This window comes from Coriobacteriia bacterium, from assembly GCA_013334745.1.
In the GTDB taxonomy this organism is placed as follows: Bacteria; Actinomycetota; Coriobacteriia; order Anaerosomatales; family JAAXUF01; genus JAAXWY01.
In genome coordinates, this window is record JAAXWY010000014.1 from 1 (window position 1) to 51667 (window position 51667).

The following is a 51667-nucleotide window of genomic DNA, read 5'->3' on the forward strand; positions in this document are numbered from 1 at the left end:
TGGCTCGGGAGAGGTCGATCGCGGTCACGGCGTCGCGCAGGTCGTTCTTGATGAGCACGATGCCGCCGGTCTCCATGGCCACGTCGGTACCCGCACCCATGGCGATTCCCACGTCGGCCTGAGCGAGCGCCGGCGTGTCGTTGATGCCGTCTCCGACCATCGCGACCACGAGGCCGTCAGCCTGAAGCCGCGCGACCTCCTCGGCCTTGTGCTCGGGGAGCACCTCGGCAAGCACGTGGTCGGCGGGGATTCCCACCTGCGCGGCGATGACTTCGGCCGTGCGGCGGTTGTCGCCGGTGATCATGAAGACCTTCACGCCGCTTTCCTGCAGAGAGGCGACGGCTTCGGCGGAGTTGGGCTTGACGGTGTCAGCGACCGCGATCATGCCGGCCAGCTTCTCGCGGTTCACACCCACGAGCATGACGGTCTTGCCCTCGCCCTCTAGCTCGCTTATGCGGTCTGCATAAGCGCTCACGTCGATACCCTCGCGGACCATGAGCTTGCGGTTGCCGAACGCGACGTGCATGCCGTTGACGGTGCCTTCGACGCCGTGACCCGGAATCGCCGAGAAGCCCTCGACATCGGCGAACTCGATGCCGCGCAACTTGGCGTGCGCTACGACCGCCTCGGCCAACGGGTGCTCGGAGTTCTTCTCGAGCGCCGCGGCGAAGCCGAACATGCGGTTGGTGTCGTGGCCGTCGGCCAGCTCGACGTCGGTGACCTCGGGCTCGCCATGCGTGAGCGTACCGGTCTTGTCGAAGACGATCGCCGAGATCCGATAGGCGGTCTCGAGGGCGTCACCGGACTTGATGAGGATGCCGTTCTCAGCACCTCGGCCGGTGCCGACCATGATCGCTGTGGGCGTCGCGAGCCCCAACGCGCAGGGGCAGGCGATGACGACGACGGCGATACCCGCGAGCAGGGCAGCCGTCCACCACCCGTTTGCGGCGGCGGCCATGAGGATGGGCTGGAACAGGAAGAACGCCATCTCGGGCACGGGCTCGGCACCGAAGATCGCCGGGCCGGCGAACGCCCAGAACAGGAACGTAAGAAGCGACGCACCGATGACGATCGGTACGAAGACCGCGCTTATGCGGTCTGCGAAACGCTGGACCGGCGCCTTGCTGCCCTGCGCGTCCTCGACGAGCCGGACGATCTGCGCCAGCGCGGTGTCGGCACCGACCTTCGTTGCGCGGAACATGAACGTCCCGAGCTTGTTGATGGTGGCTCCAATGACCTGGTCTCCGGCGTTCTTCTCAACCGGGATCGGCTCACCCGTGAGCATCGACTCGTCGACAGCGCTCGACCCCGACGTCACGACGCCATCGACCGGAATCTTCTCGCCCGGACGAACAACGATCATGTCGCCGACGAAGACCTGCTCGACGGGGACGTCGACCTCTTCGCCTCCGCGCACGACTCGCGCGGTCTTGGCGGCAAGGCCCATGAGCTTCTTGATCGCATCGGAGGTGCGGCCCTTGGCGCGCGCCTCAAGCAGCTTGCCCATGAGTACGAAGGTGATGAGCAGCGCCGACGTCTCGTAAAACGCCGGCTCCATCTGAAGCGACGGCACGAACGTGGCGGCTGCCGAGTAACCGTAGGCCGCGGTGGTGCCGATGGCGACGAGCAGATCCATGTTGCCCGTCAGCCGCTTGAGCGCGTGGTAGGCGCCCTTGTAGAACCGCCAGCCGGCGATGAACTGAACCGGCGTGGCGAGCAGGAACATGACGTACTTCGATACGAGCATCGGTGACCAAGCGCCGCCCACGCTGTCCGCCAGCAGCTCGGCGAGCTTGAGCGGAACGAGCTCCATGAACGGCGGCACCATGGCGATCAGGAACAGTGGGACCGACATGGCCACTGCGAACCAGAACATCGCGAGCTCTCCGCGATACGCCTTCGCACGCAACTCCGCCTGCTGATCGGCGGCGTCGGAGCCAAGCACGGCCTCGACCTTCACGGTCGCGCCATAACCGGTGTCCTGAATCGCTGTGATGATCTCGTCGATGCCCGTGACGGTCGGATCGAAGTCGATGACTCCGGTGTTGGTCGCGAGATTGACGGCGATGCGCTCGACGCCCGGCATACGGCCGACGACCTTCTCGATGATCGCCGAGCACGACGCGCACGTCATGCCGGTGATGTCGAGGGTCACGCGTCCGGCCGCGGTCTGGGCCGGCGCTGCATCCGCATCCGTCTCGGCCTGCGGCTCAGTCGTCGACAGGAGCGTGGCGGTGTAGCCCAGCCCGTCGACGGTCGCCTTGATGCCAGCTGCATCGATGACCGCCGAGTCGTACGTTGCGTGGAGGCGCTCCATCGCTAGATTGACGGTCGCCTCCGAGACGCCCTCTGTCTTGCCGAGCACCTTCTCGATGATCGCCGAGCACGACGCGCACGTCATACCACCGACGCCGAAAGTGGCCTCGGCGGTGGCGACGACAGCAGCGGGCTGCTCGACTGCCAGCGGCGGCTCGGGTGCGGCCTCGGTCGCTACCGGCGTCGACGGCTCCACAGCAGGCTCCTCAGGAACCACGGGGCATGCGGTGGGCTCAGGCTCAGCGACGACGACGGCAGGTTCCGGCGTCGTCGCGGGCTCGGACGTGGGCTGCTGCTCCGGTGCAGATAAGGGTGCGGGTGCGGGTACTGGCGTCGGCTCAGGCGTGGGTGCGACCGGAGCGACCTGCGGCTCCGGTGCCACTGGCACGGCGACGCCCATCCGAGCGACACGGGCTGCCATCGCAGCGGATGCTGCAGCGGCTGCCGAGACGCGCGCGGCGCCTACCTCGGGTGCGGTCGGTGCGGTGGCGGCGGCGGGAGCGGCCACAACCGTCTCGGCGACCGGAATCGAAGCGGCCGCTGTCGGTGCGGGCGTTGCAGGAGCGGGCGCCGCGGCGACCGGAACGACCGCAGGTGCGGACTCGGGTGCAGGAACCGGCGCCTGTGCGGGCGTCGGCACGTTGACCACCGGGGCCGCCACGACGATCGGCGGCAGCGGAGGGACGGGCTCGGCGAAGCGCGCCGCGACGGGCGCCATCGCGATGGTGTCCTGCGGCGATGTCGGCTCTTCGCCCGGCAGCGCACTGACCAGCGCCATGCCTCGAACGAAGGGCTTGCCCGGCGTGAATCCCGCAGCTACGACCGCGGCTGCGAGCTCCTCGAGCGGCACCTCGCCGTGCAGGAACACGGTGACCGAGCGGTCGGCATACTCGCCGATCGCAGCGGCCACACCGGGGACGGCGAGCATGTGCATCGTGATGAGTCGGTCGCAGGACACGCAGTGCATGCCCTGGGCGCTCAGCTTCAGCCGCCGATACTTCGGCTGGTCCGCGGCCTCATCGGCGGCCGCCTGCGGCTCCTCGGTTTCGGCCGGCGCGACGACTGCAGGCGCCACGGCTGTGGGCGTCGCAGCAATCGGCTCAGGCGCGACTTCGGGCTGCGGCACGACAGCCGCTGGTTGTGCAGCAACAGGCTGCGGCACGACCAAGGCCTGCGGAGCGGGGGCCGGCGCGGGCTCGGCCATCGGCTCTGCGGCCGGCTCGTCCTTATCGGGGACGACGCCTGTCTGGAGGATGAGCGCGACATCGCCGATCTCGGTTCGGTCGGCTTCGATCGGCATCTCGACAGCGGCCGCCGCCTCGACGCCGGTGAGCACGGTCGGCTCGCCGGGCACGAAGCCGGCGCGTATGACGGCGGTCATGATCGCGTCGACCGGCACGTTGGGCTCGGCGTAGATGACGACCTGGCCGCTCTTGTGGTCGGCGAGTACGGCATCGATGCCGCCGATATCACTCAACCACGCGGTGAGAACCTGTTCGCACGAGTGGCAACGCATGCCCTGCACGCGCAGGCGCACGACGGAACGTTCTTTATCGGGCAGCATCCGGCTCACCCGCTTTCATCGAATCGTTGTGAGTCATCGTCGCACCTATTCCACGACGATCTTGCCGAAGACCATGCTCATGCCACACGAGAATGAGTATGTTCCCTTCTTCAGCGCAGCAAGCTTCACGACCTTGGGACCGGTACTGAGATCCTCGGAGATTCCGAGCTCGACCGATACTACCTGAGCGGTGCAGCCGCTGCTCTGGCCGAAGGTGATCTCGGCGGGAACGCCGGCCTTGAGCTTGATGACGTTGGGCGAGTACGTGCCGTCGACCTTCACGTCGATCGTCTGCACGCCGTCGGCGACCTTCGCGGTGCCCTCGACGGGCTCGCCGGTGACGCCACCTTCGGTGGGTGCGGTGGTACCGCAGCACGCGCACGCAGGCGTGCCCGAGCCGTCGGTTGCCGGAGCGCCGCCTGCGGGAGCAACGGCCCCCGGTGCCGCAACGGTGCTCACGGGCGCTGCCGCCTTACTCTTGTTGCGCGCGCCCGCGAACGCATATGCGCCGAAGAACGCCACTACGAGAAGGCCCGCGATCAGGACGATCTGCAGCGTCGTGTTAGTCGACTTCTTGGTTTCGGTCATGGAATCTATCTCCTTCATGAGTTGATGGTTACGAGAAGAACCCGCCGAGCGCAAGCCCCATCACCAAAGCGATGGCAACTCCGCCAACGAGAAGCACGAGTTGAAACGGCGTGAATCCGAGAAGCACGGCGGTTTCGTCGGCCGCCTTGGTGCGCGCTCCCGTGTCCGTGACGACGCCGCGGGAACGCACCGCGTACAGCGCGCCGGCGGTCGCGAGAACGACGAGCGTGAGCCACAACACCGGCGATCCCGGAATACCGGACGACGCCGCGCCGCCACCCGCTACCAGCGTGCCCGACATCATGCCCATACCGCAGGTCATGGTGTAGGAGCCGGCCTTGGTCGGCGGGAGATCGACCTTCGTCACCGCGTTGTCGGCGAGAGGCACGCTCACACCGAGCTGCGGAAGCACGAGTTGGTTCGAGCAGGCGACGTCCTCTTGCCGGTCGACGACGAGACGCACGGGCGTGTCGGCGGGAATGCTCACGGTCTTGGGCACGTACTGCGTGTTCGCGATGGTCAGCGGTACCTCGACCACGCCGTCGGGGCCGGGCGTGAACTCGGGAGCCGCAGCAGGCGCCGGAGCGGTGCCGACGAACGCGGTCCGTATGGTGTTGAAGGTCACCGGAGCGCCGACAAGCGTAGCGGCGCGGTTGATGAACACGAGCCCGAACACCATCACGACGATGGCGAGCACGAGCGTCAAGCGATGCTTCCACTCGCGCGGGATCATGCTCGAAGCCAGGCCGAAGCCGAGCATCAGCGGTGTGGTCCCGAGCCCGAACGCGAGCATCGCGACACCGCCGCCGAGCATCCCGCCAACGATTCCGCCGCCGATGGTCGCGCCGGCGCCGGCCGCCGCGAGCTGGGCCGCCTGGAGCGGCGCGCACGGCATCAAGCCGGTGAGCAGGCCAAACGAGATCGGAGTTGCGATTGAGTCGACGCCCTCCTCGGCATCAGCCTTGGCCTTGCGGCGCAACTTCGACAGCGAGCTGATGAGGAACTTGGGGGGACGAGGCGTGAGGCGCGCAGCCCAGGGAAAGCGGCCGGTCATGCCAAGTCCGAGAACGATCATGAAGCCGCCGGCGGCGAACATGATCCACGGGCTGATGGCCTTGAGCGTGGATGCGAGGGCGACGCCGACGCCTCCAAGCACGAGTCCGGTCAACACGTAACTCACGATCTTGGCGGCCTGATAGGCGAGATTGGGTACCACTTTGCGGGTCCAGTGCTCGCCCTCAGCGCCCTTGACGGCGTAGGTGACGACCATGGGACCACACATTGAGATGCAGTGGACGCTGGTTGCCAGGCCCAGTGCGATCATCGATACGAACAAAGCTGTCACGTCTGGTGACTCCTCGTGAGTTGGGACAACCGACCACACCGCGGTTGCGATGGGTCGACGACATCCGCGCGCAGGCGAAGACCCGCCGGCGTGCGGTCACGAGAAGGAATCAGACTCGGAAGCGCTCCCCGCGGGGAAGCTCCGGGGGCGGGGGCGGGTTGCTCACCATCGCAAGCAACGGCCGGCTCGCCAACTGCGGACCGAAGAGCACCAGTGCTGCAACCATCGCTGCGGCCAACGACAGCAGAAGGTTGAGCGCACTGCTCGGAAGTGTCCCGACGGGCGTGGAGCTGAACGCCCACTCGCCGCCACAGTCGGAAGTCAGATGCGCGCCGGAGAACGGAACGAACGGCATCGCGCCCATATCCATATCGCAGCCGACCATGCGACACGTCGGAACGGCGACCGCAACGAGCGCAATCACCACGACGAGCGACAGGGTCAAGCCCCGCATGCGGGCGGAAAGATGCATCCAAGCCTCTCTGATGGCTATCTGACACCCGTGACACCGCAATTCCCGTGCCGAGTACCGTCGCAGGCGTGCCCTCCGCGCTACTCCTGCGGATGCCCGAGCTGTCGTCCGGGATGGAAGACCAGCGACACGGAGTTTATGCAGTAGCGAAGCCCCGTGGGCTCGGGCCCGTCGCCGAATACGTGTCCCAGATGACCGCCGCATGCCGCGCATCGCACTTCGACGCGGTGCATGCCGAAGGTGTCGTCCTCATGCTCCGTGATGGCGTCCGGAGTCACCGGCTCCCAGAAGCTCGGCCAGCCACAGCCCGAGTGAAACTTCGTCTCAGACGAGAACAGCAGCGTGCCACAGCCGGCGCACTCATACAGTCCGGGCTCGGTCACGTCGGTCAGCGCGCCTGAGAACGCGGGCTCCGTGCCTGCGCGCCGCAGCACGCGGAACTCCTCGGCCGAGAGCATCTCGCGCCACTCGTCATCCGATCGCTCGATTCGCAGCACCATGTCGTCACCTCACGTCGTCGGTCCCGAACAGTCTGTACCCTATCCCGACGCCGAGAGCGCCTCAACGGGTATAGACGCTTCGGTGTGTGGGTGCTGTTCTTGATCGGGGGCAGATGTTCTCTCTGGACATGCGCACGATGTTGCTCAACTACATCGTGCTCGCGATGCTGTGCACCGGTGTCATCGGCGTGCTGTGGTCAAAGAATCGCGACCGGGTGCCGGGCATCGGTCTGTGGCTGGCGGACTATGCGGCTCAGGTGGTCGGCCTGCTGCTCATTTCGCTGCGCGGCGCCATCCCCGACTTCATCTCGATGGTGGTCGGCAACGTGCTGATCTCTGCGGGGACGATCTGGCTGCTCGCCGGCCTCGAGCGTTATCTCGGCAAGCCGTCTCGCCAGACCTTCAACTACGCGTTCCTCGCCCTCTTCACCGCCGTGCACTCGTACTACGCCGTCATCCGTCCCGATCTGACCGCGCGCAACATCAACGCGTCGGTCGCGCTGGCGTTTCTGACAGCACAGGTCGCGTGGCTGATGCTGCGACGCGCCCACGCCGGGATACACAGCGCAACTGCAGGTGTCGGATGGGTGATGGCCGCGTACACGGCGATCGCGACGATGCGCATCGCCCACGACCTCGCCGAGAGAACCGCGACCGACCTGTTCCAGTCGGCGACGTTCGACACCGCGGTGATCCTCTCCTATCAGGTGCTCTTCGTCGCGCTGACGGCGAGCCTGCTCATCATGGTCAACGACCATCTCTTCGCCGCCGCCGAGAAGGACGCGGCTGAACTGCGAAAGAGCGAGGCCGCGCTGCGCCTGAGCGAGCAGCGCTTCGCGGCTGCGTTCCACAACCTTCCAGACGGCATCGTGCTCACGCGCGCCTCCGATGGCCTTATCGCCGAGGCGAACGAGGGATTCCTCGCGCTGGCGAGCCGGGACCGCGAGGCCGCGGTGGGCCACACCACCATCGAGCTCGGCTTCTGGGCCGATTCAAGCAAGCGCTTGCAGTACCTGGCCGAACTCGAGCAATGCGGGGCTGTGCGCGAATTCGAAGCGGAGTTCAACGGTAGCGAGGGGCGGGAGTTTCCCGGCGTGGTGTCCGGCGAGATGATCGACATCAGTGGCGAGCCGTACATCCTGTCGGTGGTTCGGGACGTCACCGAGCACCGCCTCGCCCAGGAACGCCTCGTCGAGTTGTCGACCCGCGACTCCCTCACGGGTCTTCTGAATCGCCGGGCGTTTCGTGAAGCCGCCCGCAAACGCCTCGCTGATGCCGGTGACGCGCATGTCACCGCGGTCTACTTCGACATGGACGACCTGAAGGGTATCAACGACCGGTTCGGGCATGAGATTGGCGACAGGGCGATCGTCGTCGTCGCCGACGCCGTTCGCTCGGCGTTTCGCGAGTCCGATATCACCGCGCGGGTCGGAGGCGACGAGTTCGCGGTTCTGTCGTTCTCGCGCGGGGAACGAGCCGACGAAGCGGTGGCCGCTCGATTCGAGGCTGAATTGTCTCAGCGCAACCGGGCCGCGGGTCTGCCCTTCGAAGCGTCAGCTGCGCTGGGAACCGCGAGCCGCGAGCCGGGCGCAGCATTTGTCGACTTGGACACGCTGCTTCGTGAGGCCGATGCGCGCATGTACGACGCGAAGCGAAATCGCGGCGCCTAGCCCACGCCGCAGGCCGCGCTGGCGTCGCCTTCGGCCATACCCACTCGTGCGATCAGCCGCGTGCGTGCGGGCCCGGTAAGTCCCAAGAAGTCGATCTCGCGCGCCAGTTGCGACCGGGTGCCATCACCGGCGACGTAGCCGTTGACGCGCGCGGCGGCGGTGCTGTCGCGCAGCGCATCCTCATCACCCTCGAACATCGCCGAGAACTCGGCGGCGAGGCCGCGCTCGTTTCGCAGGTAGTACTTCTGGTGGTAGTCCTCGGCGAGCCAGAACTGCGACAGCGGCTCGATTCGCGTCGCCAGCAGCGCACCCATCTTGGCCGCGACGCGCATGCCGCGCTCCGTTGCAGTCGCGAGCTGCTCGTCGTCGTGCGCGAGCACGAGCGACGCGTACTGCATCTTGTGCGCCTTCCACGTCGGGTTATGCGACGCGAAGGCAAGGTCCACGAGCGCCCCGTACGAGATGACCTCGGGGTCGAAGTCGACTTGGAAGCACTCGGTGTGGTCGCCGATTCGGCGATACGTGGGATCGGGATACAGCCCTCCCGCGTAGCCGACTCGCGTCCTCCACACGCCTTGCACGATCCCGAACCGGGCGTCAGGCGTCCAGAATCAACCGACGCCGAACGTGGCGGTTGAGAGCGTGCTGGGAGTGAGCGCGTCAATCGGCGCCGGAAGCGCGTGATGGGGAGCCTCTTTGTGTCCGAACAGGTTTTGCACGAGGTTACAGCTCCTTTCGTTCCGGAGCTCCCGGGTGCAAGCGCCACGCCAGCGTGCGCAGGGCCCGATTCTCGCGCGCCGGGCGGCACCGGGGCGTGCCGAACGGTATGGGGCTTGCTCGGTCAGTTTGACCATGCAAGCGGTGCTCAGGTATACCGTATTGGCTTGAACACAGTGGCGTGCCGGCCTGCGTTCGGGCAGTGAAGAACCAGTTAACGCGAACACCCCTATCACCCACGAGCCCGGAAGTTGTTGCTTCATGCCTAAGAACACGTCGACCGACGAGCCCTCCGTAGTAGCCAAGGTTCCGCGTTTCCTCATCGAGATCGTCGTCTTCCTGTGCGGTGCCGTGGTCATGGTGCTCGAGCTGGTGGGCTCTCGCCTTCTCGCCCCGTACTTCGGCAACTCATTGTTCGTCTGGACGGCGCTCATCGGCGTGATGCTCGGATTCATCGCCATCGGCGGCTACCTGGGTGGACGGCTGGGCGACAAGCGCCACAGCACCGAGGCGCTGTTCTGGATTCTCATCGCCGCGTCGCTCTCTGTCTCGCTCATCGCCATCGCCGAGCAGTTCATCATGCCGATGCTCTCCAAGGGCATGCCGCTTCGCATGGGTGCGATCGCTGCGGCGATTGCGCTATTCGGTGCGCCCTCGGTCTTGCTGGGCATGATCTCGCCGTACTGCATCCGACTGAAGATGCATGCGGTCGCCGACTCCGGAGCGACCGTCGGGACCCTGTACGCGCTCTCGACGCTGGGAAGCATCGGCGGGACGTTCCTAGCCGGCTTCTGGCTCATCGCGGTGCTCGGCAGCCACAACATCGTGCTGCTGCTCGCCGGCGTGCTGCTCGCGCTGTCGTTGACCGTGGTCATGCCGATCACGAGCCGCAAGGGCATCGGCGTGGCCGTCGCACTCGTCGTACTCATCGCAACGGCGATGTTCTCGAAGCCATCGATCGACGCGTTCGACACGCAGTACGACCGCTACTTCATCTCCCACGAGACCGACGAGGAGACCGGCCGCCCGGTCGTGCTCCTGAGCCGTGGTTTCGACTCAAACGAGTCGGGCGCGTTCGCCGATAACGGTGAGCCGGTCATCTTCCAGTACTACCGCTACTACGACCTCGCAGTGCGCCTCGTTCCCGATGTGAAGAAGACGCTCGTGATCGGCGGCGGCACCTTCGAGTGGCCGCGCCACCAGCTCACCGACTTCCCCGACTCGACCACCGACGTCGTCGAGATCGATCCCGCTCTGGTGGACGTGGCGAAAGAGTCGTTCTTCCTCAAGGACGACCCGCGTATGGAGATCGTTGTCGCCGACGGTCGCACGTTTCTCAACGAGTCCTCCGAGAAGTACGACGTGATCCTCATCGACGCGTTCAAGAGCGCGAACTCGATCCCGTACCAGCTCACGACCTACGAGTCGATGAAACGAGTGCGCGATTCGCTCGACGAGGACGGAGTGCTCGCGATCAACGTGGTCGCCTCACTCAACGGACCGGGAAGCCGCTTCGTGTGGTCGGAGTACGAGACGCTCAAGAAGCTGTTCCCGCAGGTCGAGGTCTACGCAGTACAGGTGCCCGAGGCCACCGGCGTCGTGCAGAACATCTCGATGATTGCGTCGGTCGAGACGACCAACTCGCTGCAGGACCGCGCGATGCAGATCGCGCCAGAACTCGCCGGCAAGCGCATCGAGCCGTCGGCCACGCCCGCGTCCGAGTTCGCAAAGGTCATCACCGATGACCACGCGCCGGTCGACCAGTACCTCATGGGCGTGCGGGTCTACTAGGGGCCGCCGAGCGCTACTCGCGCTCCAGCTCGTTGGCGAGCTGCTCCAGGAACAGCCCCACGTCCGTGACGATGCCCACCGTCTGCCAGCTGCCGCGATCGGCGAGCTTGGTGACGACCGCAGGGTTGATGTCGACGCACACGGTGGTGGTCGACGCCGGCAGCATGTTCCCGGTCGCGATCGAGTGCAGCATCGTCGAGAGCATCAGGCACGCTCCCGCCTTCTGCGCGTAGGTGCGCATGGTGTTCTGCGCCTCGATGACATCGGTGATGACGTCGGGCATCGGGCCGTCGTCGCGGATCGAACCCGCGAGCACGAACGGCGTGCCGGTCGTCACGAGCGTGTGCATGAGCCCCTTGGTGATGACGCCCTGCTCCACGGCGGCCGCGATCGAGCCGCAGCCGCGCACCGTGTTGATCGCGCGTAGGTGGTGCTCGTGCCCGCCAAGCGTGGGGATGCCATCCTCGAGCCCGACCCCCAGCGAGGTGCCGTACAGCGCGCTCTCGATGTCGTGCGTGGCCACGGCGTTGCCGCCGAACATCACTGTGATGTAGCCCATCCGAACGAGCCGCGCGAGTTCATCGGCAGCACCGGTGTGCACGACCGCCGGCCCGACCACCGCGATCACGTCGCGGCCGGCGGCGCGGGTGTCGCGCAGCATCTTTGCGACGTCGGCGACGACCTGCGCCTTGGGCTTCTCGGAGGAGACGGCGCTCGACATGAACTCGAACGCCTGCTTGTCGCGGGGACGCTCCTGCGGGTGTACGCGGATGCCGCCGTGGCCAACAACGTAGACGTCGCCTGCACGAACGTCGGCCATCGGGACCGCGTCCGCGGTGCATCCCGCGACGTCCACGCGCACACCCAGGTCCATCTCGGGATTGGCGATGCGCACCCATCCGCCGTCGATGCGAATGTCGGTCTCCATGTTGGTGGTCGAGTAGAAGCCGTCGGGGAACACCCCGTCTTTGGGCGCCACCGCCGTGTGAACGTCGGTGTCGTGCACCGAGCACGCACCATGCGACTGGATTCCCGCGAGGATCGTGTCGAGCGTCTCCTGGGAGTCGGCCTTCACGCGCAGTACCGCGACGGATGCATCGGTGTTGGTGCGACCCACCTCGAATGACAGCGTCTCGAACTCGCCGCCAAGCGCGATGATGTGGTCCATGACCTCGGACACGATGCCCGAGTCGATGAGATGCCCCTCGATGCGCACGTCCTCAAAGACGCTGTGCTGCATGAATCCTCCCGGCTATCGGATACGGCGGCGCACGATTCGTTCGTGGGGCCGCGGTGAGTGCTGCATAGCGCAGTATCGCCGAGATGAGCGGGCGTGGATAGTCGGAACTAGTGGAAGCTTCCGTGGGCGCCGAGGCTGCCGAACGAGCACGCCTGAACGGTCGCGCTCGCGTTGAGCGTGTACGCGCCCTCGCTCGCCGAAGGGTTGGCGACGTCGCTAGGCGTCGGCGCGACCGGGCAGCGTGGCGGCCGGAGCAGGAAGTGGCCTGCGATCAGCGGGTGCCCCGCTGTGACGACTCCCTCGAGCGGCTCGGTGGTGTCCGAGCGTGTCTCGGCCTGCCAGACACTCACCACGCCCTCGATCGAGCGCTGACTCGCGAAGCAGGTCTTCTTCTTCGCGCTGGCCGTGACGGTGACGAATGTGGGGATGGCGATGACGACGAGGATGCCGATCACGAGCACGACCATCATCAGCTCCACGATCGTGAAGCCCTGGTCTCGTGCCCCCTGCTTGGTCCGGATTGGCCTGTCCACCGACCCCGCGCCTCCCCATAGACGCCACACATGCCTTGCGTATGAGTAAGTATCGGTAGGTTCCTGATTAATCCTTAGCCATTCCGGCCTTGAACTGCACGATCGCATCGCGGTACTCGGGCATCGACGTGCCCAGAATCTGGGTCGCGAGGATGCCGGCGTTCTTCGCGCCGTTGATCGCGACGCACGCAACCGGAACGCCGGTGGGCATCTGAACCATCGACAGGAGCGAATCGAGACCGCCGAGGTCGCTCGTCTTCATGGGAACGGTGATGACGGGCAGCGGCGTGAACGCAGCAACGACGCCGCCTAAGTGAGCGGCCTTGCCCGCAGCTGCGATGATGACCTTGATGCCGCGATCGGCCGCAGTCGACGCCCACTCGTGCACGCGCTCCGGGTTGCGATGAGCGCTGGCGATGACGACCTCATGCGCGACGCCGAGCGCGTCGAGTTGCGCTGCGCACTCTTCCATCACTCCGAGATCCGACTTCGACCCCATGATGATGCCGACAAGCGGCGTTCCTGCCATCGAATCCTCCCCGCACAGCGGTCGACCGAACCGGCGCACAAGCGCCTGCGCGAAGCGTACCAGAACGGGCGGGGTGAACACGCGCTAGAGAGCGCGGCGGGACGGACGGAGGCGGCGTGATGACCTGGCGGGGTCGAGGCCTTACGGAACCGGCAGCTCCTGCGCGGTGCCCGTGTCGGCACCGGCCTGCGCCAGCGGATGCGCGCCTTCGCACGGCTTGTCGCCCTCGTCTCCGTCGCCGAACAGCAGCAGCCGCTCGTCGGTCGAGAGCGCGGCGCGCGCCTGGTCGCGAAGGTTGTTCACGCCCACGAAGAACTCGCGCATCATCGACACCAGCAGGTAGCGGCCCTTGGCCGAGAGCACGAGGGTCTCGGAGTTGTCGACCGCGAACGCGCCGACGCTGCGCATGTACGCCATCTCGATGGGGAGTCCCATCTCGATCGTGATGCCGAAGTCCTTGGCGAACTTGCGACGGTCCAGACTCATCCCAAAGAGCGACATGAGGAAGCGGTAGCGCATACGGTCGTGGTGGCTGAAGAGCCGCTTCTGCAGCGCGGGTGTCATCCCCGCTTCGACCCGCTCGGCGTGTACCTGCAGCGAGAACGTGTTCACGTACAGCGAGCCGTCGAGGAAGCTGAAGGCGCCACTGCCCAGGCCCACGTAGTCCTCGTAGTCGACGATGTACTCGTCGATCATGCCGCCGCCCGTACGCGAGAACGTCCACGCACTCGCCGGCTCGAAGGTGTCGCTCATCATCTCGATGATCCGCTGGTAGTAGCGGTACTCACGCGCGTAGTCCACTCGGCCCACTGTGCGCTTGAGCGATTCACGCACTGCGGGCGAGGCCATGAGCGGGTAGAAGGTGACCTGGTTGGCGCCGGTGCGCTTCACAAGCTCGACGTCGGCCTGGAGCTTCTCGGGGGTCTGGCTGGGGAAGTTGAAGATCATGTCGACGTTCAGTGAGTGGAAGCGGCCCTCGATGGACTGCAGCCGCTCGAGGATCTCAAACGCCGAGCCGTACTTGTCGTAGCGGTCCATCTGCTTGAGCAGCTCGTCGTCGAGCGACTGCACGCCCACGCTGAAACGATCGACGCGGTCCACGAGCGGATCGATCCACTCGGGGTAGAGGTGATTGGGGTTCGTCTCCGAGGAGACCTCGCGGATTGAGAAGAGTGACTTGGCGAGGTCGATGGTCTCGACGAGTTCGTTGATGTCGATGGTGGGGGTGCCGCCGCCCACATACATCGACTGGAAGTCGTAGCCGAGGTCGGCGACCATGCGCATCTCTTCGCGCAGGTTGCGGAAGTAGTGCGAGGCGCGCTCGGCGTCGTAGGGGAAGCGGTTGAACGAGCAGTATGGGCAGAGCCGCTCGCAGAACGGCACGTGCACATAAAGCAGGTACTGACGACCGGCGATGGGTGCGGGCAGGCTCTCGATTCCGGAGGGCTCAAGCGTCAGGAACGCGTTGTTCGCGCGCCGCATGACAGAGGAGAGCATTCGCTCGGCAAGCATGTTCTCGGGTCGCTCCTTGCGGTGTCGAGCGGTGGCTAGGAACCGGGCTGCGTCGCCGCAAGTGCCCGGTGCGCGATGTCATTGCGGAAGTATGCACCTTCGAAAGAGATTCGACTCACGGCGTCGTATGCCTTCTCGATGGCGCTCTTGTAGTCCGAGCCGAACGCGGTCACGTTGAGCACGCGTCCACCAGCGGTGAGCACGGTACCGTCATCAGCGAGCTTCGTGCCTGCATGGTAGACGAGCACGCCGGGAAGCGCAGCCGCATCGGCGATGCCGGTGATCGGCTTGCCCGACTCGTAGTCGCCGGGGTAGCCGCCGGAGGCCATAACGACCGATACCACGACGTCGTCGCTCCATTCGAGCTCACCGAGCGAAGCGAGCTCGCCGGTGGCGTTGGCGTAGAGCACCTCGGCGAGGTCGGTCTTGAGGCGAGGAAGGAGCACCTGCGTCTCGGGATCGCCGAAGCGGGTGTTGTACTCGAGCACCTTGGGGCCATCGGCGGTCAGGATGAAGCCGCCGTACAGCACGCCGCGAAAGTCGATGTTCGCATCGGCCAGCGCGTTGGCGGTGCGCTGCATGATCGCGGTCATCATCGCGAGGTCGGTCTCGGGAACAGCCGGGACCGGTGAGTAGACGCCCATGCCGCCGGTGTTGGGGCCGGTGTCGCCATCGCCCACGCGCTTGTGGTCCTGCGCCGACGCCATCGGCAACACGGTGCGACCGTCGACGAATGCGAGCAGCGAGACCTCGGGGCCTTCGAGGTACTCCTCGATGACGACGAGCGCGCCCGCGTCGCCGAAGCGACCATCGAAGCACTCCTCGACCGCGGCACGAGCCTCGTCGAGCGAGGTGGCAACGGTGACGCCCTTGCCGGCGGCCAGGCCATCGGCCTTCACGACAACAGGGGCACCGACGCCTTCGAGATACGCCAGCGCGGGCCCGCGCTCCGAGAACGTCTCGGCGGTGGCGGTGGGAATCGCACTTCGCTGCATGATGTCCTTGGAAAACGACTTCGAGCCTTCGAGGCGAGCGCCCGCGGCACCGGGGCCGAACGCCGGGATGCCGGCTTCACGCAGCTCGTCGGCGAGCCCCGCCACGAGCGGGACTTCGGGACCGATGACGGCGAGGTCGATGGCGTTCTCGCGCGCGAACGCGATGACGGCGTCAGCATCGGTGGTGTCGAGAGCGACGTTGACCGCACCTCGCTCCCCCGCCGTGCCACCGTTACCGGGTGCGGCGAAGATCGCCTCTACGCGAGGCGAGCCGGCGAGCGAGTGAACGATCGCGTGCTCGCGTCCGCCGGAACCGATGACAAGGACGCGCATACTGACCACCTTCTGTGTGACGACGGCTTGGCGGCGGACCGCCTGCGACTAGACCTTCGAGGTCGACGTCTGCTGCGACACCGCGAACTTGGGGGTGACGCGGTAGCCGAGCGGGATGCCGAACATCAGGCGAGTCTGCGCCTCGAGTGCCGGCAGCGTACCCAGATAGAAGCCGATGAGCGGCAGCAGCGGCCACAGCAGCGCGATCTCAAGTGCGATGCGGCCCCTCGAGAGGCCATCGGGCGGCGGGCAGCGCCACAGCTCGAAGACTATCGTCGCGGCCATCGACAGGCCACCGAGCGTGAACATCGCACGCAGGAGGGTGATGTTGTTGGCGATCGACGCGTGCCAGCCCAAGTCGTACCAGTGCAGGCGCGTGTAGTAGGCCATGAGCAGGTACACGCTCACGAGGATGAACCACATCGCGACGCGCATGACATGGTCGTGAAGCACCTGGCCGAAGCGGAACAGCGTCGAGGAGCGCATCGAGCTGCGGCGCTCAGTGAGCTGACCCACGATGTAGCCGACGTCCTCGGCACCCCAGGCGTGACGCTTGACCTGGTGGAAGCGGTTGACCATGGCGTCCTTGAAGCCCTCGCCGTCGGTCGCATCAGACAGCGTGGGCAGGAAGATCGCCTGGGTCGAGATCTCCTCGCCGGTCTCGAACAGACAGTTGAGGTAGGAGTGCCAGTCCTCTGGGATCACAGCCGGGTCCCACCAACCGCAGCGCTCGGCGAGATTGAGCGAGAGTGTGTAGGTCGAGATGGGGAGCGGATCGTAGTGCGGGTTCGCGAGCTCGGCCACCTGCACCGCGTGCGAGAGCCACGTGGTGAAGCGGATGGGCGCCGGAACCTGCCAGATGTTGTTGTAGTAGAAGAGCGGCGCCTGCCAGAAACGCAGGTGGCGCTGCTCGTCTGATGCGAAGTGGCCCGCGACCGCCGAGAAGTACGCGGGGTTGATGAGCGAGTCGGCGTCACACGAGGTGATGGTGCAGTGGTCCGGGTTCAGGCCCAGCTCGTCGACCGCCTTGCGGACCTTCTTCGCGGCCCACGCCTCGTTCGAGGACTTGCCGGGCTCCTCGCCGGGGATGTTGCCGGGGTGCACGCTCACGAGAACGTGGCGGAACTTATCGGCATACTCCGCGGCAAGGGCCTCGCCCTTCGCACGGGAGTCGGGCTCGCGCTCCTCCATGCCGAGGACGGGGATGATGCGCTCGCTGGCGCGGTGCTGCACGGCGAGCGCGTCGAGGGTGCGGCGCAGGATCTCGTCGGGCTCCTTGTAGTTGGGGACCACGACGATGTGCGTGACCTCGGACGGCGCGAAGCCGAACGGCCCCACCTCGTCCTCGCCCAACGTCCAGTCGCGAGCACGCGCACGAGCCGAGAGCTTCTCGCCGTAGATGGCGAACCCGAAGGTCGTGAGCATGCGGATCATGAAGTACGCGATGACGACGGTCGCGATGACCAGCCAGATGCGCGGGAAGAAGAGCGCTCCCAGAATCGTGAAGGCGATGGATGCCCACGAAAGCGCGCCCGGCAGCGCGTGACCAAAATTGCGACGCTGACCAGCAGCGATGTCTACCTGATTCGACACATTATCTCCCTGCGACAAACGGAGCCCCTCGAAAACACTTCACGGTATTGTACTAGGCTCGGCCACTTCGCGCCTCTGCGAGGCGTCCACCGTTACCTGCCCGAATAATGGGATTCACACACGCATTCGGTGCGCGGCGCCCGGTTATGCACCCTACGGACGGAACTCCCAGCGGCGGAAGATCGTCTGCTCGCGGCTCGGACCGACGGCGATCATCGCGACCGGCACCTCGGCGAGATCCTCGATGAAGGCGATGTAGTCGCGCGCTTCCTTGGGGAGTTCCTCGAAGGTGCGGCAGTTGGTGATGTCGGTTCCCCAGCCGGGAAGCTCCTCGTAGATGGGCTTGGCGTGGTGGAAGACCGTCTGGTGGCACGGCAGGTTGTTGTAGCGCTTGCCCTCGTGCTCGTAGGCGACACACACCTTGATGGTGTCGACGGCGGAGAGCACGTCGAGCTTGGTGATGACGAGGTCGGTGAGGCCGTTGACCTGCACCGCGTAGCGCGCGATGACCGCGTCGTACCAGCCGCAACGGCGCTGACGGCCGGTGGTGGTGCCCCACTCGCCGCCAACCTTCTGCAGCAGCTCGCCGGTCTCGTCGAACAGCTCGGTCGGGAACGGACCCGAGCCGACGCGGGTGATGTAGGCCTTCGCGATGCCGAGCACGCGGTCGATCGAACGCGGCCCGACGCCGGCACCGGTGCACGCGCCACCGGCGGTACATGGCGAGCTCGTCACGAACGGGTAGGTGCCGTGGTCGATGTCGAGCAACGTGCCCTGCGCGCCCTCGAAGAAGACGTACTGATCGGCGGCGAGTGCCTTGTTGATGACCGTCGAGGTGTCGGCGATGTGCGGCTTGATGCGCTCCGCGTACTGCATGTACTCCTCAGCGATCTGGTCGACCGTGTAGGTGTCCATGCCGTAGAGCTTCTCGAGGATATCGTTCTTCTCGAGCAGCGCAGCTTCGAGCTTCTTGCGGAAGATGTGCTCGTCGGTGAGGTCCTGGACGCGCAGTCCGAGGCGCGATGCCTTGTCCTGGTACGCGGGACCGATGCCGCGGCGTGTGGTTCCGATCTCGTTGCCGCCGAGACGCTTCTCGGACGCGCCATCGAGGTCGCGGTGGTACGGCATGATGAGGTGCGCATTGCAGCTGATGAGGAGACGGTGGGTGGAGAGGCCGTCGGCCTCAAGCGTGTCCATCTCCTCGAGCAGCACCTTGGGGTCGATGACGACTCCATTGCCGATGACCGGCGTGATGTGCGGATACATGATCCCCGACGGGATCAGGTGCAACTTGAGCGTGCGACCACCATGGATGATCGTGTGCCCTGCGTTGTTGCCACCCTGATAGCGGACGACGTAATCCATGTCGTCGGCGAGGAGGTCGGTGATCTTGCCCTTACCTTCGTCGCCCCACTGGGCGCCGACGAGGACGATTCCGGCCATGTGAAACTCCTTGAGAGGTTCGGCCCCGCGGATCACTTCTACCGCTCCCGGGCCGGGCGACTCCACCCCAGCGGAGTGCGCCGAGATAGTATGCCTTACGCGCGCGAATGAGGGAAGCGGGGGCGAGATGCGCCCGTACACGCGACGCCACTTGCCACGTGGCGCGAGCAGCACCACCATGGACACGAGGGCGCAGCCGTCGCGGTTGCGGCGGATTCGACGGGGAGGCCGGAGATGTCCTACATCGAGAAGGAACTGACGTCGGGCGAGCAGATCATTCTGCTCGGGCATGTGAGCTGGTGGACGATCGTGCCGCGTACGCTGTTGGCGCTCGCCGTGCTCATTGTCGCCGCGGTGACGGCCGGAATGCTCTCGGCTCTTGGCGCGCCGCTGTTCTGGATGATCGCGCTGCCGCTCACCGTCCTCGTGTGGCTGCTGCTCGTCGCTCAGATCATCATGCGCATCATCACCACCGAGATCGCGATCACCGACCGCCGCGTCATGTCCAAGACCGGCTTCCTCTCCACCGAGGTCAAGGTCACGCCGCTGGACAAGGTCAACAACGTCAACGTGACGCAGACGCTATTCGGCAACATGCTCAACTACGGCGACATCGAGGTCACCACCGCCACCGCCGATGAGAACGACAACCACCTCATCAAGGCGCTCGCGCATGCGGACCAGTTCCGCAACACGCTCACGGAGATCTCGCAGCACTAGCACGAGGCGGAAACATCCGTCACCGCGGTTATCACTCAGTAGGGCTTTACAGGTTTCGTTGTCAGGCGTAGGTTAGTGAGCGATAACTACGCCGACAGGAGCCCGCTCGTGCCGCTCGCCCACCCCATAGCGTCCTCCGGATGCGCCCGATGAACCGCTCGGGCCGCATCGTCGCGATTCTCGCCATCATCGCCGTCGTGGTGGCCGGCGGCGTTTCGTGGGCGCGAGCGAGCAAGGCAGCTCCGACAAACCGCCTCGTCGTCGCGGGCAACGCGCGTGCCGATATCCGCACGATCAGCGCCCCGGCACTCACCTACACCGTGCCCGACTACACAGTCGGGATCCCCAAGCCCGCGGGCAGCAATCCTGCGGCGATGGGTACCGGCTCCAAGCGAAGCGCGCCGAGCACCGCGGCCCGCAGCAGCCAGCCGGTCGTCTCGGGGAGGCTCACGAAGGTGTTGGTGCGCGAGGGCGACCATGTGGATGCCGGCCAAGTCGTCGCCGAATTCGACACCGCCCTGCTCGATCTTGGCGTGGACGCGGCCGAGGCCGCTGCGCGCAAGTCTCGCACCGACGTCTCGGTCATCGACGGCAACCTCGACGACCTCGATACCGCGAGCGGCAAGCTCGCCGACGCGCGCACCAAGATGGCGACGGCGAAGGCGAGCCTGCTCAAGGCGCGCTCCACACTCACCAAGGCACGGGCGACGCTGCTCTCCCAGCGAGCGAAGCTGCGCGCAGCCAAGGCGCAGCGCCCGCAACTCGAGGCAGCGCTCGCCGCGCTCAAGGCGCAGGCCGCGACGTTCCCGCCCGGCTCGGTTCCGCCGGCGCTGCAGGCCAAGATCGCCGACCTCACCAAGTTGCTCGCCTCCATCGACCCCGGTCTTGCGGCGATCGCCAAGGGGCTCGCCAAGGTCGACACCAACCTCGCGAAGGTCGAGAAGGGGCTCGCTTCGCTGCCGGCGGCCTCGGCCAAGCTGTCGAGCGCCGAAGCCAAGCTCGACGACGCTAGAACGATGCTCGGTAACGCCAAGGACGTGCTCGGCATCGTCGCCGACGGCCAGAGCATCGGCGTGCAGCTCGCGAAGGCGCGCCTCGCGCAGGCGACCGTTCGCGCACCGTACGCGGGGACGGTCACGTTCGCGCGCCGAAGCAACACCGTCGCGATGGTGGGCGCGCCGCTCGTGCGCGTGGCGGCCGACGGCGTGCAGCGCGTCGACACCTACCTCACCGCCGATCAGGTCGCGCGCGTCACGATCGGCTCGGAAGCCGACGTCACCTACGACTCGGCGCCCGGAACGACACTGCACGGCGCTGTGGCGACGATCAGCTCGGCATACGTGTTTCCGCCCACGAGCTTCCCCACCCAGATCGTGCACATGACACGCGCGGTCAAGGTCACGATCGAGCTCGACGAAGGCGATACCGCGCCGCCCGGCACCCCGGTCGACGTATCGATCCACACGGACTAGGACCGCTCTATCGCCGCGGCTGCGGCACACGGATTCTCGGCAGAACAGGAGCGTTGAGGACATGAGCAAGCGCATTCTCGCGATCGTGCTGGTGGTGGCGATACTCGCCGGTGCCGGCTGGTGGGCATGGACCACCTACGGCCCCAACGGCAGCGAAGCGACCGCCGGCGCGCTCGGCGGAAGCGGCACGATCGAAGCCGATCAGGTCGCCGTGACGCCGCAGGTGAGCGGCCGCGTCATCGTGGCGCCAGCGCAAGAGGGCGTGGCGGTGAAGAAGGGCGACGTGCTCTACAAGCTCGACCCCTCGCTGCTCAAGCTCGCCGTCGACCAGGCCACGGCGGGTGTCTCGGCGGCCAAGGCCAACTACAAGGCAGTGAAGAAGGACGACGCTTCGACGAAGGCCGAGATCGCCTCGGCGAAGGCCCAGTGGGATCAGGCCGTCGCCGCTCAGAAGATGGCGCGCGTGCAGCTGGGCTTCGCGACGATCGCCTCTCCCATCGACGGCATCGTCACCAACCTCGCGGTGCGCGCCGGCGAGAACGGCACGCCCGGCAACACGTTGGCAATCGTGAGCGACGTCGCGAACCTCTCCGTGACGATCTACGTGCCCGAGAACCGCATCGGCGAGGTGAAGGTGGGTCAGGCCGGCACGATCTCGACCGACTCGACCAAGGAGTACGCGGGCAAGGTCACGTTCGTCTCCCCGCAGGCCGAGTTCACGCCCTCGTCGATCGAGACGAAGGACCAGCGCGTCAAGCTCGTCTACCAGGTCAAGCTCGCTGTGACCGACGCGGACGCCGCGCTCAAGCAGGGCATGCCCGCCGACGTGGTGCTGCGCTAGTGAGCGACGCGCCCAACAGCAGCACCGGCGGCGATCGCGGGATGGCGGCGCGCGATGCGAGCAGCGCCTCTTCCGAGCTCGCTATCGATGCGCGCGAGCTCGCGAAAGAGTTTCGTGCGCTTCGGGCGGTCGACGGCGTGACGCTGTCGGTGCCGCGTGGCCAGGTGTTCGGGCTCGTGGGCCCGGACGGCGCCGGCAAGTCCACGCTCATCCGCATGCTGGCGACGGTGCTCACGCCGAGTTCCGGCGACGCCTTCGTCTTCGGCAACTCCGTCGTGAGCGATCCGCACGCGGTCAAGCCGCGCATCGGCTACATGTCTCAGGCGTTCTCGCTGTACGGCGATCTGACCGTCGCCGAGAACCTGCGCTTCTTCGCGGAGCTTCGCGGTGTGCCGCGCGAGCACCTCGCCGAGAGAAGCGAGAAGCTGCTCGAGTTCTCGGGACTGACCGAGTTCAAGAAGCGCCAGGCGCAGTACCTCTCGGGAGGTATGAAGCAGAAGCTCGCACTCGCGGCCACGCTCATCTCCGAGCCGGACCTACTCTTCCTCGACGAGCCGACCACCGGTGTCGACCCGGTGTCGCGGCGCGAGTTCTGGCGCATCATCAGCGACCTGCATCGACAGGGCATCACCGTGTTCGTCGCGACGCCGTACATGGACGAGGCCGACCGCTGCAACGAGATCGCGTTCATGACGCAAGGGCGCATCATCCTGCGCGACACCCCAGCGGGAATGAAGCGGCGCGTTCCGGGTCGCGTCATCGAGGTCTCGTTCGAGAGCGGCTACCGCGAGGCGATGCCCGCACTGCGGGCGCTGCCGTACGTGCGAAGCGTCGAGGTCTCCGGCGATCACTTGCGCGTGCTCGTCGACCGCGAGATGGCCGAGTGCGAGTCGTGCCTCGCCGATGCGCTGTCGGCCGCCGAGTTCTCGGCGACGCGCATCAAGCCGATCGCCACCGACCTCGAGGTCGCGTTCGCGACGCTGATCCCGTCGGCGGATGCGCCGCTCGCGCAGCACGACCCCGCCGAGCTGGAGGTGCGCTCGTGAGCCACAACGACGACACGCGCGCAGCCGACTTCAACGCGATCGCGGTCTCGGGACTGCGCAAGACATTCGGGGAGTTCGTCGCGGTCGACAGCATCGACTTCACGGTCAAGCCGGGCGAGATCTTCGGGTTCCTCGGCCCCAACGGCTCGGGCAAGTCGACGACGATCCGCATGCTGTGCGGCGTGGTCGAGCCGAGCGGCGGAAGCGCGACGGTCATGGGCTACGACGTGGTGCGCGAGGCGGCCAAGGTGCGCGAGAGCATCGGCTACATGTCGCAGAAGTTCTCGCTGTTCGAGGACCTGACGGTCGATGAGAACCTCAAGTTCTACGGCGGCATCTACGGCCTCGACGGCGAGACGTTTCTGAAGCGCCGCAGCTACATCCTGCGCATGGCCGACCTCGAGGGGCGTGAGGACGAGCTGACCGCGAACCTCTCGGTAGGCTGGAAGCAGCGCCTCGCGCTGGGCTGCGCGACCATCCACGAACCGCGGCTGCTCTTCCTCGACGAACCGACCTCCGGCGTCGACCCCAACGCGCGCCGGCAGTTCTGGGAGCTGCTCAACGAGCTCGCCAACGACGGCGTGACGCTCTTTGTGACGACGCACTACATGGACGAGGCGACGCACTGTAACCGCCTCGCGTTCATCTACCGCGGCACGATCATCGCCGAGGGCACGCCGCGGCAGATCAAGGCGTCGCTTGCCGCCGATACGATCCTGCAGCTCGAGGTCGCCGACGGCGAGACTGCGCTCTCGGCGCTGCTCACCCACCCCCTCGTCACCGAGGCCTACATGCAGGGCGCGCTCGTGAACGTGAACCTCGGGACCCACACCGCCGAGGAGGCCGACCTCGCCGGTTTCCTCGCCGAAAGCGGCATCGAGACGCTCAACATCGCGCCGGTCGAGCCGACGCTCGAAGACGCGTTCGTCCATCTCGTCGGAGAGCAGGGAGGCCGAGCATGATGGCCCGATCCACGTCCCCCGTACCCGCACCGACCGCGCGCTACTTCGCCGAGTTCGTCGAAGGCCGCCGAGGCGAGATCCTCGATGCGGCTCTCGCGGTGTTCGGCGAAAGCGGCTACGACGCGGGCACCATGCGCGAGATCGCGCGACGAGTCGGCGTGACCGAGCCGGCGCTCTACCGCCACTACAACGGCAAGGAGTCGATCCTCGCCGACATCGTCGCGACGGCCGGCGACCGGATCATCGGCGAGATGCGCGCAGCGCTCGCGACCGTCTCGGGCGACAACATGATTCCGATGCTGCGCCGCCTCATCGCGATGCGTCGCGAGAGCCTCGCAGCACCCGCCACCGGCAGCGGTGGCGTGGTGACCGCGCGGCGTGGTGCAGACGCGCAAGCGGGTGCGGCCACCGAGCCGACGATGCAGGCCGGGGTGGGCGCGGTCATCAGCGTGCTGCTGCATGCCGCGCCGCATAACGCGAAAGTCGTGGCGCTTCTCCAGCAGCACCTCGCGTTTCCGATGGTGCAGATCGCGCGCGGCATCATCCCGCGCATCGACGAGCAGTTCGGCATCGTGCGCACCCCCGAGGACCTCGACGGCAAGGTGCGCGTGTTCATGAGCCTGCTGATGGGCTATTTCACGACGTCGCTCGTACTCCAGGCGCCACCCAACGACGACGCCATCGTCGACGCCCTGCTCGCGATCATGCAGTGGCGCAACGACGCAACCGGCCAGCCGGCCTGACGATAGGGACCCTCGTGCAGCAAACAGTCCAACGCATAGTGGCCATCGCCCGCAAGGAGTTCGTGCACATCGCACGCGACTGGCGGATGATCGTCGCCGTTCTCATCATGCCGCTGCTCCAGCTGCTGCTGTTCGCCTACGCGATCAGCTTCGACGTCCGCAACGTGCCCACCGTGGTCTTCGACGCCGACAACACCGCAGCCAGCCGAGACTACATCGCCGCCGCATCCAACACCGGCTTCTTCGATGTCGTCGGCACCGTCTCAAGCGCTGCCGAGATCGACCAGGCATTCGACCGTGGCGTCGCGCGAGTCGTGATCGTCGTCGAGAAGGGCTTCGGCACCGCACTCGCGCAGGCGCGCACCGCGAACGCCACGGTGCTGGTCGATGGCAGCGAACCCAACTCCGCGCAGCTCGGGCGTTCGTACGCCATCGCGCTCAACACCGTCTACGGCAACCAGGTGCTCTCCCGCTGGGCTTCGGCGCGCGGTAGCACGCTCTCGGTCGGGCGGGCGGAGGCGCGGCTGCGCACCTGGTACAACCCGGAACGCAGCAGCGCGGACTTCCTCATCCCCGGTCTCATGGTGGTCATCATCATGATCGTGACGGTGCAGCAGACCGCGGTCACGCTGGTTCGCGAGCGCGACGCCGGCACGCTCGAGCAGCTGGTGGTCTCCCCGCTTCGCCAGGGCGAGCTGATCGTGGGCAAGGTGATGCCGTGGGCGATCCTGGGCTTCGCCGACACTGTCATGATCACCGCCGTCTCGCTCGCCGTCTTCCACGTCCCGTTGCGCGGTGACGTCTCGGTGCTCGTCGTCTCGATGTTCCTGTTCGTGCTGTGCTGTCTCGCAATCGGCCTCGTCATCTCGGCGGTCGCCCCGAGCATCGAGTCCGCGAACATGATCGGGCTGATGATCTCGTTCCTGCCGGGCTTCATGCTCTCCGGGATGGCGTTTCCGCTCGCCTCGGTGCCGCCGTTCCTGCAGTTCATCAGCTACCTGTTCCCAGGACGCTACATGACCGATATCGCGCGGGGCGTGTTCCTGCGCGGAGCCGGATGGGACGTGCTCACCGGGCTGGTGCTGTCGCTCGCCGTCTACGCAGTCGTGGGCCTCACGCTGGCAACCGTGCTCAACCGAAAGCAGGCCTAGCCGATGAACTGGAGACGTTACCGACTCATCGTCTGGAAGGAACTGCGCCAGTTCCGACGCGACCCGCTGCTGCTGAGGATCGTGTTCATCATGCCGATCCTCCAGCTCATCATGTTCGGCTACGTGGTCGGCGCCGACGTCACCAACGTCAAGACCGCCGTGGTCGACCACGACAAGACCGCGACGTCACGCGAGCTCGTGCGCGCATTCGAGAGCAGCAACTACTTCACGATCGTCTCGCGCCCCGATCGCGAGGCCGACCTCAAGCCGCTGCTGGATAGCACGACCGCGCAGGTCGCCATCGTCATCGATGCCGGGACCGAAGCAGCGCTCACCGCCGGGCGTACGGTGCCGGTGGGTATCGTCGTGGACGGCGCCGACAGCAAGACCGCCTCGGTGGCAAGCAGCTACGCGGCCCAGACCATCGCGGAGTTCAACGACCGCCGCCTCGCGCTGCAGATGGCGCGGGTCAAGGGACCCAAGCTCGACTCGCGCGTGCGCGTGGTGTTCAACCCGTCGATGAAGGCGGTCAACGCGATGATCCCCGGGCTCATCGCCACGGTGCTCATGATCTCGGTAATGTCGATCATGAGCCAAGCCGTCGTGCGCGAACGGGCGCGCGGCACGCTCGAGCAAATGATGGTCACGCCGCTCACGCGCGGCGAGTACCTCCTCGGCAAGATCACGCCCTACGTGGGAATCGCGATCGTGCAGATGTCGTTCGTCGCGGCGATCGGGCGATTCTGGTTCCAGGTGCCGTTCAACGGCAACATCGTCACCGTCGCGGTCGGGCTCGGCATCTTCACGTTTACGTCGATCGGCATGGGGCTGCTCGTGTCGCTCGTGTCCAAGACGCAGCAGCAGGCGCAGCAGATGACGATGTTCGTGCTGCTGCCGTCGATGGTTCTCTCGGGCTTCATGTTCCCGATCGAGTCGATGCCGGCCAACGTCGTCCCGCTGACGTACTTCATCCCGCTGCGCTACGCGCTCGTGGTGTTGCGCGCGAGCTTCCTTAAGGGCGCGACCATCCCGGACCTCGTGGTGCCGCTCGGCGCGATGGTCGCGTTCAGCGTGCTGATCTTCGGCATCGCGATAACGCGCTTCTCACGCACCCTCGGGGAGTAGCCCGACACGAGTGGTCGCACATCGCGGGCTGTCGCGCTACGCTTCGCGCAACGGGCGGCTGAGCCAGCCGATACCGGCGGCAAGGATCGCCGCAAAGCCGATGATGACGATGAGTGTCTCGATTCGGATGCCGTCGGCGACGGCGCCCGCGAGCACGATGCCGAGCACCATCGAGATGCGAGTCGCAGTCGTGTTCGCAGCCATCACCCGGCCGCGCACGCTCGCGTCGGAACGCGTCTGGAACAGAGTGATCGCCGGGATGAAGAAGAACATGTTCGCGATGCCCGCGGTCACGAGCAGCGCCATCGCGGCCCAGATGCTGTCCGCGAGCGCCACGAGCGAGAACACGAACCCGAACATCGTCATGCCGGCGAGGAACTTCGCGCCTGCTCGGCCGGGACCGAGCCGGCCCACGATCATCGCGCCCGCGAGCATGCCCACCGCGCTCGCCCCATCGAGCATCGCGAGCCCGGGCGCACCCATGTCGTAGCGTTCGAGTGCGAGCGCGTAGCACACGGCGATCGACGCCGAGGCGAACATCGCGCTGGTCACGTACACACCCGAAAGCGGCCGCAGGACCTCACTCGCCCAGATTGCGCGCACGCCACCGAGCGTCTCGGAGATGAAGTCGGTCTCCTGCGCGGGAAACGGCAATGGCTTCTGCCGATACTGGATCAATGAGATCGAGATCGCCGAGACGACGAAGGTCGCGGCGTCGATCGAGAACGCCCAGCGGTAGCCGATCGACGCGACGATGACCGCACCGAGTCCGAGGCCGGCGAGTTCCGCGATCGCCTCGGAGGCGTTGTCGAGGGAGTTGGCGGCCATCAGGTCGTCGGTGCCCACGATGTCGGGGATGAGCGCGCGCTTGGCGGGCACGAAGAACAGCGACACCGTCGATGCGAGGAACGCGAGCCCATACGCCCACCAGATGCCGTAGCCGACGACCCAGGGGATCGCCAGCACGATGACCGCACGCACGAGGTCGGCGGCCATCATCGTGGTGCGGCGGTCCCACCGGTCGATGTAGACGCCGGCTGGTAGGCCGAAGATCGCGGCAGGCAGCAGCGTCACACCCAGCATCACGCCCATCTGCAGCATCGAGCCCGTGAGCGCGTAGACCATCATCGCCATCGCGATGGTGTGTATCTTGTCCCCCACCACCGAGACGACCTGGCCGAGCCACAGCCGCCGGAAGTCGGCGATGCGGAGCGGAGCGAACACGTTGGACTGCAAGCCGGCTTCCCCCTTTCCCCGGGGTCATTCTGGCGGGTGAGGCGGCCACTGTCCAAGCGGCAAGGCCGGCGGAGCGTTACGCGAGCGGCCCCGCTGGGCCCGCGCCGGCGCGAGCGCGTCGACGTGCGAGTACGAGCAGGCCTGCACTGAGCGCAAGCGCGAACCCAAAGGACGCGACCCCGGCGGCGAACCAGGGTGTCGCATACCGCAGCTCGATCGCGTGCGTGCCAGCAGGCACGACAACACCCGTGAAGCCAGTGTTCGCGCGGTGGAGTGGTGCGGACTTGCCGTCGACAGTCGCAGTCCAGCCGGGCGCGTAGGGGATGCTCAGGAAGAGTAGCCCAGGCTTCGGCGAGTCCACCGTGCCGGTCACCCGGTTGTTGGTCACCTTGATGTCACGCATCGCGTTGGCCTTGAGCGCGGCGACCTTCTCGGCGTAACCGGCCATCGGCACGGCGAGCACCTTCATGCTCTCGAAGGTGATCTTCCCAGCCTGTCGGAACGTCACCGTCGCACTCGCGACGCCGGAACTGCTGTAGCCGAGGTTCACGAGTTGCGTGTGATCGCCCCAGAAGTACGGTGAGTCGTCCGTCTCCCAGCGCGCTTCCTTGTGCGGCCCGCCTGCGGTGTAAGCCGTCACCATCTGGCGAGGCGGCTCGAACGTGCGCTCAGCCTCGGCCAGCGATGCAGCCTGCTCGGGAGTGGGCCCGTTGGGGTAGAGATAGGGCGCCCAGTCGGCCGGCGAACTCGCGACGTTCTCGAAGTCCTTGATCTGCACGTAGAGCTCGGAGTCGGGCTGGGGAGCGAACGTGAGATGCACCCTGCCCAAGCCCACCGGTCGCACGATCGTGTTGCGCTCCATGTCCACGACGGCTCCGGTGGCCGTGACCGAGCACGGTACGTCGACCACGGTGATGCTGGGCGTGATGCTGGGCAGCCCGAGCGCGGAGGGGTCGTCGACGACCGCCGCATCGAGCATCGCCTGCTGGCGCGCCACGATCGGCAGTGCATCGAACTCCGCCTTGCCGAGCACGCCCTCGTAAACGAACCCGAGCGGCAGCGCGTGCTCGTTGCGATACAGGATGCTCTTGGCGGTCGTCTTGATCGGCGTGTAGCCGTACGGCGTGTACATCGCGAGTTTCGGCTTGGTGGTGTAGTACTTCACGGCGGTGACGGCGTTGAGGGCGGCGCGGTCGTCGAGGCCTTCCATTGAGAACGACGACCAGCCGGGCCGCACCTCGTTGTCGACGAGGAACCGTGTGAGGTTGCCGTTCATGATCGAGTAGTAGAAACCGGTCGAGTTCAGACCCTGCACGATCGCATCGTTGTAGAACAACGGCTCGCTCGCCTGCGTGCGGAAGAAGGAGTCGTCCTCGACGGTCATGCCGAGCGCCCCGGGGTTCTTGAGGTAGCTGTTGAGGACCTTGCCCTGGGGCAGGTTCTTCTGCAGGTTGTCACCCCAGCGCGTGTCGTGCGTGAACGCGGCGGCGGCGAAGATCCCGGCGACAAGCAGTCCGAGCACCAGCCAGCGCGAGAGGGGCTCGCTCCAGTCGCCGCGCGCGGAGGCCGACTGTGCATCGGGCTCGGCTGCAGGCTGCCCGGGCGAGGCCGCGGCGGCGCGCGTGCTGCGCACAGCCTCTACGGCGAAGACGCCCCACGACAGGAGCCCGATCGCGAACGGCACCACGAACTCGACCCGGACGTGGCCGACGATCGCGAACACGGCCGCCCACAGCACAAGGTACCCGCCGAGCATCGCAGCGAGCTGCTTGCGGGTGAACGGGCGCTCATCGGCGAGCAGAAGTCCTACCGCAAGCCCGATGAACAGCGCCCACTCGAAACTGAAGCGCCCACTGGGAAACGAGAAGCCGTTGTAGACCGAGCCCAAAGCGGGCACGGAGAGGAACACCGGGAACGCGACGAGCATCGCTTTGAGCGCGGTATTGCCTCGGCGGACGAACAGCGCCGGGATCAGCACGAAGACGAGGGGCGCGAAGCCGAGAACGGCGTAGTTCGCACCGCCCCTCGCGGAGACGAGCGCCACGATGTTGTGCCCGTATTCCTGCAGCGTCATGAGGATCTGCGGGTTGAACGGTACCTGTCGGCGAGCCGTGGTGAAGACCGCAGCGATGCTCGGGAACAGCACCGGTCCGGCGAGCAGCACACCCAGCAGCACGCTGCTGCCGACGCGCAGGCCCTCTGGGACGAGACGGCGCCAGCGCTCGGGCTTCGGCGTGATCTCGAAGTAGCGCGCGAGCACATAGAGGATGAGCGTAAGCGCCTCCATGTAGAAGAAGTAGAAGTTGCCCGCTGCCGACAGGAACACCGCAAGCACAAGCACCCAGTACCGCTTACCTTCGAGCGCGTACTCCGCGCCGAGCAGCATCAGGGGGAAGAGCGCGAGTGCGGTTGCGAAGATGGGGTGATGCACGCTGTAGAGCAGCGTGAACGCGGTGAATACGTAGACGAGGCTGCCAGCCAGCGCCGAGAAGCGCCGTGCGCCCATCTTGCGCAGATACATCGCGCTGAAGAGCCCGGCGCACAGCAGCCGCACTCCGTAGAGAACGAGGAACCCGAGCTCCATCGACTTCATCGGGAACGCGAGGGTGAGCGGGACAAAGGGGTCGCCCACCGCGTAGAACGACAGCGTGTTGATCGTATCGGCACCGAACCCGAGCTGCCAGGACCAGAACGGGAAGCCCTGCGCCGGGTTCTGGAGGAAGTCGCGCACGATCTGATTCCAGTAGTAGACCGTGGGGAAGTGCTGCGCGGCGCCATCGGGAACCCAGACCAGCGACTTGTCGTACAGCGCGAGGTACCGGAACGCGAGGACCATCACGAGCGAGAAGACCCCGCCACCGATGGCGAGATCGCGCAACGAGCGCTTCGGTTGTGAGGTGCGCGAGCCGTCTTCCATGCGATCCACTCTCGAGTGAGCCCGGCCGCTCGAACGGTCAGTGCGGCCCGCAACATGATACTTCTCGGGAGGCTACTCGCCGATTCGCCGGTAGTAGACGACGCCCGCTGCCGTGCTCTCGACTGCGCGATAGCGAGAGGCCACGAACTCGGGCAGCGAGCGCATGTAGGGCTGGATGAGGCCGATCTGTGTGTGAGTGGGCTGCGATACCCGAAGGTCATCGATTCTCGGACGCAGCTCGGTCATCGGCGTATCGGCTGGCACCGCCTTGTTGAAGCGCGGCCGCCGAGCCGAGTCGACGATGAGCGCCGGCGGATCGGCTTCGAGTTCGCGCATGAACTCGGCGAACTGCGCTTCGCTCTGGTAGCCGGGAGCGAGCAAGACATCGAGCGGGTGAGCGTACGGGCCTGCGGAGGCGCGACCCGTCTCGGTGAAGACGATCGGGTCCATGCCCCAGACGAGAACCGAGTCGGTCGGCTCGGTGTTGGCCTCGACGAACGCGATGATCTTGCGCTGCGCTGCGAGGCGCTTCGCCGGCTCGGTGCGAAGGATGGGCGGGAAGCCGTTGTGGCGGTCGAGGCGCGCCCGGAACTCGGGGACGGCCCACCACAGGCCGGTTGCGATGACGAGGCCGGCGAGCGCGAGCGCCGGCCACGATGAGCCTTCCTCGCCAAACAGCAGCCCAACGAGAGCGACGCACGGCACGAGCCACATCGAGTAGTAGTGCAGGTAACCGAGGCCGTTGACCGACGACGCCCCCACCTCGACGAGGATCCAGGCGACGAGGAATCCGCCCATCCACAGACGGGGCGCATCGAACGGCGGGCGTTTGCGCGTGACCCATCTCGTCCCGGCGAGACCGAGGCCGGCGAGGAGCGGTACCGCGATGAAGCGCAGCAGCGTGATGCCGTCGCCAACCGCCGATACGCTCGAGGCACGCTCGCCGCCGAAGCCGTTCTCGGTCATGTTGAAGCCGAAGCCGAACCACTGGTCCCACCACGCGCCGAGCGCGCCCCACGCCACGATCGGCCCCATCGAGATCACCACCGCGACAGCGAATCCGGCTGCCATGCGACCGAGCGCGTCGAGCGCGTCGCGAAGGGTCATTCGCTTCGCGAGCACGTGCGCCGCCACAAGAACGAACAGCGCCACCCACGCGCTCAGCAGGTTGATCTTCATCATCGCAGCGAGACCGGCGGCAAAGCCGGTCACCGGCAGGAGCCAGCGCCGCTCACGCCACTCATTGGCGACAAGCGCCCATCCCGCGGCCAGCGCCGTCGCGCACAACGGCAACGTCCAGAACTCCGGCGTGTTGCCGCCGACGATCGTGATGGCGACTCCGGGGACGAGCAGGGCTCCTGCGAGGAGTGTCGCCGGCAACGACGCGAACCTGCGCACCGTACGCAGCAGCACCCAGAGCGCCAGCGCGACGCTTCCAACTTCGAGCAGCCACAACCCGCTGTAGCTCCCCGGCGTCAGCAGGCGCCCGACGATGTTGACCGCGTACAGCGGCAGCCCCTTGTTCTCCCACAGCTGCAGGTACGGTATCCGCCCGCCGAGAATCCCGTCCGCGACGAAGATGTAGGCGGTCGAGTCGTAGCTGGGAAAGAGCGCTCCCGGATACACGTGCAGGGTCGCGGCGAGGGCGCCCAGGGCCGAGATCGCGGCAAAGAGCCAGGACTCCCAAGCCGAGCGATCCGGCGCCGATGGTTCGGCCGACGAGACAGCAGATGTCTCGGCAGACGTCACGCGGTTGCGCCGCCAAGCACGGAGCGTGCGGCCATGACGCCGCTCGCGCTCGCTTGGATGAGGCCGCGGGTGATGCCCGCGCCGTCACCGATCGCATAGAGCCCGGCGATCGACGTGCGCATCTGCGGGTCGACCTCGAGACGCGACGAGTAGAACTTCACTTCGACGCCGTAGAGCAACGTGCTCGGGCCGCTGATTCCGGGCGCGAGCGGCTCCATGGCCTCAAGGAATTCGATGATGTCGGTGAGGTGGCGGTACGGAAGCACAGCGGCGAGATCGCCCGGCGTCGCGTGCGCGAGCGTGGGCTCGGCAAGCGACTGGGCGATGCGTTCGGTCGTCGAGCGGCGGCCGGCCTTGAGGTCGGCGAGCCGCTGCACGAGGATGCCGTCGCCGAGCAGGTTCGCGAGCTTGGCGATGGAGCGGCCGTAGGTGATGGGGTCGCGGAACGGCTCGGTGAAGCGCTGGCTCACGAGCACCGCGAAGTTGGTGTACGGCGTCTTGGCCTCGGCGTAGCTGTGCCCGTTGACGGTGACGACGTCGCCGTAGCTCTCGGTGGTGACCTCGCCGTGCGGGTTCATGCAGAAGGTTCGCACCGTGTCGCCGAACGCCTTCGTGTGGTACACGAGTTTCGCCTCGTAGAGCGCGTCGGTCAGTCGCTCCATGACTGGCGCCGGGCATTCGACGCGAACGCCTATGTCGACGGCGTTGTTGACGAGCCCCAGGCCGAGCTCGTGGGCCTGCTCGGCGAGCCAGTCCGCGCCCTCGCGACCGGGCGCCGCGATGACGATGTCGGCGCTGACGACCTCGCCGTCAGCGAGCTCGACGCCGCTCACACGACCGTCAGCTGCGATGATGCGCGCGGCAGCGACCTCGGTGCGCACCGTCACGCCGACCGACTCGAGGTGGACGCGCATCGCGTCGAGGACCTCCGGCGAGCGATCGGTGCCCAGATGCCTGATGCGCATCGGGATGAGCTTCATCCCGGCGAGCGTCGCTTCGCGCTCGAGCGCGGTCGCCGTCGCCGGATCGGGGCCGTGAACGTCGGTCGTCGCGCCGAACTCCAGCCACAGTTGGTCGGCGTAGTCGACGAGCACCTCGAGCTCGGCCCGCGGCACGAAGTCGCCGAGCCAGCCGCCGACCTCCGTGGTCAGCGTGAGCTTGCCGTCCGAGAAGGCGCCGGCGCCGCCCCAGCCGGTCATGATGTCGCAGGTCTTGCAGCCGGTGCATGCCGTCCGCCGAGCCGGGCACCTACGCTTGGCGATCGCGTGGCCCTTCTCGACGACGAGAACGTCGGTCACGCCGCTTCTCGCGAGTTCGAGGGCGGCGAAGATCCCGGCGGGGCCGGCTCCGACGATGATGACGCGGTACTCAGGGGAAGACACTACTCAGCTCCTTCATCGCGCATCTCGCATGGTACGCGAGTGCGCGCAGGGTTTCAGGCCGTCGGTTATCATACCTGCGGCGTCAAGAGCGGCTGCCTAGCGGCCGCGCCGTGGATACGAAAGGTTACATAGCGCCGATGAACGGTCCTCCGAAGAGCCAACCGCGAATCGTCATCTACACGAGCCCCTCGTGTCATTGGTGCCGCGTCGCGAAGAGCTACCTCGACAACAAAGGACTCAGCTATCGCGAGGTCGACGTGATCAACGACGTGCGCGGGCGCAAGGAGATGGCCCGAATGACGGGTCAGTACGGCGTGCCGGTCATCCGCGTAGGAGACCGGGCGATGACCGGCTGGGACAAAGCCGAGTTCGAACGACTGCTCCGAGGCGGCGGGCGCCGCTAGGGCGTGGGCCCGGACGGTGGCTCAGTGAACTTGGTGAAGCGGTCGTTGAAGACGAGCGGCACGTTGCCGGTAGGTCCGTTACGGTGCTTGGCCACGATCAGCTCGGCCATGCCCTTCTGCGGACGCCCCTCTTCGTCTTCGGCCCGGGGGTCGGTGTTGCGGTCGATGAACATGACGACGTCTGCGTCCTGCTCGATGGCGCCCGATTCACGGAGGTCCGAAAGTTGCGGCCGCTTGCCCTGACGCTGCTCGACGCCACGCGAGAGCTGCGAGAGCGCGAGGATGGGGACATGGAGTTCTTTGCCCAGGATTTTGAGCCCTCGGCTGATCTCGGCGATCTCGGTCTGCCGGTTCTCCGAGCGACGACCCTGTGGCTGCATGAGCTGCAGGTAGTCGACGATGATGAGGCCCTTCTCCTTGTTGCGCAGCTGCCGGCGCGCCTTGGCGCGAACCTCAAGAATCGAGATCGATGGCGTGTCGTCCACCCAGAAGTCGAGCGCGGCGAGCTTGCCCATCGCGTTGTGGATCGCGTACCAGTCCGAGTCCTTGACGTAGCCGGTACGCACGTCCTGGAGATTGATGCGCGCCTCCGAGCAGAGCACACGCTGAACCAGCTGCTCGGCTGACATCTCGAGCGAGAAGATGGCGACCGAGGCGCCCTTCTTGGCGGCGTTCACGCCGATGTTGAGCGCAAGTGCCGTCTTGCCGACGGCAGGACGCGCACCGAGGATGCAGAGGTCGCCCGGGTGCAAGCCGGCAAGAAGCCGGTCGAGTTTGTCGAATCCGGTGTGCACGCCGGTGACGTGCTCCTTGCGCTCCGCGAGCTCCTCAAGCTGCTTGAAGGACTCGGTGAGCAGTCCCTTGATCTCCTTGAAGTTGCTCTGGACCCGCTTGTTGGTCACATCGAAGATCAGACGCTCGGCGTCCCCGACGACCTGGTCGAGGTCGTCGGGGGCGTCGTAACCAAGCGCGACGACACCGGTTCCGGCTCCGATGAGCTGGCGGAGCATCGAGTTGCGCTTGACGATCTCGGCGTAGCGGGGCCAGTTGGCGGCCGTCGGGACCACGCCGGTTACGTCGAGCAGGTAGGGCTTGCCACCCGCAGCCTCGAGCTCACCGCTCGACTCGAGACGGTCGGCGACGGAGAGGTGGTCGATGGGAATCGAGCGGTTGTGCAGGTCGGCCATGGCCGTGAAGATGCGGGCGTGCGCGGGCCGGTAGAAGTCCTCGGGCTGCAACTGCGTCAGTGCGCCTTCGACCGCGTCTAGCGAAAGGAACATGGTTCCGAGCACGGCTTGTTCCGCTTCAAGATTGTGTGGCGGCACGCGATCGAACCCGCCACTACTGCGGGGTGCTCGTTCGCGATCCAAGACGTCAGCCATGTCTCTCCTCCGCGCGCTCCGGGCGGCGCGTCCCCCACCGCGAGCGAGTCTCCAGCGGCGACCCGATGATAGACCAGAGCGCCGACATGAAATGCGGCTCCGGTGTCGGTGTCCACAGGGGTCCACCGCTCCCATCAGGGGCTTTGCACGTTATCCACCGTATCCACCGATTCACAACGATTTCGCCGGACGCGGGAGTCGGCGTGCGCCACCGGCACCCCGTCGCCTCGAGCGATCGCAGGTCCTAGACGCGACGATGCCGCCCCCGGCTTGCGCGGGGACGGCATCGTGAGTCGCGTGCTTGGTTGAAACCGCTACTCGGCGGTCTCCTCCTCGGCCTCGACCGTTTCGGCGACCTCATCGGTGGCCTCTTCGATCGCGACGTCAGCGGCGGCCTGCTCGGCGGTCTCCTCGACCACCTCGACCATCGCCTCGCCATCAGCGCTGACACCCTCGACCTCGACGACGACGGTCTCGGGAGCGGCAGCGATCACGCCACCCTCCGGCACGACGTTGACGGTGAGCTCAGCCTTCGTATCGCGATAGACAGCGATCTCGATGACGTGAGGACCCGCCTCCTTGATGGCGCCATGCGTCTCGATCTTGCGGCGGTCGACTTCGACGCCGAGCTGCTCGAGAATCGCAGCCTCGATGTGAGCATGGGTGACCGAGCCGAACAGACGGCCCTCCTCGCCCACCTTGGCCTCGATGGTGACGACCTTGCCATCGAGCTGGCCAGCGAGACCACTAGCCTCAGTGATGCGCTGGTCCTCGCGCTTCTGAATGTTGTGCATCCGAAGCTCGAGCTGCTTGAGGTTGCCCTTGGTCGCCTCCATGGCGATTTTGCGGGGCATGAGGTAGTTGACCGCGAAGCCGCGAGCGACCTCGATGACGTCGCCCTCGCCTCCGCGACCCTTCAGTTCCTGCAACAAGATGACCTTCATTGTTACTCCTTCATGTCGCCGGACTGCTTGCGCGTCCGGACGGCAATTCATCACTTACCAGCGTCGGCCATCGGGCTCGACGTCGGCAGACGTCACACCGTCACGCGGCATGCGCCTGAAATTGACCCAGAAATCCAGCAGACCCGTGAAGCTGACGACGAGTGTGAACGCGTCGATCGCGGCGAGCACAGCCAGGAGCAGGATGCGCCCGCCGAGACCGACGTCGGTCCGGTGAAGCATCCCCGCCGCCACGCTGATTCCCTGAAGGAACAGCAGTGTCCGCGCACACAACACGAGATTCAGTCCCACCACGCCCATGATCGCCGAGCCGGCGAACGAACCGTACGATGCCGCAACGAGGAACACCCCCGCGACGAACACCCACAGAACGTGGGGGGACAGGTCGAGCTGGTGGAGACTCGGCACTCCAATCGGCCGATCGGCCTTGCGGGCCGCCCAGCTGATCGCAGCGACAATCAGAACGCCGACGATCACGGCGGTCTGGAAGTACGCCGACGGCCAGGCGGATGCCATGAGCGCGACCGCTTGGTTGAGTGTGTCGAGCGTCTCCGCAGGTAGTGCGTTTCCCGACGCCTTGACCATCTCGGCCGCTATCGCCTTGGTTTCGACACCAATCGCGACCGGTAGCGTGGTTCCCTGCGACCGCGCGAGCATTTCGTCGGCGGCGATGTTCGCGAGTGCGAGCACGCCGATGAGCGAAGCGGCGACGGCCTGGAAGGAACGTCGGGGCAGCAGAACGACCGAAAGGACGACGGCTGCCAGAACGGGAGCGGCATAGAGCGCATCGGATGCGCCGAGCACCCCGACCACGGCGACGCCTACCGCTGCCGCAAGGGCCGCGAGCATCGTGTGTCCGCGATAGGCCAATCCGGCGATCCCGGCTGCCGCGAGGGGCAGGCCGACAAACGCCACGAACGGCACTATCGCTACGCCGATGAGGACCGCTGCGAACAGCATCATCGAATCGGCTATGGGATGAAGGCGAGCATCCACGGGGAGACTACCTGCCGCCCCTGCGGTCGATGCGGCCGCTGATGACCGGAACGGTGTACGGCACGAGTGCCATCTCACGAGCGCGCTTGATCGCCATCGAGAGACGGTGCTGGTGCTGAGCGCAGTTGCCGGACACGCGACGCGGCTTGATCTTGCCGCGGTCAGTCATGAACTTGCGAAGCAGCTGCACGTCCTTGTAGTCGATGTACTCCGTGTGATCCTTGCAGAACTGGCAGTACTTGCGCCTCGGCTTGCGGGCGAAATCGGACATGTCTTCTGACCTCCTTCCGCGATTCTTGGTCGCGGTATCGATATCGGTGCGCGCCCGAGGGGTGGGCGCGCCAAGTGGTTCGCTAGAACGGGATGTCTTCGTCGTTCGACGAGGGGCTCGGTGCGGCCGGAGCGCTCGGGGCGCTGTAACCGCCGCCACCGCCGCCGCCTTCGCCGCGTGAGCTCATGAACTCGATGTCGTCTGCGACGATCTCGACCTTCGAGCGCTTGTCACCATCGGGGGTCTCCCACTGGCTCCAGCGGAGCTTGCCCTCGACCGCGATCTTCGAGCCCTTGGACAGGAAACGAGACAGCGACTCGGCGCGCTTGCCGAAGACGACGACGTCGAAGAAGTTCGGCACCTCTTCCCAATCGCCGGTCTGCGCGTTCTTGCGGCGGTCGTTCACAGCGATTCCCATCTTGAGAATCGCCATGCCGCCCGCAGTCTCGCGGGGCTCCGGGTCACGGGTCAGATTGCCGGTGATGCAAACTCGATTGATGCTCATCTTGAAACCACCTTCTGAGGTACGGGATCGAATGGGATTCACCCACCCGAGGCCGCAGGGGACAGCCGCGCGCGAAGATTACTCGCGGTCTTCGCGATGCACGAGCATGAAGCGAACCACGGGATCGGTGATGCGCAGCACACGGTCAAGCTCGGCGATAGCAGCTGGCTTGGTGTGGAAGTCGACCAGGACGTAATCGCCCTCGGTCACCTTGCCGATTTCGAAAGCAAGCTTGCGCTTGCCCCATCCATCAACGGTATCCACAACGCCCCCGTCAGCGGTGATGATGCCCTGGACCTTGTCCAGGACAGCCGCGCGGGCCTCCTCCTCGAGGGAGGGGTTGAGCATGAGCAACAGTTCGTAAGCCTTCATTGAGTCACCTCCCCTGGGCTGGGTCGGCCCCGGAACTGTGAAGGCAGCGGTCCGGAGCAGGAAATGAGCCTGTGGAGTGTATCACCGGCCCGGCACTGCGGCAACATCCTCTCCCACACCACTGACGAGAACCTTTCCGGCACCTTTCCTGTCTGATCGCCACAACGGCCAGAGCGCGCCGAGCGCAGCTAGTACCGCAAGTACCACGAGGCCTGCGACCCGAGCCGACTTCACCGCGACGGCCCGCACCCGTCCGACGAGGTCCGCAAGCCACGTAGCGGGAGTTGGTGCCTGTGCGGGCGCGGCCGTGGAACCCGCGGCGACCACCACACCCGATGCCGTGAGCACCGTTTGCTGGAGGTCGCTCCCGCCGGCGGATGCGCGCCCCTGCTGCCGCTGCGTGCGCGAGCTCGATGCGCGAGCCCGTGCACCGCGCGTCGCAACGCTGACTCCCGGTGCGATCTCGCCGCCCGGCGCCATCACGCGCGCGCCGCCGGCGACCGACACGCCCGAGCCGAGCGAGGCCCCGGCGGCCGCATGCGCCGCCGCTCCGGCCGCTTCCGGCAGCTCGGCGCTCTGCTGCGGAGTCGTGGCCGGCGGCGCAAGCACGCCGAGCGGATCGATGTAGAGCGAACCCGTGCGAACACCGACGTGCACATGCAGCTCCGAGCTCGAGCCGTCGCCTGAGCCTGCCAGCGTCCCCACGCGATCCCCCGCCGAGACGCGCTCACCGCGTGCGACAGTGGTGCCGTCAAACGGCAGTAGAGTCACGGCCCCACTCGCGGTGGCGATCGTCATGGCGCGGACTCTCCCGCCGCCCACGCCGGGCACGCTGCCGACGAACGTGACCTCGCCGGCGAGGGGCGCAAGCACCGCATCGCCTGCGGACGCGCGCAGGTCCACACCGCGATGCTGCGAGCCACCGCCGTCGGCATCAGCGTACGTCGCTCCGAACGCGAGCAGCGTTCCATCGTCTCGCGCAAGCGGCCAGCCGGCGTGCGCCGTCGCAGGAAGCGTGAGTAGTGCGACAACCATCAGCGCGCCCACGAGGACCACGCGGATCGACGGCCTTGCCGCTGTGAGTACGGCCACGCGGACGCGGACGCGACGACCTAAGGGCCTGAGAACGGGAGACATGCGAACCACCCTGCCTTCGCGGCAAGGAGCGGGAGTGGGGGCATACCGAACACGTGTTCGATACTACGCCCGCCCTCTGACACGCGCAAGCCCGAAATGCGAAGCGGCCGCCTCATTGGGCGACCGCGGAAGTGACTTGGAGCGGCTGACGGGACTCGAACCCGCAACATTCAGCTTGGGAAGCTGACGCTCTACCATTGAACTACAGCCGCGCGCGCCGAGAGAGTGTATCCCAGTGCGTGAAGCCCCCGCAATCGCGAAACGCCGCCGAGTCGAGACCCGACGGCGTTTCGAACGAAAGCTCGGAAGCCCTAGGACTTGCCGATCTTGAAGATCTTCGTGCCGCAGTCCGGGCAAGTGCCCTGAGTAGCCGGACGACCATTCTTCATGGTGATTTCCTTGGCGTCCTGGATATCCTTCTTGGCCTTGCACTTGACGCAGTAACCTTCCTTAGCTGCCATTCGCGCAGTCACCTCCTCGTCGAAACGGTTTAGGCAACGGCCGCACACCCGGGCAGGTGTAGCCGCAGCTGTCTGCATTTCCCCCTCCGGAAGCGATGGTTCGTGCTCCCTCGCCTCCAAGTCTTACCGAACATCCGCGCTTTGTCACGCCTTGACGCGACGCGCGTCTAGTGAATCGGACGAGCGGTCTGTGACCACGACACCACTCGATCCCGCCGAAGGGCCCATGCGCCGAGCACCATCACCCCTGCACCGAGCACCACGAGCACTCCCCATACGACGCCAGCCGTCATCCAGAACGGCTCGGGAAACACCTGTATGAGCAGGGAATCGTAGGGGAACGTCCAGGTCCCCGCCGAGAAGAACAGGCCATGGAACGAGGCGAAGAACGCCTCGAAGTCGCTCACGGCAAGCAGCACCGAAACCGCCACGAGCGCGACGGAACACACGGCGCCCGCCACGAGCGCATCGGCGATGCGATCCGTCCGACGGCGCGCCACCTCGATGCCCAAACCCACCGCCGAGAGGAGTGCGAGCACGCCCGTGGCGATGCGAGCGGCAGCCAGCACGCGGCGAACGTCGAGCAGATGTGAGACGGCCGACTCGTCGAAACCGGCGCGCCCCTCGACGGTCGCGGGCAACGTCGGCGCCTCAGGGTCGACTACGAAGTGCCGGACCTGCTCGGCGACGCCGAGCATGGTTTCAGACGACAGTCCGGCCTCCACTGCGAGGGAAGTGCGCCCGGCGAGCAGGCGCGTGAACGCCGGGATCGTGAGGGGAACCACCGCCGCCCCGAGCATGAAGACCGCGAGCACGAGGCCCACAAGCCACGTCGTCACGCGACGCACGTCAGTCCTCCAGCGGGTGTGGCAGCATGCCGCCGATGTCGGCGGCTTCATCGTCGTCGAAGGGGCGCTTCTCCAGCGTGCTTGCGGCGACCACGCGATCGCCTTCGAGCTCGACCGCCCGCGAAAGCGCCGCATCAGCCGCATCCAGGAGGTCGCTGGCGCTCGATCCGTCGTGCGGCATCGAAGCGACCCCTACCGAGACGGTCACGCCGGCGCCGTCGACAGCTGTCGCGCATATCGCAGTGCGCAGACGCTCGGCGAGTCGCAAAGCGTCGGCGGGAGTCGGCGAGCCGTCCAGCGCGTCGTCCTCAACGAACATGACGACGAACTCCTCGCCGCCGTAGCGCGCTGCTAGATTGGTCGTGACCGCGAGTTCGCCGGCCTCGGCTACCGTATCGTTGATGGCGACTGCGATCTGCTTGAGCAACGCGTCGCCGGCCTCGATGCCGAACTGCTTGTTGAAGTCGCCGAAGCGGTCGATGTCGATGAGCACCACGTGAAGTTGGCGACCGTCACGCTGTGCACGTCGACCCTCAGAGGACAGTCCGCGCAGGAAGTACGCGCGCGAGTACAGGCTCGTCGTGTCGTCGAGAACGGTGAGCGACTGGCGCTGAGCCTCCTCGGCACGCTGCTCCGATACGAGCTGCGTCGCAACAGCCGCGGTTCCGCCGAGAACGGCGACCTGCCACAGATAGCGCACCGAGACGTACACCGGATCGAGGTACTGATCGGCGGCCGCGAATGGAATCACGATGTGCGGTACGAGCTTGAGGAGCTCGAGATACTCGGTGAGCCCAAGCAGCGCTACGCACGTCGCCGCGAGCAGCCAGGTGTCCCGGCGCCTGCGCAGGATGAAGGCCGCCTCAAGAATGAAGAGCGAGTACATCGACCAGAACCACGACGACACTCCGCCCGAGTAGTACACGAGCACCGTCACGACGATCGCATCGAGAGTGAGCTGCAGGTTGTTCCAGACGGCGATGTTGCCGAACTTCTTGTAGTTGAGCTGGTAGAACGTGTTGTAGACGACCACGAAAGCGAGTGCGAGCGCCGGGATCAACATGTGCCCGGCGAGCTCGGCGATCGAGAGCTCGGCCGTGTAGGCGAGCCCGGCCATGACCGAGTACAGCACGAGCACGACAAGCAGAGCCCACCGGATGCGGATGACGAGTCCGACTCGGCGGGTGTTCGCTTGAACGGCTTCGATGTCGTAGCGGGTGGGCTGCTCTCGCCAGGAAACCATCAGCGAACGAGCAATCCGCTTCCTCAACCGCTTCGGGGTCAATCAGGCCTCCGTCTCGGCATGAAGGTCGTACGCACGCGGGGTAACGAACGCATGCGTCAGCAGAGTGTACTCGCGCCCAAGAGAAGGCGGCAAATCCCCGAGGCTCCTCATGCGACCCGTATACTGTGCCGCGTGGACCCCAAGACGACATACATCGCCATCGTGAACCTGGTCGAAGCGGTCCGTCCGATAGGGGCGGGACTCGAGGCTGCGATCGCGGTCGTCGGCGCGATCTCGGTCCTGATCGCACTCATCCCCGCCATCCGCGCCTACGCCGGTAAGGCACTCGCCGTACTCGCGACGTTCCTTGTCGCCGGCGAGGTGCTGCTTGGCTGGATGCACTGGCGGCTCTACGACCTGATGCTCGTCGTCGAGCCGAGCACCGGACTGACGACGGGCCACGTCGCCGCACCGCTGTGGATCGAATCCGAGAAGCTCTACGTGTGGGCGCTGCTCGTCGCGGTGATGGGGTTGTGCATGCGACGCCAGCGAGACGAGCTGATGCCCGGCGCCCTCTTCGGCGCCGGCGTACTCGCCGTGGGCGGCACGCTGCTCTCCAAGCCGTTCTCCAACCCGCTGCCCAACCTGCTGTCGCAGTACGTGGGCTACCTGCAGTCGCTGGCAGCCGGCGGAATGACTGCCGAGGGTGCGTTCCAGGGCATGGAATCGGCTCGGCAGTTCTACTACAACGCGTGGTTCATGTGGGTGCACCCGCCGCTGCTGTTCTTCAGCTATGGGGCGCTCGTCATCTCGTTCGTGGCGACGCTGCTCATGATCCGCCACCGGCACTCGGCGTACGAGACGACGGCATATCGCTGGGCCCGGCTCGGATACCTGTCGCTCACCGCCGGCATGTTGCTCGGCTTCCCGTGGGCGCTGATGAGCTGGCAGGGCGAGGCGTGGTGGTGGTCGGGCAAGGTCAACATGTCGATCATGATGTGGGTGCTCTACACCGCCTACCTGCACGCGCGACTTTATCTACGTACGCGAGGAATGTGGAAGGCGGTCGCCGCGGTCGCCGTGATCTCGTTCCTCATCCTCGTCCTCACCTACGTCGCGACCTACGTGGTTCCGGGCGCGCATAGCTACGCATCCGCCGAGATGGGCACTGCGATCGCTGCTCTCGGCGATGCGGCCGGCGCGATCTCGGGAGCAGGTGCCTGATGTCGACCATCGAGGAGATCCGCCAACGCGTCTGGGACTTCTGGCTCACGATCGTCACCGTCGCGGTGCTTGCGGCGCTTGGCGTGCAGTCGTTCATCGGCACCGGCTACGTGTGGTGGGCCCAGCGCGCCATCCCCGAGTGGGAGGCCGGCCCCGGCTACGCAGCCTATGTTGAGCTGATGAATCTCATCGCGGCGCCGCTCGTACTGGTGCTCGTGCTCGTCATGGGACTGTGCGTCCCGAAGCGGCTGTTCTCGCGCCGCGCGCTGATCCTGGTTTCCGGTGCGATGGTCGCAGCCGGCATGATCGCGTGGGCCGTAACCGGGAAGCTCGAGACCGGGCTTGCGATCTACCTGTCGCTGGCCGCGATCATCCAGGTCGCGGTCGTCGTCCTGACCGTCGCCGGCGTGCGCGGGCCCTCGTACCTCACCGAGGGCCGCCTGACCAAGACCGGCAGCGGACTGCTGCATCTGGGATTCGTGCTGTTCGGCATCGTGGTCGTCGCGTTGCAGCGCTCGAGCTGGATGATGCCGGTGTTCTCGGCGGCGGCGATCTTCTCGCTCGTGGGCACCGTGCTGGCCTTCTACGCGAGCCGACTCGCATGGCATCGCTCGACTCCGCGCGAGGAGACGGCGTTTGAGTGGAGCGACGAGCCGGACTACCCCGAGAGCCCCAAGTCGGTGAGCGAGAACCCGGACTCGAACGGGTCGATGTAGCGCACGCCCTCGAGCTCGGCTGCGATCACATCCTCGGTCACGACCAGGCTCACTCCCCCGATACGCGCGGTCGCCCAGATCTGCGCATCCCAGTACGAGACGGAGTAGCGGCGCCAGCAGCGCAGGGTTTCGCGCATGACGCGCTCGTCAAGTGGAAGCACCTCGAAGCTGTAGAGCACCCGGTCGATGACGGCAGCGACCTGCTCGACTGAGAGCGGTGCGCGCAGCCGGCGCGAGGCGCTCACAAACTCGGCCACGACCTGCGGGCTGAGCACGCCGGCTCCCCACGATCCCACGTGATCGAGCACCGCCCTCGCGCGGGCGGACTTCTCCGGCTCGGAGCGGTCGACCGCGTGGGCGAACACGCTCGTATCGAGAAGGACCCTAGCGGTCATAGAGGTCCTCACGGCGCCATGAGCGCTCGGTGGTGCCGTCAACCGGCCCGAGCGCCTGGATCTCGTCGATCGCCGAGAGCAAACGCCGGTGTCCCTCGTCACGCGTGCGGTGGACGCCGTCCTCGAGGTAGCGGTCGACGGCGATGCGCACGAGCTGCGCCTGCGACACGCCGAGCAACGCCGCACGCTGGGCGAGCCTGCGGTCGGTCGCCTCATCGAGGTAGAGCTGCTTGCGCACCATCCGAGCCATCGTCGCCCCGCAGTCTGTAGAGCGAACCGCGTCCGTTCGCGTCGCGCCATACGATGTATATGACTATACATCACCTTTCGGAGACGCAGAATCAAGGTTGCGTACGTGGAGTGGATCGCGGGTCTTCGCGCGGCTACTGCGCCCTACGCGTCGCGAATCATGCTGGTGACGAGCTCGGTGGCGCGCTCGACGACCTCGGGCTCGATCTCGCTGCTGGTGTCGGTCTTCCAGTGCCAGTTGACCGGCAGCCCCTTGGAGTCGAACGCCATGATCGTCATCGCCTTGTAGCCACGGGCGAGCGCTGGCGTCGCGTCGGTCGAAAGCCCCTTGTAGACGCGCGGCTTGACGAGGATCTCCTGCTCGCGCGAGACGCGGCGGGCAAGGCCCACGAGCCGGGCGCTCGCGCGGTAGCGGCGGATCATGCCCTCGGCGGTGACCCAGGAGAGCTGGCCCGCGCCGACGTTGTCGATGTTGATGATGAGCGCGTCGCGCACTTCCTCGCCGTACTGCGCGAGGAACGCCTGCATACCAACGGTGCCGACTTCCTCGGCTCCGGTCGCGACGAACCAGACTTCCTTCTCGAAGAGGTCGCGGTCGACCATCTCGGTGACCCTGCGGCGGATACGCGCGGCCTCGTTCGCCGCGAACTCGACGTCCTCGATGGGATCGTCACCGGCCCAGCCGCCCTTCCAGCCAAACCCGTCGGTGTCGTCGTCACCCTCGCCCTCGGCGCCGAAGTTGTCCCACGATCCGATGTCCTTGCCGGCTTTGCGCGCGTCGAACTCGTCATCGACGCCGAGCCAGCCCTTCACATCGGGCTCGTCCTTCTTCTTGCGCCCGAACGACAATCCGCTGAACAGGCCGCGCTTCGGTGGCTGCTCGGGAGTGGGATCCATCGTGCGGGGCGGCTCGGCCATGCCGAGCGTGCCCGTCGCGCCAAGGCCCTCGGCAGCGTCGTCGGCCCAGTCGCTGTCGAGCGAGCGGGTGGGCGCAGAGGAACGGCTGGGTGGTGTGGGAGCGGGTGAACCCACGGCGCCGAACTCGATCGTCTCGAACTCGGGCAGGCGCGCGCGCGCTCGCGCCGGCGGAGCCGATGGCGCAGAAGGTATCTGGGAGCCGGAGTCGGCCCAGTCGAAGTCGTCAGGCAGGAGCGACTCGGAGCTGCCACTCGAGTAGCTGAGCGCTGCGCCCTCAGGCACCACGCCGGCTTCGCGCGCGACATCCTCGGAGTGGCGCGTCGCCGTGAACTGCGAGGTCACGAATCGCGAGGAGTCCGGCTCGGGAACGATGTTGTGAAACACGCCGAGCATCGCCGCAACGCCCGAGGCGTTGTCGCCGGCGCCGGCCACGAAGGGCATCGCGAGCTCGCGGTGGATGTTGATGAGCATCGGGATGACCAGGTAGGCCGAGGCGGCGACCGCCGCGTACCAGATGTAGGTCTTCACGGCGGTGGGAATCGGCAGGGGAAGCGCGGCGATGAGGAGCAGCATCGGTACTAGGAACGTGCAGGTCTTCATCAGCGTGAACGTCACGCCGAACTGCCCGACCATCCCGGGCGAGAATGCGAGCGAGGAACGGGCGCTGTCGTAGTGCGCCACGACGATGACCTTCTTGAGCTTCTCGTTACGACGCGCCTTTGGCACGTGCCGAGCGATGACGTTCTGGCTGGGACCCTTGGGCAGGATGCTGGAGATGCCCCAGCGGGTGTCGAGGTCGAGGAACATCATCACCGCGGAAAGCGCAGAGAGAGCGACCGCCGCCGGCATCAGCTTCCCGCCGAGCAGCCACGCGCCCGCACACACCGCCGAGACGATCGTGAGCAGGTGGTAGATGACGTACGCCCACGAGTAGGTGCGCGGCGCATCGAACTCCTGGATCTCGGGTTCGACTCCACGCGCGACGAATACCGACTCCACGTATGCCGCAGCGCGGTGCTCGGCGTCGGTGGTGGCCGGACGCGGCCCGATCTCATCGGCGAGTGCGGTAAGGTGCTGCATCATCTCGGCCATCGTGGACCTCCGGCACGGGTACCATGTGTGGTGCGCGGCGCATCGGCACCGTCTGCTACATGGTAGCGCAGCCAAGGGCGCGCTGGCGGCTGGGTTCGGGACAACGAGGGAGGTCTTGGGTGAGCCGATTCGGAGACATCCTGCACGGTTCGGTCGTCGACGCCGATGAGGTCGCGCGCGTTCGCGACATCATCATGTTCGAGGAGCCCGGCCTGCGCGAACGGCTCGTGCGTTTTGCGGTGCTGCTCGTGCTCGCTTCGGCGATCGCCACGTTCGGGTTGATCTCGGACTCGGTGGCGACCGTGATCGGCGCGATGATCGTCGCTCCGCTCATGCTGCCGATCATGGGGCTCGCGTTCGCCATCAGCATCGGCGACCGCAAAGCGGTGCTGAGCTCCATCGCCGTCGGCTTCGGCGGCATCGCCACCGCGATCCTCGTGGGCTGGCTGCTTTCGATGCCGTGGTCCGGCTTCAATCCCGAGGTGAACGGCCAGATCATGGCACGCACCGCACCACGCCTCATCGACCTCTGTGCCGCTATCGCAACCGGGCTGGCCGGCGCATTCGCTATGAGTCGACGTGATGTCTCCGATACCCTACCGGGCGTCGCGATCGCGATCTCGCTCGTGCCGCCGCTGGCCAACGTGGGCATCCTGCTCGGCGCCGGTCGGGCCGACCTCGCCGCCGGTAGCATGCTGCTGTTCATCACCAACTACTGCGCGATCCTGCTCGCCGGATCCGCGATGTTCGGGCTGCTCGGCTTCCCGCGGGTCGCGATGGCCGAGCGCTCCCCCGCCGCCCGGCGCGTTGCCGTCATCGTGGTCATCGTGCTCGCGGTGGTCATTTCGGTGCCGCTCGGGTACCAGACCTATCAAGTCGCGCGCACCAACATCTCCGAGAGCCGAGTCCACGACGCAGCCGACGCGTGGCTCGCGGGAACCGACTTCCGGGTGCTCGCGGTGTCCGCCGAGGACGACATCCTTCTCTCGGTGTCGGGCATGGGAAAGCTGCCCTCGACGGCGCCGCTTCAGGCATCACTCATGGGCAAGCTGGGCGGACGCCCGGTGACGGTCGAGTACCACCCGAGCGAGACGGTCATCGTCCAGACGCAGTGAGGGCTAGGCGGTGCGGCCGATGACACGGCCGACCTCCTGCGCCGACGCACCCATGCTCACGAGCGCGTTGATCAGTAGGTCAAGCGACACCGATGCGTCGGCCGCCTCGATCTTGGCCACGCGCGACTGGCTGGACCCGATGCGTTGCGCCAGCTTCGACTGAGTCCACTGCCGCTCGTGGCGCACCTGCCGCACGTAGCCGCTCAGGGCGAGACGTATCTCGACGAGCGTCGTCTCTTCTGGCGTGAGTTGCAGGAAGTCCGCCGCGTCACCGGTTCGCCATCCGGCGGCGTGAAGCCGTGCCTTCTTCGCAGCATCCACGATCGTCGCCTCCTAGATGCGGTCGTATTGTCGGTAGCGCCGTCTACAGGTTTCGAGCACAGACTGGGGCGTCTTGGCGGTTCGCTTCGCAAAGACCGTCGCAATCACGATCGCATCGGCGTCGACCCTATACACGATCCGCCACGAGACTCCAGAGTCAGTCACACGCAACTCATGACAGTTGGGCCCGATCGACGGCATCGGTCGCGATACCGGCAGCGCGAGCGACTCGCCCGCCTGCAGTCGCCTGAGCAACACGCCGACTTCAATCCTGGCCCACGGCGAGAAGGGCGGCGTCTTCACCTCAGACCTCAGCCAGACCAACGGTTTCGAGCCTCGCACCGTCACCGACACCTTATGTCAGATTTGACATTCTCGCAACTGCGCTCGTTGCGAATGAAGTGTGGCCGGAGGGGCTTACCCGATGATGAACAGGCTCTTGCCCTCCAACAACGCAACGGCCCGACCACCGTTTCCGATGACCGGGCCGTGCATTACGCGCCTGTACACGCTGTGTCTCGAAGCCTACCTACAGGATGCCTGGTTCCATGTGAGGCGGCCTGGTGTTGTGGCACTTCATGCATTCGTTCATGTGACGCCGGCTATGCTGCGCCGTGAGCGTCGGATCGGTGCTGTGGCACTGGCATCCGGGGATGCCGATCACGAACCGCTTCTGGATCGGAGCCGCCTGACCCGCCGCAACCGCCGCGTCGTAGCGCTCCATCACTCCCGGTACCGCCGAGCCGGACATGCCGCCGAAGTTGTATAGCAGCAGCGCGGCGATCCCGCCCACGGCGACCACTGACACGATCGTGATCAGTACGCCCCGCAGCACTCGCAGCCAGAGCGGACGGCGCAGCTTGCACTCGAGTTCGGCCTCCTCGGCGACCGGCTCGTCTGTGACGTCGATGGCATCAGGCTCGAACTCGCCCACGGGTCCCTACGCCTCCTTGGCGCCGAGAATCGCGTCGAGATCCTCGCGCGGTGAGGCAGCGATCGGCTTCAGGTCGAAGTTCTCGACAAGCACGCCGAGCACGTTGGGGCTGATGAACGCCGGCAGCGACGGGCCGATGCGGATGTCCTTGATGCCGAGGTGCAGCAGCGTCAGCAGGATCGCAACGGCCTTCTGCTCGTACCATGACAGGATCATCGAGAGCGGCAGCTCGTTGACGTCGCACTCGAACGCGCCCGCGAGGGCGACCGCGATCTTGATCGCCGAGTAGGCGTCGTTGCACTGGCCCACGTCCATGAGGCGCGGCAGTCCGCCGATCTCACCGAGCTGCTTGTCGAAGAAGCGGAACTTGCCGCACGCGAGCGTGAGCACGATCGTATCGGCGGGTGTCTCCTCGACGAACTCCGAGTAGTAGTTGCGGCCCGGCTTGGCGCCGTCGCATCCGCCGACCAAGAAGAAGTGGCGGATCGCGCCGCTCTTGACGGCCTCGATGACGGTCGGGGCGACCGCGAGAACCGCGTTGTGGCCGAAGCCCACGAGCACGTCGCCGACGACGGTGTCCCACGCGAAGCCCGGCTCGGCGAGCGCGGATTCGATGACCGCCGAGAAGTCCTTGCGCTCAACGTGCGGGATGCCCGGGAACTGGACGGGGCCGCTCGTGAACACACGGGCCTTGTACTCGTCGTGCGGGATCATGAGGCAGTTCGTGGTCATGAGGATGGGGCCGGGGAACTCGGTGAACTCCTTGCGCTGGTTCTGCCACGCGGTGCCGAAGTGGCCGACGAGGTGCTCGTACTTGTGCAGCTCGGGGTAGGCGTGGCCGGGGAGCATCTCACCATGCGTGTAGACGTCGACGCCCTTGCCTTCGGTCTGCTCGAGCAGCGCCTTGAGGTCGGCGAGGTCGTGACCGGAGATGAGGATCGCGTGCCCCTTGCGCTGGCCGAGCTTCACGCCGGTAGGCGTCGGGTGGCCGTAGGCGCCGGTATTCGCCTCGTCGAGAATCTCCATCGTGCGCAGGTTGACGGCACCGCACTCCATCGCGAGGTCGACCCACGCGCCGAGCTCGATCGAGGTGTCGGCCATAGCCGCGAGCGCCTTGAACAGGTAGCTGTAGATCGCTGTGTCGGTCACGCCGAGATGACGCGCGTGATGCTCGTAAGCGCCGACGCCCTTGAGGCCGTAGAGCGTGGTCTCCTGCAACGACTGCACATCGCCGTCGCGCGAGGTGTCCCACGGCGAGCCGAACTCGACGCCCTGGGCGATCTTGCCCTCGACCGAGCCGGCGGGCTCGAAGGTCGCGAACACGTCGTCGTAGTCGGCGTCGCCGCCAGCAGCGCGGACGCGGTCCTTGAGGGCCTCACGCAGAGCGACAGCCTCGTCGACCTTGCCGGCGACCGACTCAGCATCGAAGTCGACGTTGGTCAGCGTCGTGAACAGCGCGTCGGCGGTGAAGGCGCCTTCGGCTGCGGTGTCGAGACCGCGCGCCTCGGCATCGAGCGCGACGACGGCGAGGCCGCGAACGGAGTTGACGAGCAGATCCTGGAGCGAGGCGACCTCCGGTGACTTCCCGCAGATACCGACCTTCTCGCAGCCGGTCCCGTGGGCCGTCTGCTCACACTGGTTGCAGAACATCGACA

48 protein-coding genes and 1 tRNA gene are annotated in these 51667 nt (G+C 66.4%); 14 read left to right on the top strand and 35 right to left on the bottom strand.

Translation table 11 applies throughout. The features are described 5' to 3' along the window. The 5 genes from HGB10_05280 to msrB all read right to left on the bottom strand — a co-directional run. On the bottom strand, positions 1-3853 hold a 3853-nt coding region (locus HGB10_05280; protein ID NTU71212.1), incomplete at its 3' end, for a heavy metal translocating P-type ATPase. A gap of 72 nt (positions 3854-3925) precedes the next feature. Further along, positions 3926-4468, bottom strand: coding sequence for a cupredoxin domain-containing protein (locus HGB10_05285; GenBank protein ID NTU71213.1), 543 nt, complete (start codon positions 4466-4468; stop codon positions 3926-3928). Positions 4469-4496: 28 nt separating this feature from the next. Further along, a complete protein-coding gene (locus HGB10_05290) occupies positions 4497-5813 on the bottom strand; it encodes a hypothetical protein (protein NTU71214.1) in 1317 nt (438 codons plus the stop codon). A 109-nt stretch (positions 5814-5922) separates the two neighbouring features. Further along, positions 5923-6285: a hypothetical protein gene (locus HGB10_05295; GenBank protein NTU71215.1), complete on the bottom strand. Its 363-nt coding sequence runs from the start codon at positions 6283-6285 to the stop codon at positions 5923-5925. Positions 6286-6365: 80 nt separating this feature from the next. Further along, positions 6366-6785 (bottom strand): peptide-methionine (R)-S-oxide reductase MsrB, encoded by a 420-nt coding sequence (gene msrB, locus HGB10_05300; GenBank protein ID NTU71216.1) that lies wholly within the window; start codon positions 6783-6785, stop codon positions 6366-6368. A 113-nt stretch (positions 6786-6898) separates the two neighbouring features. Between msrB and HGB10_05305 the strand changes: the two genes are divergently transcribed. Then, positions 6899-8455 (top strand): diguanylate cyclase, encoded by a 1557-nt coding sequence (locus tag HGB10_05305; protein ID NTU71217.1) that lies wholly within the window; start codon positions 6899-6901, stop codon positions 8453-8455. On the opposite strand, the gene HGB10_05310 is transcribed toward HGB10_05305, so the two are convergent. After that, on the bottom strand, positions 8452-9027 hold the full coding sequence (locus HGB10_05310; GenBank protein ID NTU71218.1) for a peptide-methionine (S)-S-oxide reductase: 576 nt from the start codon (positions 9025-9027) through the stop codon (positions 8452-8454). The two genes, HGB10_05305 and HGB10_05310, sit on opposite strands and share 4 nt — an antisense overlap. A 406-nt stretch (positions 9028-9433) precedes the next feature. On the opposite strand from HGB10_05310, the gene HGB10_05315 reads away from it, so the two are divergent. Then, a complete protein-coding gene (locus HGB10_05315; GenBank protein ID NTU71219.1) occupies positions 9434-10963 on the top strand; it encodes a fused MFS/spermidine synthase in 1530 nt (509 codons plus the stop codon). A gap of 13 nt (positions 10964-10976) precedes the next feature. Here the strand turns inward: HGB10_05315 and HGB10_05320 are convergent, their stop codons facing one another. From HGB10_05320 to HGB10_05350, 7 genes are all read right to left on the bottom strand, one after another. After that, entirely contained in the window at positions 10977-12203 is a 1227-nt protein-coding gene (locus HGB10_05320; GenBank protein ID NTU71220.1) for a TIGR00300 family protein, read from the bottom strand. A gap of 107 nt (positions 12204-12310) precedes the next feature. After that, positions 12311-12844, bottom strand: coding sequence for a prepilin-type N-terminal cleavage/methylation domain-containing protein (locus HGB10_05325; protein ID NTU71221.1), 534 nt, complete (start codon positions 12842-12844; stop codon positions 12311-12313). Beyond that, a complete protein-coding gene (gene purE, locus HGB10_05330; GenBank protein NTU71222.1) occupies positions 12804-13265 on the bottom strand; it encodes a 5-(carboxyamino)imidazole ribonucleotide mutase in 462 nt (153 codons plus the stop codon). Before purE ends, HGB10_05325 begins: the two co-directional genes overlap by 41 nt. A 141-nt stretch (positions 13266-13406) precedes the next feature. Next, positions 13407-14777 (bottom strand): coproporphyrinogen III oxidase family protein, encoded by a 1371-nt coding sequence (locus tag HGB10_05335; GenBank protein ID NTU71223.1) that lies wholly within the window; start codon positions 14775-14777, stop codon positions 13407-13409. Positions 14778-14812: 35 nt separating this feature from the next. Next, a complete protein-coding gene (purD, locus tag HGB10_05340) occupies positions 14813-16105 on the bottom strand; it encodes a phosphoribosylamine--glycine ligase (GenBank protein NTU71224.1) in 1293 nt (430 codons plus the stop codon). 48 nt (positions 16106-16153) lie between these two features. Next, on the bottom strand, positions 16154-17698 hold the full coding sequence (locus HGB10_05345; GenBank protein NTU71225.1) for a hypothetical protein: 1545 nt from the start codon (positions 17696-17698) through the stop codon (positions 16154-16156). Between the two features lie 153 nt (positions 17699-17851). Next, the gene (locus HGB10_05350; GenBank protein NTU71226.1) at positions 17852-19141 is read right to left on the bottom strand and encodes an adenylosuccinate synthase; all 1290 of its coding nucleotides are present in this window, start codon (positions 19139-19141) and stop codon (positions 17852-17854) included. Positions 19142-19375: 234 nt separating this feature from the next. On the opposite strand from HGB10_05350, the gene HGB10_05355 reads away from it, so the two are divergent. The 8 genes from HGB10_05355 (at position 19376) to HGB10_05390 (ending at position 27201) form a co-directional block, all read left to right on the top strand. Next, positions 19376-19861, top strand: a complete 486-nt coding sequence (locus tag HGB10_05355; protein NTU71227.1) for a PH domain-containing protein — start codon at positions 19376-19378, stop codon at positions 19859-19861. A gap of 149 nt (positions 19862-20010) precedes the next feature. After that, the gene (locus HGB10_05360) at positions 20011-21333 is read left to right on the top strand and encodes an HlyD family efflux transporter periplasmic adaptor subunit (GenBank protein NTU71228.1); all 1323 of its coding nucleotides are present in this window, start codon (positions 20011-20013) and stop codon (positions 21331-21333) included. Between the two features lie 61 nt (positions 21334-21394). Then, on the top strand, positions 21395-22174 hold the full coding sequence (locus HGB10_05365) for an efflux RND transporter periplasmic adaptor subunit (GenBank protein ID NTU71229.1): 780 nt from the start codon (positions 21395-21397) through the stop codon (positions 22172-22174). Beyond that, on the top strand, positions 22174-23220 hold the full coding sequence (locus HGB10_05370; GenBank protein NTU71230.1) for an ABC transporter ATP-binding protein: 1047 nt from the start codon (positions 22174-22176) through the stop codon (positions 23218-23220). The genes HGB10_05365 and HGB10_05370 overlap by 1 nt, the downstream gene beginning before the upstream one ends. Before the next feature lie 38 nt (positions 23221-23258). Further along, positions 23259-24182, top strand: coding sequence for an ABC transporter ATP-binding protein (locus tag HGB10_05375; protein NTU71231.1), 924 nt, complete (start codon positions 23259-23261; stop codon positions 24180-24182). Continuing rightward, the gene (locus HGB10_05380) at positions 24179-24925 is read left to right on the top strand and encodes a TetR/AcrR family transcriptional regulator (protein ID NTU71232.1); all 747 of its coding nucleotides are present in this window, start codon (positions 24179-24181) and stop codon (positions 24923-24925) included. The genes HGB10_05375 and HGB10_05380 overlap by 4 nt, the downstream gene beginning before the upstream one ends. 14 nt (positions 24926-24939) lie before the next feature. Further along, positions 24940-26076 (top strand): ABC transporter permease, encoded by a 1137-nt coding sequence (locus HGB10_05385; protein ID NTU71233.1) that lies wholly within the window; start codon positions 24940-24942, stop codon positions 26074-26076. Positions 26077-26079: 3 nt separating this feature from the next. Continuing rightward, positions 26080-27201: an ABC transporter permease gene (locus tag HGB10_05390; GenBank protein ID NTU71234.1), complete on the top strand. Its 1122-nt coding sequence runs from the start codon at positions 26080-26082 to the stop codon at positions 27199-27201. Between the two features lie 36 nt (positions 27202-27237). Here HGB10_05390 and HGB10_05395 read toward each other — a convergent pair whose 3' ends face one another. The 4 genes from HGB10_05395 to HGB10_05410 form a co-directional block, all read right to left on the bottom strand. Continuing rightward, a complete protein-coding gene (locus tag HGB10_05395) occupies positions 27238-28437 on the bottom strand; it encodes an MFS transporter (protein ID NTU71235.1) in 1200 nt (399 codons plus the stop codon). Between the two features lie 76 nt (positions 28438-28513). Next, the gene (locus HGB10_05400) at positions 28514-31354 is read right to left on the bottom strand and encodes a YfhO family protein (GenBank protein NTU71236.1); all 2841 of its coding nucleotides are present in this window, start codon (positions 31352-31354) and stop codon (positions 28514-28516) included. 72 nt (positions 31355-31426) lie between these two features. Beyond that, the gene (locus tag HGB10_05405; GenBank protein ID NTU71237.1) at positions 31427-33103 is read right to left on the bottom strand and encodes a hypothetical protein; all 1677 of its coding nucleotides are present in this window, start codon (positions 33101-33103) and stop codon (positions 31427-31429) included. Next, positions 33100-34485 carry an FAD-binding protein gene (locus HGB10_05410; GenBank protein NTU71238.1) on the bottom strand — a complete coding sequence of 462 codons (1386 nt, stop codon included), beginning with the start codon at positions 34483-34485 and terminating at the stop codon, positions 33100-33102. The genes HGB10_05405 and HGB10_05410 overlap by 4 nt, the downstream gene beginning before the upstream one ends. Before the next feature lie 137 nt (positions 34486-34622). On the opposite strand from HGB10_05410, the gene HGB10_05415 reads away from it, so the two are divergent. Then, positions 34623-34889 carry a glutaredoxin family protein gene (locus tag HGB10_05415; GenBank protein ID NTU71239.1) on the top strand — a complete coding sequence of 89 codons (267 nt, stop codon included), beginning with the start codon at positions 34623-34625 and terminating at the stop codon, positions 34887-34889. Here the strand turns inward: HGB10_05415 and dnaB are convergent. The 11 genes from dnaB to HGB10_05470 all read right to left on the bottom strand — a co-directional run bounded on the left by dnaB (position 34886) and on the right by HGB10_05470 (position 43108). Continuing rightward, positions 34886-36271, bottom strand: a complete 1386-nt coding sequence (gene dnaB, locus HGB10_05420; GenBank protein NTU71240.1) for a replicative DNA helicase — start codon at positions 36269-36271, stop codon at positions 34886-34888. The two genes, HGB10_05415 and dnaB, sit on opposite strands and share 4 nt — an antisense overlap. 314 nt (positions 36272-36585) lie before the next feature. Then, entirely contained in the window at positions 36586-37215 is a 630-nt protein-coding gene (locus HGB10_05425; GenBank protein ID NTU71241.1) for a 50S ribosomal protein L9, read from the bottom strand. Positions 37216-37269: 54 nt separating this feature from the next. Then, positions 37270-38229 (bottom strand): DUF2232 domain-containing protein, encoded by a 960-nt coding sequence (locus tag HGB10_05430; protein ID NTU71242.1) that lies wholly within the window; start codon positions 38227-38229, stop codon positions 37270-37272. Positions 38230-38236: 7 nt separating this feature from the next. Continuing rightward, positions 38237-38500, bottom strand: coding sequence for a 30S ribosomal protein S18 (locus HGB10_05435; protein ID NTU71243.1), 264 nt, complete (start codon positions 38498-38500; stop codon positions 38237-38239). 82 nt (positions 38501-38582) lie between these two features. Beyond that, positions 38583-39005: a single-stranded DNA-binding protein gene (locus HGB10_05440; GenBank protein NTU71244.1), complete on the bottom strand. Its 423-nt coding sequence runs from the start codon at positions 39003-39005 to the stop codon at positions 38583-38585. Positions 39006-39083: 78 nt separating this feature from the next. Next, the gene (locus tag HGB10_05445) at positions 39084-39377 is read right to left on the bottom strand and encodes a 30S ribosomal protein S6 (protein NTU71245.1); all 294 of its coding nucleotides are present in this window, start codon (positions 39375-39377) and stop codon (positions 39084-39086) included. A gap of 81 nt (positions 39378-39458) precedes the next feature. Continuing rightward, a complete protein-coding gene (locus HGB10_05450) occupies positions 39459-40514 on the bottom strand; it encodes a M23 family metallopeptidase (protein ID NTU71246.1) in 1056 nt (351 codons plus the stop codon). 137 nt (positions 40515-40651) lie between these two features. Beyond that, positions 40652-40726: transfer RNA gene (locus HGB10_05455), tRNA-Gly, on the bottom strand. A 99-nt stretch (positions 40727-40825) separates the two neighbouring features. Then, positions 40826-40975, bottom strand: coding sequence for a hypothetical protein (locus tag HGB10_05460; protein ID NTU71247.1), 150 nt, complete (start codon positions 40973-40975; stop codon positions 40826-40828). 167 nt (positions 40976-41142) lie between these two features. After that, positions 41143-41814: a DUF1461 domain-containing protein gene (locus tag HGB10_05465; GenBank protein NTU71248.1), complete on the bottom strand. Its 672-nt coding sequence runs from the start codon at positions 41812-41814 to the stop codon at positions 41143-41145. A 10-nt stretch (positions 41815-41824) separates the two neighbouring features. Then, a complete protein-coding gene (locus tag HGB10_05470) occupies positions 41825-43108 on the bottom strand; it encodes a GGDEF domain-containing protein (protein NTU71249.1) in 1284 nt (427 codons plus the stop codon). 132 nt (positions 43109-43240) lie between these two features. On the opposite strand from HGB10_05470, the gene ccsA reads away from it, so the two are divergent. Both ccsA and HGB10_05480 read left to right on the top strand, forming a co-directional pair. Next, a complete protein-coding gene (gene ccsA, locus HGB10_05475; GenBank protein NTU71250.1) occupies positions 43241-44272 on the top strand; it encodes a cytochrome c biogenesis protein CcsA in 1032 nt (343 codons plus the stop codon). After that, positions 44272-44988 (top strand): hypothetical protein, encoded by a 717-nt coding sequence (locus HGB10_05480; protein NTU71251.1) that lies wholly within the window; start codon positions 44272-44274, stop codon positions 44986-44988. Before ccsA ends, HGB10_05480 begins: the two co-directional genes overlap by 1 nt. On the opposite strand, the gene HGB10_05485 is transcribed toward HGB10_05480, so the two are convergent. From HGB10_05485 to HGB10_05495, 3 genes are all read right to left on the bottom strand, one after another. Continuing rightward, on the bottom strand, positions 44931-45383 hold the full coding sequence (locus tag HGB10_05485; protein ID NTU71252.1) for a PIN domain-containing protein: 453 nt from the start codon (positions 45381-45383) through the stop codon (positions 44931-44933). The genes HGB10_05480 and HGB10_05485 overlap by 58 nt on opposite strands. Further along, entirely contained in the window at positions 45373-45633 is a 261-nt protein-coding gene (locus HGB10_05490; protein NTU71253.1) for a ribbon-helix-helix protein, CopG family, read from the bottom strand. Before HGB10_05490 ends, HGB10_05485 begins: the two co-directional genes overlap by 11 nt. A 143-nt stretch (positions 45634-45776) precedes the next feature. Next, the gene (locus HGB10_05495) at positions 45777-47642 is read right to left on the bottom strand and encodes a Zn-dependent exopeptidase M28 (GenBank protein NTU71254.1); all 1866 of its coding nucleotides are present in this window, start codon (positions 47640-47642) and stop codon (positions 45777-45779) included. Positions 47643-47779: 137 nt separating this feature from the next. Between HGB10_05495 and HGB10_05500 the strand changes: the two genes are divergently transcribed. Beyond that, complete coding sequence (locus tag HGB10_05500; GenBank protein NTU71255.1) at positions 47780-48757, top strand: DUF389 domain-containing protein; 978 nt, start codon at positions 47780-47782, stop codon at positions 48755-48757. A 3-nt stretch (positions 48758-48760) separates the two neighbouring features. Here HGB10_05500 and HGB10_05505 read toward each other — a convergent pair whose 3' ends face one another. The 4 genes from HGB10_05505 to hcp form a co-directional block, all read right to left on the bottom strand. Continuing rightward, positions 48761-49078: an XRE family transcriptional regulator gene (locus HGB10_05505; GenBank protein ID NTU71256.1), complete on the bottom strand. Its 318-nt coding sequence runs from the start codon at positions 49076-49078 to the stop codon at positions 48761-48763. Between the two features lie 12 nt (positions 49079-49090). Continuing rightward, entirely contained in the window at positions 49091-49420 is a 330-nt protein-coding gene (locus tag HGB10_05510; protein NTU71257.1) for a type II toxin-antitoxin system RelE/ParE family toxin, read from the bottom strand. A 187-nt stretch (positions 49421-49607) separates the two neighbouring features. After that, positions 49608-50012 carry a hypothetical protein gene (locus tag HGB10_05515; GenBank protein NTU71258.1) on the bottom strand — a complete coding sequence of 135 codons (405 nt, stop codon included), beginning with the start codon at positions 50010-50012 and terminating at the stop codon, positions 49608-49610. Positions 50013-50018: 6 nt separating this feature from the next. Beyond that, the gene (gene hcp, locus HGB10_05520; protein NTU71259.1) at positions 50019-51662 is read right to left on the bottom strand and encodes a hydroxylamine reductase; all 1644 of its coding nucleotides are present in this window, start codon (positions 51660-51662) and stop codon (positions 50019-50021) included. Positions 51663-51667 lie beyond the last annotated feature (5 nt).

Bases quoted from the DNA above. Each gene is read 5' to 3' on its own strand.
- HGB10_05460 (NTU71247.1), bottom strand. From the start codon at position 40,975: ATGGCAGCTAAGGAAGGTTACTGCGTCAAGTGCAAGGCCAAGAAGGAT.
- dnaB (NTU71240.1), bottom strand. From the start codon at position 36,271: ATGGCTGACGTCTTGGATCGCGAACGAGCACCCCGCAGTAGTGGCGGG.
- HGB10_05295 (NTU71215.1), bottom strand. From the start codon at position 6,285: ATGCATCTTTCCGCCCGCATGCGGGGCTTGACCCTGTCGCTCGTCGTG.
- HGB10_05360 (NTU71228.1), top strand. From the start codon at position 20,011: ATGAACCGCTCGGGCCGCATCGTCGCGATTCTCGCCATCATCGCCGTC.
- HGB10_05285 (NTU71213.1), bottom strand. From the start codon at position 4,468: ATGACCGAAACCAAGAAGTCGACTAACACGACGCTGCAGATCGTCCTG.
- HGB10_05415 (NTU71239.1), top strand. From the start codon at position 34,623: ATGAACGGTCCTCCGAAGAGCCAACCGCGAATCGTCATCTACACGAGC.
- msrB (NTU71216.1), bottom strand. From the start codon at position 6,785: ATGGTGCTGCGAATCGAGCGATCGGATGACGAGTGGCGCGAGATGCTC.
- HGB10_05315 (NTU71219.1), top strand. From the start codon at position 9,434: ATGCCTAAGAACACGTCGACCGACGAGCCCTCCGTAGTAGCCAAGGTT.
- HGB10_05350 (NTU71226.1), bottom strand. From the start codon at position 19,141: ATGGCCGGAATCGTCCTCGTCGGCGCCCAGTGGGGCGACGAAGGTAAG.
- HGB10_05305 (NTU71217.1), top strand. From the start codon at position 6,899: ATGTTCTCTCTGGACATGCGCACGATGTTGCTCAACTACATCGTGCTC.
- HGB10_05480 (NTU71251.1), top strand. From the start codon at position 44,272: ATGTCGACCATCGAGGAGATCCGCCAACGCGTCTGGGACTTCTGGCTC.
- HGB10_05440 (NTU71244.1), bottom strand. From the start codon at position 39,005: ATGAGCATCAATCGAGTTTGCATCACCGGCAATCTGACCCGTGACCCG.
- HGB10_05485 (NTU71252.1), bottom strand. From the start codon at position 45,383: ATGACCGCTAGGGTCCTTCTCGATACGAGCGTGTTCGCCCACGCGGTC.
- hcp (NTU71259.1), bottom strand. From the start codon at position 51,662: ATGTTCTGCAACCAGTGTGAGCAGACGGCCCACGGGACCGGCTGCGAG.
- HGB10_05325 (NTU71221.1), bottom strand. From the start codon at position 12,844: ATGCGATCGTGCAGTTCAAGGCCGGAATGGCTAAGGATTAATCAGGAA.
- HGB10_05390 (NTU71234.1), top strand. From the start codon at position 26,080: ATGAACTGGAGACGTTACCGACTCATCGTCTGGAAGGAACTGCGCCAG.
- HGB10_05335 (NTU71223.1), bottom strand. From the start codon at position 14,777: ATGCTTGCCGAGCGAATGCTCTCCTCTGTCATGCGGCGCGCGAACAAC.
- HGB10_05450 (NTU71246.1), bottom strand. From the start codon at position 40,514: ATGTCTCCCGTTCTCAGGCCCTTAGGTCGTCGCGTCCGCGTCCGCGTG.
- HGB10_05320 (NTU71220.1), bottom strand. From the start codon at position 12,203: ATGCAGCACAGCGTCTTTGAGGACGTGCGCATCGAGGGGCATCTCATC.
- HGB10_05490 (NTU71253.1), bottom strand. From the start codon at position 45,633: ATGGCTCGGATGGTGCGCAAGCAGCTCTACCTCGATGAGGCGACCGAC.
- HGB10_05365 (NTU71229.1), top strand. From the start codon at position 21,395: ATGAGCAAGCGCATTCTCGCGATCGTGCTGGTGGTGGCGATACTCGCC.
- HGB10_05495 (NTU71254.1), bottom strand. From the start codon at position 47,642: ATGGCCGAGATGATGCAGCACCTTACCGCACTCGCCGATGAGATCGGG.
- HGB10_05355 (NTU71227.1), top strand. From the start codon at position 19,376: ATGTCCTACATCGAGAAGGAACTGACGTCGGGCGAGCAGATCATTCTG.
- purE (NTU71222.1), bottom strand. From the start codon at position 13,265: ATGGCAGGAACGCCGCTTGTCGGCATCATCATGGGGTCGAAGTCGGAT.
- HGB10_05435 (NTU71243.1), bottom strand. From the start codon at position 38,500: ATGTCCGATTTCGCCCGCAAGCCGAGGCGCAAGTACTGCCAGTTCTGC.
- HGB10_05445 (NTU71245.1), bottom strand. From the start codon at position 39,377: ATGAAGGCTTACGAACTGTTGCTCATGCTCAACCCCTCCCTCGAGGAG.
- HGB10_05425 (NTU71241.1), bottom strand. From the start codon at position 37,215: ATGAAGGTCATCTTGTTGCAGGAACTGAAGGGTCGCGGAGGCGAGGGC.
- purD (NTU71224.1), bottom strand. From the start codon at position 16,105: ATGCGCGTCCTTGTCATCGGTTCCGGCGGACGCGAGCACGCGATCGTT.
- HGB10_05400 (NTU71236.1), bottom strand. From the start codon at position 31,354: ATGGAAGACGGCTCGCGCACCTCACAACCGAAGCGCTCGTTGCGCGAT.
- HGB10_05380 (NTU71232.1), top strand. From the start codon at position 24,179: ATGATGGCCCGATCCACGTCCCCCGTACCCGCACCGACCGCGCGCTAC.